Consider the following 54,580-nt stretch of genomic DNA (forward strand, 5'->3'; position numbering starts at 1 on the left):
GCTCGTCAGGTGGTGCAACTGGTGGCCAACGACGAGCATCGTCACAACTTCTCGCTCACCCGTACCGACACTGATTTGTTTGTACCGGGCTGCCATTCCGATGTTGGCGGCGGTTACCTTGCCGTTGTCCACGGAAAACCTGTTGCTGAGCAAACCCGACAGCAGCTTCAGCCCGCCCCAGGAACCCAACGAACATAGCGAGGCTTATCGCCGTACCCAGCAGCGCCTCGAACGTAGCCAAGACTACTGGCAGCATTACATCCCGCACGAGGGGTTGAGCATTGTCACCTGGGACACGGGAACCCAACACCGGCGCCGCGATACCCCAGCACAAAAGCGGGTTTATGCGGCCATCGCGGGCGAACGTCAGGTGCGCGGCGAACTCTCCTTGGTGTACCTGCGGATCATGCGTGAGCTGGGCGTGCGTGCCGGGGTGGCGTTTGATCCCGTTCCAGATACACCAGCCCTCGCCTTGCCTACCGAACTCCAGCCCATCGCCGCCAAGTTGCAGGCCTATGCCTTACATGAGCCCTTCACTCTCCTGAACGCCGAGGATCTCGCGTTGTTGCGCCGCCATTACATTCATCTCTCGGCCCATTGGAATGCCGCCAAAGGATGGAACAACAGCGACCTGGAGGGGGTGTTCATCAACCGTCCCGCCGAGGGTTATCAACGGGCGAAGTACCACCCATGAGTCCGCTTAAGGGCTTGCTGCTGTGCGGCGTGATGGTGTGGTTGAGCGGCTGCGCCCATGGTACCGGGCGCTTGCCGTATGACGCGTGGTACCTGGGGTTGTTCGTCCCCGATTATATGGAGGTGTGGATCGAAACTGCCGATGCGGTGGATATTCAAGACCGAGCCTACCGTCGCGCCATGAGCGGTGTGGCCTCAATCAACAGATCGAAAAACCTCAAGGACGATCCGCGTGGCTGGCCGAAGTTCCCAGGGGCCGGAAAGGGCAAGCTGGTCCTGGGGGCTGATTTACCAAGGCTGATTTATGTGCGCTGGCAATCGCTGGTGGAACCGCAGACTTATGAGGCCTATATCGTTATTCCCGAGACCACCCGGCAGGCCATGCTCAAGGGCGAGAAAACCTACTGCGCATTTGACGGTAAATGGATCACGGATTATCGGAACATGCTGACGGTCGGCCTGGCCCCTGGGGGCATCGCCAGGGTCTGGCTTGGGGGCGCATGCCTGAAACCCATCAACGTGGCACGGGTGCAGGGCTGGGTGGTGAAAGTGGGGCCTTCGGGCGGTAAAAATGATGGCCGGTACGCATTGCCTCTGAAGCCAGCCGCCAAGGAATACATCGAGAAATACGGAATTCCCTATGGTTCGTGGTGATACCGAAGCCACCTGAGACATAAAGACCCGGCATCGGCTCTGCGATGCCCCGGCGGAAAAGCGTGTTTATGCCGCCTCGCGGTTGAGCGTCAAATGCGCGGCGAACTGTCCTGGGTGTGCCTGCGGACCTTTTGTCAGCGCTCTCCTTCACAACCTTCTTGACTCCCCACTCTCGCTCTCTATTATCAGACAACCTGACTAATAGATCTCACTCAATGCTCGTCCTTCAACGTTCCGAATCCCTGGTTCAACGCACTGTCTCGGCCATCCGTGCTGAAATCGACTCTGGCCGGTTCGCCGCCTCTACGCGGATGCCAACCGAGCATGAGCTCGCCGAGCAGCTCCAGGTCAGTCGCTCGGTCATTCGCGAAGCCGTTTCTCAATTGAAAGCCGACGGTGTACTCACTACCCGGCGCGGTTTGGGCTCGTATGTCTCCGAACATCCTGAAGGTAAGGTCTTTCGGTTTCCGGGCGAGGCGGACGGTGTACTGGACCTCGGTCGGTTGTTTGAGATGAGAGTCTGGCTGGAAACACAAGCGGCAGCCGCAGCAGCGCAACGGCGTACCGTTGCCGATTTGAAGTGTCTCGGCAATGCCTTGTCGACAATGCAGTCCAAGAGCGCGGAGCTAAATGCAGCGGCGGCAGCGGACGTGGCGTTTCACCGGGGGATTGTCGCGGCGACGCAAAATACCTATTTCGTGGCGTTTCATGATTTTCTGCGCGGGCAACTGGCCGCCGCCCGACGTGCCGCCTGGGCGAATTCGGCGACCAAGCCCAGCGGTCCGAGCGACGCACATCTTGAGCACCAGGCGATTTTCGAGGCGATCAAGGCACGCGATAGCGTTGCCGCCGCTGAATGCTCGGAACGCCATTTGATCGCGGCAGCGGCTCGGCTTCGGATCTCGATTGATATGCCATCGCTGAAACCACGATAGCGGCTGCAAATCGGCGCTTTTATCGCAGCGTTGTTTAAGCTAGCTTGTCTGACAACCTGATAATATGACCTTTTCAGAACACTAGGCCCATCTGACCCGGTTCACTACGTGAGAGACCTCTATGAAGTATGACTTTTGCATCATTGGTGGCGGCATCGTCGGAATGTCTACGGCGCTGGAATTGACACGTCGCCGGCCTGGCGCATCGATCATCCTACTGGAGAAAGAAACCTCGCTCGCACGGCATCAGACGGGGCATAACAGTGGTGTGATTCACGCCGGGGTATATTACGCGCCGGGCAGTCTCAAGGCAGATCTATGCCGCCGTGGCGCGCAGGCGACGAAGGATTTCTGCACCGAACATGGCATCGCTTTCGATGTGTGCGGAAAGCTGGTGGTGGCCACCAACACGCTGGAAATGACGCGGATGGAAGCGTTGCACGAACGCGCGCAATTGAATGGCCTGACACCGCAACGGATCGACGGTCAGGATCTTTCTGCACTGGAACCTAATATCGTCGGTATCGGTGCATTGCTGATCGACAGTACCGGCATCGTTGACTACAAGGCCATTTGCAACGTGATGGCACGGTTGATCGAGGCAGCGGGTGGCGAGATCCGAATGGGGATCAAGGTCAATTCGATTGTCGAGCGCGGCGATGAGGTGCAGATCGGTTCGACCGAACAACAATGGCAGGCCAAACAGTTGGTCGTCTGCGCCGGATTGCAGTCCGATCGCCTGGCGAAGATGGCGGGGCTGCGCATCGATCATCAGATCGTGCCCTTTCGTGGCGAGTACTACCGCCTGCCACCGTCGAAAAATGAAGTGGTGAAACATCTGATTTATCCGGTGCCGGACCCGCAATTGCCGTTCCTTGGCGTACACCTGACGCGCATGATCGATGGCAGCGTCACCGTGGGTCCTAACGCCGTGCTGGGCTTCGCGCGCGAGGGTTATCCGAAAGCATCGGTCAACCTGGCCGACATCATCGAATTCCTACGTTTCCCCGGTTTTTGGAAGGTCATGCGCGAAAACCTGTCATCAGGCATGACGGAGATGAAGAACTCGCTGTGGAAACGGGGTTATCTGGAGCAGTGCAGAAAATACTGTCCCGAGCTGAGTGTCGAGGACCTGCAGCCTTACGAAGCCGGTATCCGTGCCCAGGCAGTCATGCGCGACGGTACCTTGGTGCACGACTTCTTGTTTGTCGACACCCCGCGCATGTTGCATGTGTGCAATGCGCCCTCACCGGCCGCCACTTGCGCGATTCCAATCGGTGAGATGATTGCCGATAGGCTGCTAAACAACGCTTGATCCGCGAAGATTTAAAGCGGCATAACCAGTCACTGGTTATGCCGGCCATCAAGTCCGTGCGATCAACCGCGGTTCCAGGGCACGGTGAGCACTGAACCACTCTGCGCCTCGGTGATATAAAGCAGGCGCGTGCCATCGGCGGCGGCGGCACCGAGCGCGACATTGGTAGTCTGCGCACCCACCGTGCTTTCGATGGTGTGCGTCAGTTCCCCCAGTCGCGAATAAACGAAGACGCAACCCAAGCCGACATGCGCGACGAACAGGTTGTGCGCCTCGTCCATGCACATGCCATCCGGACCGCCGGGACCGAATTGCGAGCAGAACACGCCGACTTTCGACACTCCGCCATCGGCCATCAACGGCACGCGCCAGACCGCATTGGCCCGCGTCGCCGACACGAACAAGGCGGTCTCGTCAGGTGTCAGGACAATGCCATTCGGACTCGGGACATTGGACAGCAGGCAATCCAGCCGGCCTTCGACCGACAACCGGAATACCCGTCCGCTCGGGTCGTGCATGCCGGTTTGGCCTTGATCGGTGAAATAGACGTCACCGCGAGCCGAAACACACAGGTCGTTGATGCCTTTAAAGCTCTCCGAATAGCGACCGATCAACACCGGCTCGACTGTCCCTGTATCCACATTCAGGCTCAACAGGCCCAGCTTGTAGTCGCAGATCAGCATCCGACCGTCAGGCGCAAAAGCCATTCCATTGGGCCAACCGTCATACTCGACGGCGCAGGTCCAGTCGCCTGCGGGTGAGATGCGAAAAATCCGCCCGTGGGGAATGTCCGTCACATATAGATTGCCGGCAGCATCGAACACCGGCCCTTCCAGAAATGAGTGCAGCTGCGCCCCACCCGCATTTGCGTTGGCCCATGCACTGGGTGTGTGCAAGCGCAGGGATTGCGACACAGAGAACGCGACAGCGCCATGGAGTCGTATCGGTGGCGCAAAGGAAAGATTCATGGATACCCCTCTGAAGACTCGACTCAATGACCGGAAAAGTTCGCCGGGCGTTTCTCATGCCAGGCGGCCTGGCCTTCTTTCAAGTCATTGGAGCGCAGTAAGCGGGCTTCGCAGCGCTTGAAATCGTCGAGATCGAAGTCGCCTCGGGCAAGGGCATTGATTGCACGCTTGGTTTCTTTCAGGGCCAGCGGCGCCAGGCTACTGACACAGTTTGCTAGCGCTGTGACATGCGCATCCAGGGCGTCGGCATCGACCAGGTCGGTGAGGAAGCCAATGCGCAACATTTCTTCGGCATAAACCTTTTCGGCGAGCAGGAACAGTTGCTTGGTCCGGTCGACACCTAACCGCGATACAAAGCGCTTGATCCCAGACGGGTAATAGAGAAGCCCGAGTGCCGCCGCCGGCATGAACATCTCGCTGGCGGCCACACCCACACGGAAATCGCAGGCCAGCGCCAGGTCGATGGAGCCACCATAAACACCGCCATGCAGCCGGGCAATAGTCACCTGCGGCAAGCGCTCAAGGGCCTCGATCACCGGCTCGAAGGGATTTTCGATGATCCCGTCAGGCTGGCTAAGCGCGATGTTCTGGATGCTGCTGATGTCGTATCCGGAACTGAAATAGCGCCCTTCTGACTGCAACACTACCGCCCGTACAGCGCTGTTGGCGGACAAGTGCGTAAAATGGCCCAGCAATACGGCCAGATCGTCATGCTCAATGCGGTTCGCCTGTTTCGGACGCTGCAGCGTGATTCGAGCAATTGATCGATCGATGGTGAGGATCGGCGGCAGAGCTAGATCGGCAAGGTTCATAAAATTACCAATATGGTTGTTATAATTACAGAATCCTAACGTATGATTACGGAAGAGGAAAGAAGTACATGAGTGCAAGCAAGCTACATCCGAATTTCGCTTCAACGATTCGAGAAAAGATTGAGATTGAGATGAGCGAAGGTCGCTATCTGCCAGGTGACCTGCTCGACGAGAAAGCGCTCGCCGAACGCTATGGCGTCTCCCGCACTCCGGTTCGGGAAGCTATCCAGCAGTTGTTGGCGCAAGGCCTTGTGTACAAGGTCGCTCGTCAGGGGGCGTTCGTTTCGAAGCTGTCATCCAAAGAGCTGCTCGCCCTGGTCGAGATGCTCTCTTATATGGAAGGCCTGTGCGCGATGTTGTCGGCGCGCCGTTCGCCCACCGAAACAGTGGCCGAACTGATGATGATGGTCGAAGCCTGCGAACACGCAGCACAACAAAATGATCGCGAAGCGTTCGCCACGGCTAACGCGGAGTTTCACAGGATTTTGTACGCCAGTACCCGCAACGCGCCATTAGCCCAGCAAGTGATGGCGTTGCGTCGGCGCTCTCAGTTGTACCGACGCAACATCTTTCACCAGCCAGGGCGCATGGCGAAATCGGCCGCCGAACACCGGCAAATCGTCGAGCTCATCGCGACCCAGGATGAGAACGGCGCCTTCCGGGCAGCCGTGGATCACATTGCCGTAGCGGGCCAGTCGTTTGCCGAATTTGTAATGACGCTTCCGGACGAGAGTCTCGCCGACTCCGACCGAACTACATGACACCACCCGGAGATACCGCATGGCGCTTTCAGCTTCCCTTGGGCACGGCCCGCTCAAAGATCTTATTGTTGTCGATCTGACCCGATTTCTGTCAGGGCCTTATTGCTCGCTGCTGCTATCGGATCTTGGCGCTCGTGTCATCAAGATCGAGAGCCCAGGCAAGGGAGATGAATCACGCACGGTGCCACCGATCCTGGGTAAGGATTCGCCGTATTTCATGTCGATCAACCGTGGCAAGGAATCGATTGCCCTGGACCTGAAGAACGACGACGACCGTGCCGTGCTGGCAACCATGCTGGAACAGGCAGACATCCTGATTGAGAATTTCCGCCCCGGCATCATGGACAAGCTGGGCTATTCGGCGCAGATGCTCGCTGAACGTTATCCGCGACTGGTATACGCCTCGATCTCAGGCTTTGGCCAGACCGGTCCATGGCGCAACCTGCCCGCCTACGACCTCGTGGTGCAGGCCCTGAGCGGCATGATGAGCATCAATGGCCAGGCCGACGGCCCGCCGACACGAGTCGGCACTTCAATCGGCGACCTCGGTGCCGGCGTCTATGCTGCGCTGAGCGTGGTGTCGGCGATCAATGAACGCCATCGCACAGGGCTCGGCGGGCGGGTCGACATGTCCATGCTCGATTGCCAGGTCGCACTGCTTGAAAGTCATTTTATGCGCTACAGCGTGACCGGCGAAGTGCCAGGCCGCGTGGGCTCGCGCCATCCCCTGATCGTGCCCTTCGATGCTTATGCCTGCGCCGACAGCTATATGGTGGTCTGCACCGTGGGCGACGGGCTCTATCGCCAACTGGTCGAGGCACTGGGTCGTCCGGACCTGATCGACGACGAGCGCTTTTGCACACCCGCCAAGCGACTCGAAAACGAAGTCGCGATGAAGAACGAGTTCGAGACGCTGTTTCGCACCCAGCCACGCAGCCATTGGCTCAAGGTCATCGGCGATGCCGGGGTTCCTTGTGGGCCGATCAACACCATTGCCGACATCGCTACCAGCCCGCAACTCGAAGCCCGTGGATTGTTCGTCGATGTCACCAGCGACAGCGGCTATTCCTTCAAAGCGGTTCGCACTCCGGTGCGCCAACTCGCAAAAGAAGAAGCAGCACAAAGCCAGCGAGCGCCTTCGGTCGACGAACATGGTCCGGCGATTCGCGCTGAGCTGCTAGCCGAAACACACTGACGCTTCACTCCCCATCTACCTCAGACCCGTGTACGCCAAGGGAAGCCGGCGCCGTTCTGCTGTGCTCGACCATCAGCACCGGCCACGGCGGCGGCCACGGATAAAGGAAGTGGGCTCTACCGAACAGCTCTCAAATACAACAATAAAGAGGATAGAAAATGAGCAGCAAAGGCGGGATACCGACTGGATTCAACCTGGGCAACCGTTGGATACAGTTACTACTGGCGATTATCTGTATGGGGCTTGTCGCCAACGTGCAATACAGTTGGACCCTGTTTGTACGGCCTATTCACGAAACCACGGGGTGGTCCGAACTCAGTATCCAAGTGGCATTCACCCTCTTCATCATGGCGGAAACCTGGCTGGTGCCCCTGGAAGGCATGCTGGTGGACCGCTTCGGCCCTCGCCCCGTGATCGCGGGCGGCGCGCTCCTGATCATGATTGCCTGGGTCCTGAACGCTTACACCAACTCCCTTTACATGTTGTACCTGGATTCCCTATTGGCTGGCACCGGCGCGGGCTGTGTCTACGGCACCTGCGTGGGCATCGCGCTCAAATGGTTTCCGGATCGGCGCGGTTTTGCCGGTGGCCTGGCAGCCGCCGGATTCGGGGTCGGTGCGGCATTGACGATTATTCCGATTGCCAACGAAATCACACTGAGTGGTTACCAGCATGCATTCCTGAAGTTCGGCCTGTTGCTCGGCGGCGCGGTGTTCCTGGTTTCGATGCTTATGATCAAACCGGTCAAATCGGATCGAGTCGCCAAGTCTGCGCGTAACGTGCAAGGCAAGCGCGATTACACCACGGTACAGATGATGAAAACGCCGGTGTTCTGGGTCTCTTATCTGATTTTCACCGCAATGTCCGCAGGCGGTCTCATTGCCACGGCACAAATTGCTTCGATTGCTCGTGACTTTGGTATTGCCTCGATACCCATGTCGATCTTCCAGACGGTCATCCCGCTGCTGACCCTGACCCTGTCGATCGACAACCTGGTCAACGGTCTCACCCGACCATTGTGCGGCCTGCTGTCGGATCGCTTCGGTCGTGAAAACACGATGTTCTTCGTCTTCCTGGGCGAAGGTTTGGCGTTGTTGGGAATCATCAAGTTTGGCCATAACCCATATTTGTTCTTGATTTTCGCGCCGCTCATTTACCTGTGCTGGGGTGAAATCTACGCAATCTCGTCTGCCATGATCGGCGACACCTACGGTAGTCGAAACGCGACCGCTAACGCCGGTGCATTGTTCACCACCAAAGGCTTCGCCGCGCTGATTGTGCCGTTCGGCAGTCTACTGCGAGAAATCACCGGTACCTGGGATGCGGTGTTCGTGTTTTGCTCGATCATTGCCGTGTTGTCGGCCATTGCCTCACGCTTTGTCCTGGCGCCGATGCGGCGCAATTTCATTATCACCAGCAATGCTGAGTATGAAGCCAACCCGCCAGACGACAGTCGCGAAACCACTCATATTGCATCACCCAACAGCGGCGCAACGATAGGCGCGCGATAGAAATATCCGACTATTTATGGGTTAACGCCTGCTAGTGGTCTGTGTGGTGAGTTCTATCAGTCAATTTCGGATGCCATAAATCCCTGGCCTGCGTTGCTGTTCTTCGCCATAGCCCGGCTATGACTCGTCACAGCGCCTTGGCCATGGACTTATGGCATCCGAACTTGAACTCACGGACTAAGCGCGCAGCCCACCAGCCAGTCAAACCTGGTAACTCAACACTGAAAACCAACAAGAGTGAAAATTTATGCGTCTTAATCTAAAGACCAAAATGCTGTTCTTGGCAGTGCTCCCGGTGTTGACCTTTGCGGTAGTCATCAGCATCGCGACGGTATTCATGCTCCAGAGCCAGGAGCAGCAAGAGGTCCAGGAAACACGCGAGCGCCTTCTGGCCGATGCCAAAATCACCTTGCAAAACTATGTCGCGGTGGCGATGGGCATGATCAAACCAATCTACGAAGCTTCGGCGCCAGGAGACATGAGCACACGGGCGCAAGTGATAAAGATGCTTTCGGCCATCACCTATGACAAGGAAAGTTATTTCTTCGGTTATGACTCTGAAGCGGTGCGTCTCTTCAAGGGCAGCAGCCCGCAAGACATCGGTAAAAGCTTCAAGGACGCCAGGGACCCCAACGGCCTCTATTTTATTCAGGACCTGGTCGCGGTCGCGAAGGCCGGCACGCATTACACCCAGTACAACTCAACATTACTGGGCAAAACCGAGCTGTTGCCGAAACTGGGTTACAGCCAATGGCTACCCAAATGGGACCTGATGATCGGCACCTCGATTAATCTGGACGGCATTGAGCGGCAAGTCCTCGAGATCCAAACGAAGGCCCACACACGCCTGCAAGACATGCTGCTCAGTATCGTTGGCATCGCTTTGCTGCTGTTGGTGGTGATCGGTATTGTCGGTGCCGTTCTGGCGGGTACGATTGTGCGTCCGCTGCACTTGATGAAAGCCAATCTGGACGACATCGCGGCAGGTGAAGGCGATCTTACTCGCCGCTTGACCGTCACCAGTGGCGATGAATTAGGCGACTTAGCCGCCTCGTTCAACCGTTTTGTCGACAAAATTCATGGTCTGGTCCGGCAAATTGCCGAAATGACCCTGCAATTGACCGGGCTGGTCAGCGCAGTGTCTGACCAGGTCGATCGTTCGGGACAGGCGATGGAGCGCCAGCGCCACGAGACCGATCAGGTGGCGACCGCCATCAACCAAATGTCCGCCGCCGCCCACGAAGTGGCAAAAAACGCACAAGGGGCAGCAGTGGCAGCCCAACAAACCGACGCGGAAGGTCAGGCGGCCAAGCGCGTGGTCAACGGCAACATCAAGCAGATTCACGCCTTGGTTGACGATATTCGTAACAGCGGCACTTCTCTGGACAGCCTGCAAAAAGACGTTTCGTCGATTGTCAGCGTGCTTGGGGTAATTCGCTCCATCGCCGACCAGACTAACTTGCTGGCACTCAACGCCGCCATTGAGGCGGCACGGGCGGGGGAAGCCGGACGTGGTTTTGCGGTCGTGGCTGACGAGGTGCGCGCACTGGCCAGCCGCACTCAGCAGAGTACCCAGGAGATCCAGAGTATGATTGATCGCCTGCAACAGGGTACACAGGGTGCAGTAGAGGCCATGCGCCGCTCCAGCCAGGCCGGTGACGATACGTCAGTGCAAGCCAATGAAGCAGGGGCATCACTGGATACCATTGCGCGGCTGATGAGCACCATCAACTCGATGAACGCACAAATCGCCAGCGCCGCCGAAGAACAGACCGCCGTGGCCGAAGAGATCAACCGTAACATGCATCAGATCGCCGAGGCAGCGGACAGTGTCGCCGATCAGACGCAGCAAAGCGCCCAAACTTCGCGCAGCCTGGCAGACCTGGGTCAACGCCTGGGCAAGCTGGTCGGGCAATTTCGCATCTGATCCAGGCTCCCCTGGAAACCCGATTTCCAAAAAAAAGATACCCGACAGAACACACCAGAGCAGATCGAAAGAACGACTGACAGCCCCGCCGAAACGGGGCTTTGAGCGCTGGCTCAGTGATGGTAGCGCGCGGAAAACTCGTGCACGGCGTGGATAAACGCCCCGGCATGTTCCGGGTCGACTTCCGGGGTGATGCCATGGCCCAAGTTGAACACATGGCCCGAGCCGTCACCGTAGCTGGCGAGGATCCGCGCCACTTCGGCACGGATCGCTTCAGGTTTGGCATACAGCACGGTCGGATCCATGTTGCCTTGCAGCGCGACCTTGGCGCCCACCCGGCGACGGGCCTCGCCCAGATCGCAGGTCCAGTCGAGCCCGAGGGCGTCGGCACCCGCCTCGGCAATGCTTTCCAGCCACAAGCCGCCGTTCTTGGTGAACAGGATCACCGGCACCTGGCGCCCTTCATGTTCGCGGATCAGCCCGCTGACGATCTTGCGCATGTACGCCAGGGAGAACGCCTGATAGGCAGCCGCCGACAGGTTGCCGCCCCAGGTGTCGAAGATCTGCACCGCCTGGGCGCCCGCCAGGATCTGCCCGTTGAGGTACGCAGTGACCGATTGGGCCAACTTGTCCAGCAGCAGGTGCAAGGCCTGCGGGTTGTCGTAGAGCATGGCCTTGGTCTTGCGGAAGTCTTTCGACGAGCCGCCTTCGACCATATAAGTGGCCAGGGTCCAGGGGCTGCCCGAGAAACCGATCAGCGGCACCCGACCGTTGAGTTCACGGCGAATGGTGCTGACTGCGTCCATGACATAACCCAGGTCCTTCTGTGGATCGGGGATCGGCAGCGCTTCGATATCCGCCAGGGTGCTGACGACTTTCTTGAAGCGTGGGCCCTCGCCACTCTCGAAATACAGGCCCTGACCCATGGCATCAGGAATGGTCAGGATGTCGGAGAACAAGATGGCGGCATCCAGCCCCGGATAACGATCCAACGGCTGCAGGGTGACTTCGCAGGCGAATGACGGGTTCATGCACAGGCTCATGAAGTCGCCGGCCTTGGCGCGACTGGCGCGGTATTCAGGCAGGTAGCGACCGGCCTGACGCATCATCCACACGGGAGTGACGTCCACGGGTTGCTTGAGCAGAGCACGCAGAAAACGGTCGTTCTTCAGGGCAGTCATATCGGCATCCGGAAAAAATGTGTGGGCATTTTCTCAGAGCGCGACACAAAAGGCACGGAAAGAGCCGTGCCTTTTGTTTTATCGGTTGAATTTGTCGCGGACGATGACAGTCCTTTAAGCGTCGCAACGCCGCATAGCCGAGCGCAGCAGAGCTTAAAGACCCAGGTAGTCGAGGATTCCTTCGGCGGCATTGCGCCCCTCGAAGATCGCCGTCACCACCAGGTCGGAACCGCGCACCATATCGCCACCGGCAAAGATCTTCGGATGGCTGGTCTGGTGCTTGAACTGCCCCTGCTCCGGCGCCACCACCCGGCCCTGGCTGTCGGTCTGAATGTTGAACTGCTCGAACCACGGCGCCGGGCTCGGGCGGAAACCGAACGCGATAACCACGGCATCCGCCGCAATGATCTCTTCGGAACCCGGGATCGGCTCGGGGCTGCGACGGCCACGGGCATCCGGCTCGCCGAGACGGGTCTCGACCACCTTCACACCTTCGACCTTGTCTTCACCGACAATCGCGATCGGCTGGCGGTTGTAGAGGAACTTCACGCCTTCTTCCTTGGCGTTCTTCACCTCTTTGCGCGAACCGGGCATGTTCGCCTCGTCACGACGATAGGCACAGGTCACCGACTTGGCGCTCTGGCGAATCGAGGTGCGGTTGCAGTCCATCGCCGTATCGCCACCACCGAGTACCACGACCTTCTTGCCCTTCATGTCGACGAAATCTTCCGGCGACTTTTCAAAGCCGAGGTTGCGATTGACGTTGGCGACGAGGAAATCCAGGGCGTCATACACGCCCGGCAGGTCTTCGCCGGCAAAGCCGCCCTTCATGTAGGTGTAGGTGCCCATGCCCATGAACACCGCGTCGTATTCGCCGAGCAGTTGCTCCATGGTCACATCCTTGCCGACCTCGGTATTGAGGCGGAACTCGATGCCCATGCCGCTGAAGACTTCGCGACGATTGCTCAGCACGGTCTTTTCCAACTTGAACTCGGGGATACCGAAGGTCAGCAGGCCGCCGATTTCCGGGTTCTTATCGAAGACCACCGGGGTCACTCCACCGCGCACCAGCACGTCGGCACACCCCAGGCCGGCGGGGCCAGCACCGATGATCGCGACCCGCTTGCCGGTCGGCTTGACCTTGGACATGTCCGGACGCCAGCCCATGGCAAAGGCGGTATCAGTGATGTATTTCTCCACCGAACCGATGGTCACCGCGCCGAAACCGTCGTTGAGGGTGCAGGCACCCTCGCACAGGCGGTCCTGCGGGCACACCCGGCCGCAGACTTCCGGCAAAGTGTTGGTCTGATGGGACAGCTCGGCGGCGGCGAGGATATTGCCCTCGGCCACCAGCTTGAGCCAGTTGGGAATGAAGTTGTGCACCGGGCACTTCCATTCGCAATACGGGTTACCACAACCCAGGCAGCGGTGGGCCTGGTCGGCCGACTGCTGGGGTTTGAAGGGTTCGTAGATTTCCACGAACTCTTTCTTGCGCTGACGCAACAGTTTCTTCTTCGGATCCTTGCGCCCGACATCGATGAACTGGAAGTCGTTACTCAGACGTTCAGCCATTACAAAAACCTCATCAAACTCTTCAGGCGCATCACTGCGGGTTGGCACGGGTGCTGGAAAGCAACGACTTCAAGGTGGCTGCCTTCGGCTTGACCAGCCAAAAGCGCCGCAGGTAGTCGTCCAGGTTTTCGGCGAGGTTACGACCCCACTCGCTGTCGGTCTCCTCGACATACTCGTCCAGCACGCGTTGCAGGTGGCTGCGATAGGCTTCCATCGCTTCGCCGCTGATCCGCTGGATCTCGACCAACTCGTGGTTCACCTTGTCGACAAACGTATTGTCCTGGTCCAACACGTAGGCGAAACCGCCGGTCATGCCCGAGCCGAAGTTGTAGCCGGTCTTGCCCAGTACACAGACAAAACCGCCGGTCATGTACTCGCAGCAGTGATCGCCCGTGCCTTCAACGACCGTGTGGGCGCCGGAGTTACGCACCGCGAAACGCTCGCCCGCAGTACCGGCGGCGAACAACTTGCCACCGGTGGCACCATACAGGCAGGTGTTGCCGATAATGGCGCTGTCCTGGGTTTTATAGGCGCTGCCTTTGGGCGGCACGATCACCAGTTTGCCACCGGTCATGCCCTTGCCGACGTAGTCGTTGGCGTCACCTTCGAGGTACAGGTTCAGGCCGCCTGCGTTCCATACGCCGAAGCTCTGCCCGGCGGTCCCTTTGAAGCGGAAGCTGATCGGCGCCTTGGCCATGCCCTGGTTGCCGTGGGCACGGGCGATCTCGCCGGAGATCCGCGCACCGATGGAACGGTCGCAGTTACAGATATCCAGGGAAAAATCGGCACCGCTCAGGTCGTTGATCGACGATTTGGCCATCTCGACCATCTTCTCGGCCAACAAACCCTTGTCGAACGGCGGGTTGCGGTCAACCTGGCAGAACTGCGGCTTGTCCACCGGAATGTGATCGCTGCCGAGCAGCGGGGTCAGGTCCAGATGGTTCTGCTTGGCCGTCTCGCCTTCGAGGATTTCCAGCAGATCGGTACGCCCAATCAGCTCTTCGAGGCGGCGCACGCCAAGTTTGGCCAGCCACTCACGGGTTTCCTCGGCGACGTAGGTGAAGAAGTTCACCACCATGTCCACAGTGCCGATGTAGTGATCCTTGCGCAGCTTCTCGTTCTGCGTCGCCACGCCGGTGGCGCAGTTGTTCAGGTGGCAGATGCGCAGGTACTTGCAGCCCAGGGCGATCATCGGCGCGGTGCCGAAACCGAAGCTCTCGGCGCCAAGGATGGCGGCCTTGATCACATCGAGGCCGGTTTTCAGGCCGCCGTCGGTCTGTACCCGGACCTTGCCGCGCAGGTCGTTGCCGCGCAGGGTCTGGTGGGTTTCGGCGAGGCCGAGTTCCCAGGGCGCACCGGCGTACTTGATCGAGGTCAGGGGCGATGCGCCGGTACCACCATCGTAGCCGGAAATGGTGATCAGGTCGGCATAGGCTTTCGCCACGCCGGCGGCGATGGTGCCGACACCGGCTTCCGCCACCAGCTTCACCGAGACCAGCGCTTGTGGATTGACCTGCTTCAGGTCGAAGATCAACTGTGACAAGTCTTCGATGGAGTAGATGTCGTGGTGCGGCGGTGGCGAGATCAGGGTCACGCCGGGTACCGCATAACGCAACTTGGCGATCAGGCCATTGACCTTGCCGCCAGGCAACTGGCCGCCCTCGCCGGGCTTGGCGCCCTGGGCCACTTTGATCTGCAGGACTTCGGCGTTGACCAGGTATTCGGGGGTCACGCCGAAACGGCCGGTCGCGACCTGCTTGATCTTCGAGCTCTTGAGCGTGCCATAGCGCGCCGGGTCTTCGCCGCCTTCGCCGGAGTTGGAGCGCGCGCCCAGGCGGTTCATGGCTTCGGCCAGGGCTTCATGGGCCTCCGGCGACAAGGCGCCCAAGGAAATACCGGCCGAGTCGAAACGCTTGAGGATCGACTCCAGCGGCTCGATATCGCTGATCGGCAGCGGCGTGTCCAGGGTCTTTACCTTGAACAGGTCGCGGATCATCGACACCGGACGGTTGTCCACCAGCGCGGTGTATTCCTTGAATTTGGCATAGTCGCCCTGCTGCACGGCGGCTTGCAGGGTACTGACCACATCCGGGTTGTAGGCGTGGTATTCGCCACCGTAGACGAACTTCAGCAGGCCACCTTGCTGGATCGGCTTGCGCGCACTCCAGGCTTCGCTCGCCAGCAATTTCTGCTCGGCTTCGAGGTCGACGAAACGGGCACCCTTGATCCGACTCGGCACGCCACGAAAGCTCAGGCCCACCACTTCCTCGGACAGGCCGATGGCCTCGAACAACTGCGCACCACGATACGAGGCAATGGTAGAGATACCCATTTTCGAGAGAATCTTCAGCAGCCCCTTGGTGATGCCCTCGCGGTAGTTCTTGAAGACTTCGTACAGATCGCCGAGCACTTCGCCGGTACGGATCAGGTCGCCGAGCACTTCATAGGCGAGGAACGGATAGACCGCCGACGCACCGAAGCCGATCAGCACCGCAAAGTGATGCGGGTCGCGGGCAGTAGCGGTTTCGACCAGGATGTTGCTGTCGCAACGCAGGCCTTTCTCGGTCAGGCGGTGGTGTACGGCACCCGTTGCCAGGGACGCATGCACCGGCAGCTTACCGGGTGCTATATGGCGGTCACTAAGGACAATCTGGGTCCGTCCGGCACGCACGGCTTCCTCGGCCTGGTCGGCGATGTTGCGCACGGCGGCTTCCAAGCCGACGCTTTCTTCGTAGTTCAGGTCAATGATCTGGCGTTCGAAGCCCGGACGCTCGAGGTTCATCAAAGAACGCCACTTGGCGGGAGAAATCACCGGTGAGCTGAGAATCACTCGCGAGGCATGTTCCGGCGACTCTTCGAAGATGTTGCGCTCGGCACCGAGACAAATCTCCAGCGACATGACGATGGCTTCGCGCAGCGGATCGATCGGCGGGTTGGTCACCTGCGCGAACTGCTGGCGGAAGTAATCGTATGGGGTGCGCACACGCTGGGAGAGGACCGCCATCGGCGTGTCGTCGCCCATGGAGCCGACCGCCTCATAGCCCTGCTCGCCTAACGGCCGCAACACCTGATCGCGCTCTTCGAACGTGACCTGGTACATTTTCATGTATTGCTTGAGCTGCTCAACGTTGTAGAACGCCGAACCATGGTCGTTGTCGTCCATGGTCGCCTGGATGCGCAAGGCGTGCCTGCGCAGCCACTGCTTATACGGATGACGCGACTTCAGGCGATTGTCGATGGAGTCGGTGTCGAGGATCTGGCCGGTCTCGGTGTCCACGGCGAAGATCTGCCCAGGCCCTACACGGCCCTTGGCGATGACATCTTCCGGCTGGTAGTTCCACACGCCGATTTCCGATGCCAGGGTGATATAGCCGTTCTTGGTGGTGACCCAGCGCGCTGGGCGCAGGCCGTTACGGTCGAGCAGGCAGACCGCGTGGCGGCCTTCGGTCATGACCACCCCCGCCGGACCGTCCCAGGGTTCCATGTGCATCGAGTTGAATTCATAGAACGCGCGCAGATCGGCGTCCATGGTCTCGACGTTCTGCCACGCCGGTGGAATCAGCATGCGCACGCCACGGAACAGGTCGATACCACCTGTCACCATTAATTCGAGCATGTTGTCCATGCTGGAGGAGTCGGAACCGACACGGTTGACCAACGGCCCCAGTTCATCGAGATCGGGGATCAGGTCGTTGGCGAACTTGGTGCGCCGGGCCTGCGCCCAGTTGCGGTTGCCGGTGATGGTGTTGATCTCGCCGTTGTGCGCCAGGAAGCGGAACGGTTGCGCCAGCGGCCATTTTGGCAGGGTGTTGGTGGAGAAACGCTGGTGGAACACGCAGATAGCGGTCTGCAGCGTCGGATCGTTGAGGTCTGGATAAAAGGCGGTCAGGTCCGCCGGCATCATCAGGCCTTTATAGATGATGGTCTTGTGCGAAAAGCTGCAGATGTAGTGATCGGTATCGGCGGCGTTGGCCACCGACGAGCGACGACGGGCACTGAACAGCTTGATAGCGAACGCCTGGTCACTCAGGCCCTCGCCGCCGATGAATACCTGTTCGATCTGCGGCAGGCGCTCCAGGGCCAGACGACCGAGGACGCGGGTATCGATCGGCACCTTGCGCCAGCCCACCAACTGCAGGCCCGCGGCGAGGATTTCACGATTCATGTGTTCACGAGCCGCTTCGGCTTTGACGGGGTCCTGATTGAAGAACACCATGCCAACCGCATACTGCTTGGGCAGATCGCTACCAAACTGCGCTTTGGCGACAGCACGCAGGAACTGGTCCGGCTTTTGAATCAACAGGCCGCAACCGTCACCGGTCTTGCCGTCGGCGTTGATCCCACCGCGGTGGGTCATGCACGTCAGGGCCTCAATGGCCGTCTGCAACAGGTGATGACTGGGCTCGCCCTGCATGTGGGCAATCAGGCCGAAACCGCAGTTATCCTTGAATTCATCGGGTTGATACAGACCTGCTTTCATAGACACTTTCTCACCAGGCTGCCTCTTATAGAGACAAATTTCTTTTTAATTCAACCGCTTACCATCCACGCCGAACGTATGCCGGCTTTGCAGGGGCAAAAGGGAGGTCATTGTACACACCGACACAGACGCTCACAAATTTGGCGACGAAATGTCGCAAATCTATGTCGCATTTATGAAAGGTTTAAAGGGATATCTCGTGCTAGTCAAAATATTTTTTGAATTTTGACCGCTACGACTCAAATCTACTGTGACGCAGACACCACAAGGCACGCAGCTTTAAAGCTGCGCGCTCAAGTGGAAGTTTTGAGGTGCCGGGAGCGCAGCCTGGGTAAGGCCGCCGAATCATCAGCGAGTTGTGGCGAGGTCCTGTTGGACGCTGGCGACAGTCCGAGGCCAAGGTTTACCAGCCTGAACCTTCGCTGGCAAGGCCTTGATAGCAGTAACTGCCGCATCGCGGCTCGGGAAGCTGCCATAAGTAATCACATACAGTGGCTTGCCGTTGAGCACTTTCTTGAAATAACGGTACTCGCCACCCTGCTCCTTGACGAAGTTCTGGGCCGTGGCTTCCGAGCTGGTACCGAGAATCTGCACCACGTAGTGGCTCGGTGCTTGACCGGCGTACCAGTTGCCACCAGCGCCAGGCTTGGCCGCTACCGGCTTCTCGGTCTTGACCGCGGGCTTGGCGGGCGCTGGGGCTGGCGCGGGTTTGGCGACCGGGCTTGCCGGCTTGGCCACGGCCACCTGGGCTGGAGCCGCCGGGCGGGCGGCAGGAGTGGGAGCAGGACCGGCCGGCACACCCAGAGGCGGTGCCGTGGTGGTGACAGTTGGAGGCTGAGCCACACCGCCATCGACCACTGGCGCAGCGCCGTCGTCACCCTCGCTCATGCCACCCGCGGCTTCGGCGAGCGGGCCACGCATCACCGGCTGCGACTGGCCGACCAACGGCAGCGGCATCGGTTGCGAATTACCGGCGAATTCGACCGCTGGGCCACCCACGGCATTCGGCTTCGGTGTTTGCCCCAGCGGTAACTGGGCCTGCTCACCGGCTGGCGCACCCGCCGTCACCGGCGCCTTGCTGCGACCGGAACTCATCCAGGCCGCAGCGACAGCGACCACCACTACCCCAGACAATGCCAACACATATTTCTTCGACATCTTGAACCCCATACTTGGTCGCTTGACCGCGGAGCGGCTGGCAATCATGGCTTCGATCATGGCGTCACGGGCAACCTGGTTAATGTTGCCAGGCCAACCCTCGGCGCTTTGGTGAATCTCAGTGATCTGCTCAGCGGAAAAAAGTTCGATTCCCCGGCCCGCGCCTTCAAGACGCTGCGCCAGGTACTCGCGCGTTTCTTCTTCGGTGTAGGGCTGTAATTCGATCACGTGGAAGCGCTCTTCCTGCGCCTCCTGCTGTTCCAAGCCGGCAATCATCGACGACTCGCCAAACAGAAAGACGTGTGGACGACCTTCCGGCGCGCCTGCCGCCAATGCCAGCAAGGCTTCGATCGCGGAATCATCCAGTTGTTCAGCGTCGTCCACCAGCAGATAGACTTCCTGGCCGGTCAACGCCAACTGCACCACCTGCGCCAGGATCGAGCCGATATCGGCCTGAGCCACATTCAGTGCCTGGGCGATCTGGCGCAACACGCCAACCGCCTCGCCAGCGCCACGAGCTGACACCACCACGCTTTGCACCGACTGCTTGTTGGTGCTCGCCACCAGCGCCTGGCGCAACAGGGTCTTGCCGCTGCCCTGCGGCCCGGTCACCACCAGCAGCAACTGGCTGTAGCGGGCCAGGTGATGCAACTGCCCCAACACCGGCTTGCGCTGGGCCGGGAAAAACTTGAAGCCAGGCACCCGTGGAGCAAAAGGGTCGTGATGCAACTGATAATGGCCGAGGAAAGCCTCGTCGGCATGTAAACTAGTCATCGGGATCTTATCAACCTTTAAGCTGGGCCAGAGCGCGGTAATCCGCCCCCAGCGTGGCCTGTAGAACCTCTTTCGGATAATCGTCGGTCACTACGGCTTCGCCCAGGCGGCGCAACAACACCAGACGTAAACGACCGTCGATCACTTTTTTATCAATGGCCATGTGTTCGAGAAAATCAGCCTCGGTCATCGCCTCCGGAGGAATCACCGGCAAACCCGCACGCTGAAACAGGCGAATACCGCGATCGCGCTCGGCGTCGGTAATCCAGCCCAGACGCGCAGACATCTCCAACGCCATCACCGTTCCGGCGGCCACGGCTTCACCATGCAGCCAGACACCGTAGCCCATATGGGTTTCGATGGCATGGCCAAAAGTATGTCCGAGGTTGAGGGTAGCGCGCACCCCAGACTCGCGCTCATCGGCACCGACCACGGCCGCCTTGGCCGCGCAGGAGCGCTCGATGGCCGCGCTCAGCGCCGCCTGGTCGAGGCTGCGCAGCGCATCGACATGCTCTTCCAACCAGGTCAGGAACGGCTCGTCGCGGATCAGGCCGTATTTGATGACTTCGGCCAGGCCCGCCGAAAGCTCGCGCGCCGGCAGAGTGTTCAGGGTCGCGGTATCGATCAGCACCACATTGGGCTGATAGAAGGCACCGACCATGTTCTTGCCCAACGGATGATTGATACCGGTCTTGCCGCCCACCGACGAATCAACTTGAGACAACAAGGTAGTCGGAACCTGGATAAAGTCCACTCCGCGCTGATAGCAGGCCGCCGCGAAACCGGCCATGTCACCGATAACGCCACCGCCCAGGGCGATGATCGTGGTCCGACGGTCGTGTCGAGCGTTCAGCAGGCCATCGAAAATCAGTTGCAGGGTTTCCCAGGTCTTGAAGGCTTCGCCGTCGGGCAATACCACCGAGATCACCGAATAGGCCGCCAGGCTGCGGCTCAGGCGTTCGAGATAGAGCGGAGCGACAGTGTCGTTGGAGATAATGGCGACTTGGCGACCGGCAATGTGCGGCGTCAATAACTCAGGCGTGTCCAGCAGCCCTTCACCAATATGAATCGGGTAGCTACGCTCGCCAAGATCGACCTTAAGTGTCTGCATGTGTCCCCACAGTGAAGATGGACGCGAGCGCCCAGTCTCAGGATTAACAATTGATGGCGTCGTTGGTTTCCGACGCCCGACAATGGCCTTAAGCCACAACCCACACCGAGCGTGGCGGGCATCGAGGATAGCGCATTTCGCCCCGCGCTTTAACGGGGAGGTAGCTGCTGCAAGCGTTCCAGAATATCCAGTACCACCATGCGCGGCGGTCGCTCATCGGTTTCCACCACCAGATCGGCAATTTCCCGATAAAGCGGATCACGGATCGCCAATAGGTCGCGCAATGTCTTGGCCGGATCGGCGGTACGCAACAACGGACGGTTGCGATCACGCGCGGTACGTCCCACTTGCTGCTCCACCGAAGCATGCAGATAGACCACTCGCCCGCCAGCGTGCAGCGCCTGGCGATTTTCATCACGCATGACCGCACCCCCGCCCGTGGCCAGGACCACACCGTCAGCCGCGCACAACTCGGCAATCATCACTTGCTCGCGATCGCGAAAGCCCGGTTCGCCTTCCTTATCGAAGATCCACGGGATATTGGCGCCCGTGCGCAGTTCAATTTCCTTATCGGAATCTTTGAAAGGCAGACGCAGCTCTTTGGCCAGCAAGCGACCTATGGTGCTCTTTCCAGCCCCCATAGGCCCAACAAGAATCAAATTTCGCACAGAATCAACGACTCACAGCAATCGCCTGGTTATTCATGATACGCGGAGTCAGGAATACCAGCAGCTCGGATTTTGCTTCCGAGACAATGTCTCGGCGGAAAAGGCGGCCAACATACGGCACATCGCCGAGAAATGGCACCTTCTCTTCGGTTTTGCTCTGGGTATTGGAGAACACGCCACCGATCACCACGGTTTCGCCGTCGTTGACCAGCACCTTGGCGTTGACTTCGTTCTTCTTGATCGGTGGTACGTTGTTCAGCACATTCTGGTAGTCCGGCTCATCCTTGGTGACCTTTACTTCCATGATGATGCGGTTGTCCGGGGTGATCTGCGGCGTGACCTCAAGGGACAGCGAGGCTTCCTTGAAGGACACCGAGGTCGCACCGCTTGAGCTCGACTCCTGGTACGGAATCTCCGTGCCCTTGAGGATCTTCGCGGTTTCCTTGTCGGAAGTGACCACCTTGGGCTGCGATACGACTTCACCGTTGCCGGTCTTCTCCATCGCGCTCAACTCCAGGTCGAGGATCGTGTTGTCGGTCACGAAGCCGATGCCGATACCGGAAGTCGCCGTGGTGGCGCCCAAGTCGACGAACGGCGTACTGTTGCTCTGGCCGGTCAATCTGGACAGCGTCGGCGCACCGCCACTGCCGCTCCAGTTGCCACCAGAGACGCTGCCGCCCCAACGGGCACCCAGTTGCTTGTCATAGCCCACATTGGCCTCGACGATACGCGCCTCGATCATCACCTGGCGCACCGGAATATCCAACTGCGCCACGATCCGCCGCAGCTCGTCGAGGCGGTCCTGGGTCTGGTAGGCAATGATGTTGTTGGTGCGGTCATCCACGGTGATCGAGCCACGCTCCTCACCCTTGGCCTCGGCACTGGTCACCGACTGGAACAGCTTGGCGATATCCGCCGCCTTCGCGTAATTGACTTGCAACAGCTCGCGACGCAGCGGGGCCAGTTCGGCAATCTGTTTTTGCGACTCCAACTCCTGGCGTTCACGCGCCGCGATCTCGTCCGCCGGCGCCACCAGCAAGACGTTACCGATCTTGCGCTTGTCCAGGCCCTTGGTCTTAAGCACCAGGTCCAGCGCCTGATCCCACGGCACATTCTGCAAGCGCAGGGTAATCCCGCCCTGCACCGTGTCGCTGGCCACCAGGTTCAGATGGGTGAAGTCGGCGATCAGTTGCAGCACCGAACGCACCTCGATGTCCTGGAAGTTCAGCGAGAGCTTTTCGCCGCTGTAGACAAACCGTTCGGCATTACGCCGCTGCAGGTCGTCGACGGTCAGCGGGCGAACACTGATCGTCAGCTTGTTATCGGTCTGGTACGTCGAGTAGTCGAAAGCGCCGCTCGGCTCGATGGAAATACTTGCCCGCTCGGCAGACGCGCTGGCATTGACGAATTGCACCGGCGTGGCGAAATCCTTCACGTCCAGGCGCACACGCAAGGGATCGGGCAGTTGGGTGCGAGGGAACTCCACGCTGATCTTGCCGCCTTTTTCCTGGATATCCGGGCTGATGGACGGGTCAGAGAGTTCAATGACCACGTTGCCTTCGCCCTGTTCGCCACGCTGGAAGTCAATATTGCGAATGGCCTTTGCCGCCGGCACGTAGGGCTTTTGGGCCGCACGCGTCGGGCGCGCCACCGCCACCGGTCGGACGGCGCCGGCCTGGTCGTGAGCGCTGGGCGCAGTGTCCTGGCCGACCACCACGAACAGGTTGTTGCCCTCGATGCGGGTGCTGTAGGGCACCAGCTTGCTCAGATTGATGATCAGCCGGGTACGATCCTTGGCCTCCACCACGGTCACGCTGCGCGCGTTGCCCACGCCCAGGTCACGGGTCTTGGCGGTCAATCGGCTGGCCACTCCGGTCAGGTCCAGGGCAATCCGCGCCGGCTGATCGGTGGTATAGCCATGGGGAGCGGAGGGCGGGCTGTCGAACGCCAGTTTCAGCTCAACCCGGTCCCCCGGCAGCGCCGCTATATCGAGGGTCTTCAGGTCGGCAGCCAGCACCATCGACGACACCAACGCCATCCATAGCGAAATGCCGAAGGTACAAATAATCCTGTTCATATCGAGTTCCACTATGAGTGCTCTTTCAAAGGCAGGGTGCGCGGCCGTTCCAGCCAGCCGCCTTCACCGTCTGGAACGATTTCGATCACTTCGACCTGGGAGTCGGTGATGGCCACGATCCGACCCTCGTTGCGCCCCAGGTAATCACCTACTTTCAATCGATGAACGCCATCGGCTCCACGCAGCAAGGCGTAGGTACCGCTGGCATTGGAAAGTGTGCCGACCATCTCGAACTGTTCGATATTGAAGCCTTCGAGAAACTGCTTGATCCGGTTCGGATCCGGCTTGACCTCGCGAGTACCTTTCTGGCGGCTCGTCAGATCGATCTTGACCGGTGGCTGGAACGGACTGCGCAACGATGCGGCGTTGTAGGTAAATGCCTCATAGGAAATAAACTTCGGTGTTGGCTCGATATTGCCGACCGGACGCGCGCGCACTTCACGCATGTAGGCATCCAAGTCACTGAAGTCGTTACTGTTGCCACAGCCGGCCAGCAACACCGCGACCATTGCTACGCACCCGCCACGCCAGCCGCTCATTTGTGCAGCCCCTTGTCGTTATAGCGATAGGTCTTGGCGAGAATGCTCATGCGTAGCTTATTGCCATTATTCGGCGCGACCGGTTTGATCTGGAAATCGTGCAGAGTGACGATTCGCGGCAGGCTGGCCACGCCACTGACAAAGGTTGCCAGGTCATGGTAAGCGCCGGTCACAGTGATCTGGATCGGCAGTTCGATATAGAACTGCTGCGCCACCTCGGGCAACAGCTTGATCTCTTCGAACTCCAACCCACTGCCAAGCCCGGTACGGGTGATGTCTTCCAGCAATCCCGGGACCTCGGTATCGCTAGGCAATTGCTTGAGCAGTGCACCGAAAGACGCCTCCATATCGAGCATCTGCTGAGTGTAGGCCTCCAGGTTAGCCGCCAGGTGCGCCTTGGTCGCGAATTGCTCCTTAGACGTGATCTCCGCGGCCCGTTGCTGGTCCAACCGGTCGATCAGGTCCTTGACATAGAAGTTATAGCCCAGCGTCAGCACCACGACCGCGACGATGACACCGCAAGCGCCCTTAACCGCCGAGGGCCAGGAACCAATGTTCTGCATGTCGAGATCGGCAAGGTCGATCTGGCGCAGGTTTCCCAGCCACTCGGAGACATTCATTGGGTGCTTCCCGGAACGGGGGGCTGAGTCTGCCGCACGTTCAGTTGGAACACATTCGCCTGGTCGAGCGCACCGGCCGTTGTCGCCTTGACCTCGGTCAGGCTCGGTGCTTCGAGCCACTCGGAGGCATCGAGGTTACGCATCAAGTCCGAGACTCGATTGTTGGACTCCGCCGCGCCGCTGAGTGCAATGCTCTTGCCGGTCATCTTCACTTCCGTGAAATACACGCCATCAGGCAGAGTCCGCGCCAACTGATCGAAGATCCGCCCACTGATTGGCCGGTTGCCTTGCAAGTCCTGGATGATCTTCATCCGCTCGATCAATTGCTGGCGACGCGCCTTGAGCTCGCTGATCTGTTTGATCCGCGTATCGAGCTGGGCAATCTCCTTGTTCATATAGGCATTGCGCGCGGCCTGGTGATCGATCGAGTTACTGATGTACTGGTCCGTCATCAGGACCAGGCCGACAGCCGCCACCAGCACCCCGACCAGGGCCGTCAAGAAGCGCTTGCGCCGCTCTTCGCGCAGCTGCTCGCGCCAGGGGAGAAGGTTGATCCGCGCCATCAGTCGAAACTCCTCAAGGCCAGGCCGCAGGCGATCATCAGGGCCGGCGCATCACCGGCCAGAGCCCCGGCATTGACCTTGCTGCTCAACGCCATGTCGGCGAAAGGGTTGGCCACCAGGGTCGGCGTACCAAGCCGTTGCTCGATGAGCTGATCGAGCCCGGCAATCGAGGCGGTGCCACCCGCCAGCAGAATGTAGTCAACCTCGTTGTATTGGCCTGAGGCGAAGAAGAACTGCAGGGAACGCGACACCTGATGAACCACGGCATCCTTGAAGGGCAGCAGGATCTCGGCGATATAGTCGTCCGGCAGGCCACCCTGCTTTTTCGCCAGACCAGCCTCTTCGGGGGACAGGCCATAGCGCCGCTGGATTTCCTCGGTGAGCTGGCGACCGCCGAACAATTGTTCACGGGTATAGATGATCCGGCCATTGTGCAGGACACTCAGGGTAGTCATGGTCGCGCCGATATCGACCACCGCGACCGTCAATCGGTCCTGGTCGTTGGCCAATTGTGCCGCGAGCAGCCCAAAGGAGCGTTCAAGGGCGTAGGCTTCGACATCCACCACCCGGGCAACGAGCCCGGCCAGCGCCAGCGCCGCCTCGCGCACCTCGACGTTTTCTTTCCGACAGGCGGCCAGCAGCACCTCGACACGCTCGGGATTGCGCGCCGAATACCCCTGGACTTCGAAGTCGATGGCTACTTCTTCGAGAGGATAGGGAATGTACTGGTCGGCCTCTATTTTTAGCTGATTCTCCATGTCGTCATCGGAAAGCCCGGCGTCCATTTCGATGGTCTTGGTGATCACTGCGGAGCCGGCTACGGCGACCGCGACATGGCGCGCGCTGGTTTTGGCCTTGAGCAGCACCCGCCCCAGCGCCTGACCGACGCCTTCGAGCTCGGCGATGTTTTTCTCGACCACGGCGTTAGGTGGCAACGGTTCCACGGCATAGGACTCGACTCGATATCGATTGCCTGAACGGCTCAATTCGAGGAGTTTTACCGAAGTGGAGCTGATGTCGATCCCCAGGAGCGAATGCGCTTTTTTACCAAAGAGTCCAAGCACTACCGATTCCCTATTGCTATCCGCGACTTACGGACCCTTTATGATAAGAGGCATTTAATAGCAGTCTTGACATAAGCGCAAATAACGCCCGCCGCCAAAAAATGCTTATAATGCCCACGTTTTTTCCGAGCCGTCGAACCAGCGCTTGCTGTGAATTTAGCCTGACGCCCAATTCATTTTTTATCTGGAAATCCACAAGCCTTGATTCGTCTGCTGAAGTTTTTCGGGTGGTCTTTCGTCGCCGTGTTCTGCGGGCTGTTGCTCGTCCTGAGCGGCGCATTTCTCTATCTTAGTCCGGGCTTGCCGTCCGTGGAGACCTTGAGAAGCATCCAGTTGCAGATTCCGCTCAGGGTCTACACCAGCGATGGCAAGCTGATCGCCGAATTCGGTGAGATGCGCCGCTCGCCCATCCGTTTCGCCGACATTCCGCCGAATTTCATCAATGCCTTGCTGAGTGCCGAAGACGACAATTTCGCCAATCACTACGGGGTCGACCCCAGCAGCCTGATGCGCGCCGCGACCCAACTGATCAAGAGCGGACATATCCAGTCCGGCGGCAGTACCATCACCATGCAGGTGGCGAAGAATTTCTTCCTGTCCAGCGAACGTAGCTTCTCGCGCAAGACCAACGAGATTCTTCTCGCCCTGCAGATCGAACGCCAACTGACCAAGGATGAAATCCTTGAGCTGTATGTGAACAAGATCTACCTGGGCAACCGCGCCTACGGTATCGAAGCCGCGGCGCAGGTGTATTACGGTAAATCGATCCGTGATATCACCCTGGCCCAGATGGCGATGATTGCCGGCCTGCCAAAAGCCCCGTCACGCTTCAACCCACTGGCCAACCCGGTCCGAGCCAAAGAACGTCGCGACTGGATCCTGGGGCGCATGTATAAACTCGGTAAGATCGACGAAGCTACCTATCAGGCCTCCATCGTCGAGCCGATCAACGCCAGCTACCATGTGCCGACGCCGGAAGTGAACGCGCCGTATATCGCCGAGATGGCCCGTGCCGAAATGGTCGGCCGCTATGGCGGCGAGGCCTACACCGAAGGTTTTCGCGTGACCACCACGGTACCGAGCAACCTCCAGGAACTGGCCACTCATGCGGTTCAGGAAGGCTTGATCACCTATGACCAGCGCCACGGCTATCGCGGCCCCGAGTCCCGTCTGCCAGGCAAGACCCGCGATGCCTGGATCGCGGAACTGGGCAAACAACGTCCCATCAGTGGTCTGGAACCGGCGATTGTCACCCAAGTGGACAAGAACAGCCTGCACGTGCTGACCCGCAACGGCCCGGAAATCGTCGCCTGGGACACCCTGAAATGGGCGCGGCCATACCTCAACACCAATAGCCTGGGCGCCGTGCCAAAACAACCTGCCGATGTCGCTCAGGTCGGCGACCTGATCCGCGTCCAGCGCCAGGCCGACAACAGCCTGAAATTCAGCCAGGTCCCGGCAGCCCAAAGCGCGCTGGTATCCCTTGACCCGCAAAACGGCGCGATTCGCGCCCTGGTCGGCGGCTTCGCCTTCGAGCAAAGCAACTACAACCGCGCCATGCAGGCCAAGCGCCAGCCGGGATCGAGCTTCAAGCCGTTCATCTACAGCGCGGCCCTGGACAACGGCTACACCCCGGCCAGCCTGGTCAACGACGCCCCAATCGTGTTCGTCGACGAGTATCTGGACAAGGTCTGGCGCCCGAAGAACGACACCAACACCTTCCTCGGCCCGATCCGCATGCGCGAGGCGCTGTACAAGTCGCGTAACCTGGTTTCGATTCGCCTGCTGCAAAGCCTGGGCGTTGACAAGACGATTGACTACATTGCCAGGTTCGGCTTCAACAAACAGGACCTGCCACGCAACCTGTCCCTGGCTCTGGGCACCGCCACCCTGACGCCGATGGAGATCGCCACCGGCTGGAGCACCTTCGCCAACGGTGGCTACAAGATCACGCCGTACCTGATCGACAAGATCGAAAGCCGCAATGGCGATACCCTGTTCGTCGCCAACCCACCGAGCGTGCCGACTGGCGAGGTGACCAGCAGCGGCATCGCGGCGCCGAGCCAGCCAACGTTTACCGTCAACAATACCGGCGAGGCACCGGCTCCCACAGCCCAGGCTTCGGCTATCGCCGAACGCATCATCGACGGGCGTACCACCTACATCCTCAACAGCATGCTTGAGGACGTGATCAAGCTCGGCACCGGTCGTCGTGCCCTGGCCTTGGGGCGCGGCGACCTGGCGGGCAAGACCGGCACGACTAACGAATCAAAGGACGCCTGGTTCACCGGTTACAACGCCGACTACATCACCACTGTCTGGACCGGCTTCGATCAACCGGAGAGTCTCGGTCGCCGCGAGTTCGGCGGCACCGTAGCACTGCCGATCTGGATGGACTACATGGGGGCCGCGCTCAAGGGCATGCCACTGCACACTCAGGCGGAACCGGAAGGCATCCTCAGTCTGCGGGTCGACCCGGTCAGTGGCCGTGCGGCGACGCCGGGCACACCCAACGCCTACTTCGAGCTGTTCAAGAGCGAAGACACGCCGCCATCGGTCAACGAACTGGGCAATGGCGGCAGCGCTCCGGGCAGCCCGCTGCCAGCGGACGAAGCGGCGCCGATCGATCTGTTCTGAGCCTCGCTTTGGCGGAGGGCCGGTGGCGGCAAGCAGGCTTGCCACATACACTGCTCCGCCATAAAAACCTGGACAGCCGCCCCACAAAAAAGCCCTGACTCTTTCGAGCCAGGGCTTTTTTTGACGCTACGACGGCTTAGCCGTTGAACACGTCATCCACGCTTTTCAGCGGGTAGTTCTTCGGATACGGCAGGGTCGCTACGCCAGTCTCGATCGCCGCCTTGGCCACGGCGTCGGAGATCAGGGTGATCAGGCGGGCATCCATCGGCTTGGGAATGATGTACTCACGACCGAACTCCAGCTTGATGCCGCCATAGGCATCGCACACTTCCTGAGGCACCGGCAGCTTGGCCAGTTCGCGCAGAGCGTTGGCCGCGGCCACTTTCATTTCTTCGTTGATGCGCTTGGCGCGAACGTCCAGGGCACCACGGAAGATGAACGGGAAACCCAGGACGTTGTTGACCTGATTCGGGTAGTCCGAACGGCCAGTGGCCATGATCACGTCGCTACGGGTAGCGTGAGCCAGCTCCGGGGAGATTTCCGGGTCCGGGTTCGAGCAGGCGAACACGATGGGGTTAGCTGCCATGGACAGCAGGCCTTCGGCATCCAGCAGGTTCGGACCGGACAGGCCGACGAACACGTCAGCCCCCTTCAAGGCATCGGCCAGGCTGCGCTTGTCTGTCGCGTGGGCGAAGACTGCCTTGTACTGGTTCAGGTCGTCACGGCCAGCGTGGATCACACCAGTACGGTCAACCATGAAGATGTTCTCGATCCTGGCACCCATGCTCACCAGCAGCTTCATGCAGGAGATCGCGGCGGCACCGGCGCCCAGGCAGACAATCTTCGCTTCAGGCAAGGTTTTGCCAGCGATTTCCAGGGCGTTGATCATGCCGGCGGCGGTCACGATCGCGGTACCGTGCTGGTCGTCATGGAATACCGGGATATCGCACTGCTCGATCAGCGCCCGTTCGATTTCAAAGCACTCAGGGGCCTTGATGTCTTCCAGGTTGATACCACCGAAGGTAATGGAGATACGCTTGACGGTGTCGATAAAGGCTTGCGGGCTTTCCGAGTCGACTTCGATGTCGAACACGTCGATACCGGCGAAACGTTTGAACAGCACGCCCTTGCCTTCCATTACCGGCTTGGAGGCCAATGGGCCGAGGTTACCCAGGCCGAGAATCGCAGTGCCATCGGAAATGACTGCAACCAGATTGCCCTTGCCAGTGTACTTGTAGGCCAGCTCAGGATCGCGGGCGATTTCACGCACTGGTTCGGCCACGCCAGGGCTGTAGGCCAGCGACAGGTCGCGAGCGGTAGCCGTGGCCTTGGTGAGCTCGACGCTCAGCTTCCCTGGACGAGGATTGGCGTGATATTCGAGAGCGGCAGTTTTCAAATCTGACATGTGGGCATTCCGCTTTTTACTGTGGGACTGACGGACCGCCGAGGATACGCGTGTCGTCAAGTCCTCACAAGACTGACCAGCCAGCGGTGTCAAGAGCCATGTCCTACGACTTTGGCCCAAGGGCCACGAAACACAAGGGCTAAAATGTTCACAATCTATCCAAAAAATGTCTACAATTTTTTCTCAGCGTGCCGCCTGAAGCATTCCAGGGTGACTCAACGATAACAACCAGCGCGCTCCCCGCTGGCGCACCACGCTTCGACCGCCACGCTCGACCACCCAGCCACGGGCTTCGACCTGTTTGCCTTTGAGCCCGCTAATCCACCGGGCGTCGAATTGCTCCAGCCGACCGGGCGCGACATGCAATACAACCGATCCCCGCAACTCGATCCATAACCCGCCACGATTGTGTCGAATAGTGCTCACACGACCATTCAGCAGAACAAAACCGGGTTTGCCGATCTGATCCGCCCTCAGTACCGATGGGCGTTTCCAGAGCCCTAGCCGGAGCTGGCGAGCCTGGCGCTCGGCAAGTTGCTGACATTCGAACAAATCGCCGTTGGGCGCTATAGCCACCTGATAAGCCAAGCCCTCGGCGAGCAAGCGCGCTTCGAGGTTCATGCCATCGCTGCCGTACAAATGGGCCAGGGTCCGCCCATACCGGTCATAGCGTTCGCGACCTGCCACCACTCCAACATGGCCGCCGCTTTCCATTACCAGAGCCTGGAGACGTCGGCGCGCGGCCTCGGCAAAGGGTTCACCGGCCCGCCCTTTACGCCCCAGCTCCGGTGCATTGATTCCGATCAGCCGGACATTGCGGCCATCTTTCAGACGAACAGTGTCACCGTCGATGACCCGATGCACCTCAACCCGCAGAGCGCCAGGCACCGCCGGGCAGAACGCCATCACCTGTTCCTGGCAAATTGCACCGACAAAAAAGGCGCTCACAAGGAGCGCCTTTTTTATCAGCGTGGAACGGCCTTTCAGGCTGCCCAGGGAAAAAAGCCTTAGGCTTTCTTCGCACCGAATGTACCGAAACGGTCGGCGAACTTCTGAACGCGGCCGCCGGTGTCCAGGGTCTTTTGCTTACCGGTGTAGAACGGGTGGCACTCGTTGCACACGTCGATGGCCAGTGGCTTGGCGAAAGTCGAACGAGTTTCAAACTTGTTGCCGCAGCTGCAAGTCACGGCAACTGCTGGGTATTCTGGATGGATATCAGCTTTCATGGGGACTTCCTCGGCTAGCGTGCCGCCGCCCAACACTATTGTTGAACACCGCACGTAATTTGGCCGGCGATAATACCAGCCCTGCGAAATGAAGCAAGCTGTCACGTACACCGACCGTCTGCTAGGCTCGCGCCCTGGTTCATGACACTACCTGGGAAAACCGCGTGCCCGACGCCATTCTGCGCCTTGCCCTGCCTTCACCTCTGCGCCGCCTGTTTGATTACCGCGCGCCCCAGGGTGTGTTGCGTAGCGAGCTGCATCCCGGCATGCGCTTGCGGGTACCGTTTGGCCGGCGGGAAATGATCGGTATCCTGGTGGAAATCACCGACCACAGCGAAGTCCCGGCAGAAAAGCTCAAGCCGGCGCTCGCCCTGCTCGATGCCACGCCCCCCTTGCCGCCGGCGCTGCTCAAACTGTGCCTGTGGACAGCCCAGTATTACCAGCACAGCCTGGGCGACACGCTGAGCTGGGCCTTGCCGGTACTGCTGCGCCAGGGCGAACTGGCCGAGGCGCGTCAGGAACGGTTCTGGTCGATCGCTCCGGGCGCCAGGCTCGACGACCCACGCATCGCTCGCGCACCGCGCCAGCGCGAAGCCCTGGCCACCCTGGCTCAGCATCCGCACGGTGTGGCTCATCCGTTATTGAGCAAATTGATGTTGAACAAGGACAGCCTTGACCTGTTGCTGGCCAAGGAGCTGGTACAGGTGGAGATCCGCCGTCATGCCCCTGGCCAACGCCACGAACACTGGCTGGCGCAACCGGAGCTGCCACTCAACGACGAACAGCGCGCCGCCTGCACGGCGATTCGCGCCGGTTTCGGCAGCTTTCAGGCCTTTCTGCTGGCCGGCGTCACCGGCAGCGGCAAAACCGAGGTCTACCTGCAACTGATCCGCGAAACCCTCGAAGCCGGCAAACAGGCTCTGGTGCTGATCCCCGAGATCAACCTCGGGCCGCAGACCCTGGCGCGTTTCGAACAACGCTTCAACGCACGGATCGCTCTGCTGCATTCCGCGGTCAATGATCGCGAGCGCCTGGATGCCTGGCTCGCGGCACGCGATGGCGAGGCCGATATCATTATCGGCACCCGTTCGGCGCTGTTTACACCAATGAAGCACCCTGGGCTGATCATCATCGATGAAGAGCACGATGGCTCCTATAAACAACAGGAAGGCCTGCGCTATCACGCCCGTGACCTGGCGCTGGTGCGTGCCCGGCAGGAAAACATCCCGATCGTCCTGGGCTCGGCCACCCCATCCTTGGAAAGCCTGCACAACGCCTACATGGGCCGCTACGGCTTGCTGCGGCTGAACGAGCGGGCCGGCGGTGCCAAGCAGCCACGCTTCCTTCGCCTGGACGTAAAAAGCCGGCCACTGGACAGCGGTATTTGCGGTCCTATGCAACAGGCCATCGGCCAGACCCTGGCGGCAGGCCAGCAAGTCCTGGTATTTCTCAACCGCCGTGGCTTCGCCCCGACCCTGCTGTGCCACGACTGCGGCTGGATGTCCGAATGCGTGCGTTGCGATGCCCGCATGACGGTGCACCAGCGCCACGGCGAATTGCGTTGCCACCACTGCGGCCATGTCGAACGCGTCCCACGCAACTGCCCGCAATGCGCCAAGGTCGACCTGCGTCCAGTAGGCGCGGGCACCGAGCGCGCCGAGGAGCGGCTGGGCATCCTATTTCCCGATTATCCGGTACTGCGGGTCGACCGCGACAGCACCTCGCGAAAGGACGCGATGAACCAACTGTTCGCGACGATCCAGAAGGGCCAGCCCTGCATCCTGGTGGGCACGCAGATGCTTGCCAAAGGGCATCACTTCCCCAGGGTGACGCTGGTTTCGATCCTCGACGCCGATGGCGGGCTGTTTTCCGGCGACTTCCGCGCCAGCGAGCGCATGGCGCAATTGATCGTCCAGGTGGCGGGCCGGGCCGGGCGCGCGGAAGAGCCGGGCAAGGTCATCATCCAGACCCATCTGGCAGACCACCCATTGTTGATCCAGCTCACCGAGCAAGGTTATTTCGCCTTTGCCGAACAAGCCTTGAGCGAGCGCCGCGCCGCCGGATTACCGCCCTTTGCCCACTTGGCGCTGTTGCGTGCCGAAGCCCATAAGCCCGGACAGGCCGAAGGTTTTCTCGATGAAGCCTGCAGCGAGGCCGAACGCCTGCTGGCGCAAATGAACCTGGGCGGCATCGAGTTGCTCGGGCCGGTGCCAGCCCCCATGGAGCGTCGGGCCGGACGCTATCGGGCGCAGCTACTGCTACAGGCCAATGCCCGGGCACCGTTGCACCGATTGCTCGGCAGTTGGCTGCGGGTACTGGAGCAGATGCCCGGCGGACGGCAGGTACGCTGGTCGCTGGATGTCGATCCGGTGGATTTGTATTGAGCCGAGCTGGCGCCACCAGTCTATAACCTGTTGGCAAGCTCACCCCGGCAACGGATAATATCCAGTTTTTCCACCTGCGCATCGAAGCGCCGCCGCGCTTGCGGTCGAAAGAGAACAGCATGAAAAACACCATTCGCCAGTTGATCCAGCAAGCCCTCACCCAACTCGTTGACGAAGGTGTGTTGCCTGAAGGCCTGACGCCGGCGATCCAGGTCGAAAACACCCGAGACAAGAGCCATGGTGACTTCGCCAGCAACATCGCCATGATGCTGGCCAAACCTGCGGGTCTGAAACCACGCGACCTGGCGGAAAAATTGATCGCCGCACTGCCGACCGATGACAACGTCAGTAAGGCGCAAATCGCCGGTCCTGGCTTCATCAACTTCTTCCAGAACACTCAGGCCCTGGCCGCGCGCCTCGATGCCGCGCTGACCGACGCCAACCTGGGCGTGCGCAAGGCAGGCCCGGCGCAACGCACCGTGGTCGACCTGTCGGCCCCCAACCTCGCCAAGGAAATGCACGTCGGCCACCTGCGCTCGACCATCCTTGGTGACGGCGTGGCGCGGGTCCTGGAGTTTCTCGGCGACACCGTGATCCGCCAGAACCATGTCGGCGACTGGGGCACGCAGTTCGGCATGCTGATGGCCTACCTGCAGGAAAACCCGATCAGTAGCAACGAGCTGTCGGACCTGGAGAACTTCTACCGCGCCGCCAAGCAACGCTTCGACGAGTCCAACGAATTCGCCGACCGCGCCCGTAGCCTGGTGGTCAAGCTGCAGGCTGGCGACGCGGATTGCCTGGCGCTATGGGCACGTTTCAAGGACATCTCGCTGTCCCACTGCCAGAAAATCTACGAGTTGCTCAACGTCAAGCTGACCATGGCCGACGTCATGGGTGAAAGTGCCTACAACGACGATCTGATCAATGTAGTCAATGACCTCAAGGCCAAAGGCATGCTGGTCGAGAGTAACGGTGCCCAGTGCGTGTTCCTCGACGAGTTCAAGAACGCCGACGGCGAGCCGCTGCCAGTGATTATCGTCAAGGCCGACGGCGGCTATCTCTACGCCACCACCGACCTGGCCGCCGTGCGCTACCGCAGCAACGTGCTCAAAGCCGATCGTGCGCTGTACTTCGTCGACCAGCGCCAGGCCCTGCACTTCCAGCAAGTATTCGCCGTGGCGCACAAAGCCGGCTTCGTGAACCATCCGATGGACATGGAGCACATGGGCTTCGGCACCATGAACGGCGCCGACGGTCGACCATTCAAGACCCGCGACGGCGGCACCGTGAAGCTCATCGACCTGCTGACCGAGGCCCGCGAGCGCGCCTACAAGCTGGTCAAGGAAAAGAACCCGCAACTGCCCGAGAGCGACCTGCGCGAAATCGCCGAGGTCGTCGGTATCGGCGCGGTGAAGTACGCCGACCTGTCCAAGCACCGCACCAGCGACTACAGTTTCAACTTCGACCTGATGCTCAACTTCGAAGGCAACACCGCGCCGTACCTCCTGTACGCCTACACCCGCGTGGCCGGCGTGTTCCGCAAGCTGGACAAGGATTTCAGCGCAGCGGATGGCCAGATCGTGCTCGACGCCGCCCATGAGCAGGAACTGGCGGCCAGGCTGGCGCAGTTCGGCGAGGTCCTCAACAGCGTCGCCGAAAAAGGTACGCCGCACCTCCTCTGCGCCTACCTGTACGATGTCGCCGGCCTGTTCTCCAGCTTCTACGAGAACTGCCCGATCCTGACCGCCGACAGTCCGGCGCAGATGCAGAGCCGCCTGCGTCTCGCCGCGCTGACCGGTCGCACCCTCAAGCAAGGCCTGGAGCTGCTGGGCCTGGAAACTCTGGAGCGTATGTAAGTTGGCCGCCAAGAAAAAACCCGCACCCAAACGAGGCGCCAGCCGTTACCAAGCTCCTGCAAAAAAGCCGATTCCGGGCTGGTTGTGGCTGGCCATCGGGCTTGGCGTGGGGGCTTTTATCGTGTTTCTGATGAAACTTGAGCCGGGCAAGGGCGATGACGTCAAGCGGGTCAGACAGGAACAGCAGAAAGCGACCAAGATCGCCGAAGCCAACAAGACCCCACCGAGCCCTACCCTGCCGGTGAAACCGAAGTACGACTTCTACACCTTGCTGCCGGAATCGGAAGTCATCGTGCCACCGGAAGCCGTGCCGGAAAAAACCCTGCCGACGCCACAGACCGTGCCGACCACGCCAGTCACCCCGGCCGAAGCGGCGAAGATCGATACCGCACGTGCCCAGGCGGCGCTGGCCGGAATGACCCCGCCACCGCCGCCCCCCGTGGCCAAGCCGGCACCGGCGGCTGTAACGCAGTTCTTCCTGCAGGCCGGCTCGTTCCGCAAGGAAGCCGATGCCGACAAGGTCCGCGCACAGATCATCCTGCTCGGTCAGGCAGTGTCGATTGAGTCGGGAACAGTCAAGGAAGAGACTTGGTATCGGGTGCTGGTCGGTCCGTTCAGCAACCGCGAGCAATTGACCACGGCGCAAAAACAACTCGCCGGCAGCGGCTTCAGTAATCTATTGTTACAACAGCGCCAGAGCCGCTGAAGCCCGCCCCTGCGGGAGCCGGCCATTCGGCTCCCGCAGTTGAACTGCATGACAACAAACGCTTTCCTCTTCCTACACCGCTCGTCCCTCAGCCTTACTTTCGGTTGAAAATCCCTGCGCCATCCCCATATCAGTTTTCATCAGGCATTTTCGCCTACCTGCGTGGAGACTCTCCCTTGACCACCATCGTTTCAGTTCGTCGCCACGGCAAAGTCGTCATGGGTGGCGACGGCCAGGTTTCCCTAGGCAACACCGTCATGAAGGGCAACGCGAAAAAAGTCCGGCGCCTCTACCACGGCCAGGTGCTCGCCGGTTTCGCCGGCGCCACCGCCGACGCCTTCACCCTGTTCGAGCGTTTTGAAGGCCAGTTGGAAAAGCACCAGGGCCACCTGGTTCGAGCCGCCGTCGAATTGGCCAAGGAATGGCGCACCGATCGCTCCCTGAGCCGCCTGGAAGCCATGCTGGCGGTCGCCAACAAGGACGCTTCGCTGATCATCACCGGCAACGGCGATGTCGTCGAGCCGGAACAGGGCCTGATCGCCATGGGCTCCGGTGGCGGCTATGCCCAGGCCGCAGCCAGCGCCCTGTTGAAGAAGACCGAGCTGTCAGCCCGGGAAATCGTCGAGACCGCCCTCGGGATCGCCGGTGATATTTGCGTATTCACCAATCATAACTTCACTATTGAGGAACAGGACCTCGCGGAATAAAGCAGTGCCAGACCTGTGTCTACGCTGATCACTACTGCTTGAGGATCCCACATACCATGTCCATGACCCCCCGCGAAATCGTCCACGAACTCAATCGCCATATCATTGGCCAGGACGATGCCAAGCGCGCCGTTGCCATTGCTTTGCGTAACCGTTGGCGCCGCATGCAGTTGCCCGAAGAACTGCGCGTTGAAGTCACCCCCAAGAACATCTTGATGATCGGTCCGACTGGCGTCGGCAAGACCGAAATCGCCCGACGCCTGGCCAAGCTGGCCAACGCACCGTTCATCAAGGTCGAAGCGACCAAGTTCACCGAAGTCGGCTATGTCGGGCGTGACGTCGAATCGATTATCCGCGATCTGGCCGACGCCGCAATCAAGCTGCTACGCGAGCAGGAGATGGTCAAAGTTCGCCACCGCGCCGAAGACGCCGCCGAGGAGCGCATTCTCGACGCCCTGCTGCCACCGGCACGCATGGGCTTCAATGAAGATGCCGCGCCGAGCCAGGACTCCAATACCCGCCAACTGTTCCGCAAGCGCCTGCGTGAAGGTCAGTTGGATGACAAGGAGATTGAAATCGAGGTCGCGGAACACGCCGGCGTCGATATCTCCGCGCCGCCGGGCATGGAAGAAATGACCAATCAGCTGCAAAGCCTGTTCGCCAACATGGGCAAGGGCAAGCGCAAGAACCGCAAGCTCAAGGTCAAGGAGGCGCTTAAACTGGTGCGCGATGAAGAGGCCGGGCGCCTGGTCAACGACGAAGAGTTGAAGGCCAAGGCTCTGGAGGCGGTCGAGCAGCATGGCATCGTCTTCATCGACGAAATCGACAAGGTCGCCAAGCGCGGCAATGTCGGCGGCGCCGATGTCTCTCGTGAAGGCGTACAACGCGACCTGCTGCCGCTGATCGAAGGCTGTACCGTCAACACCAAGCTGGGCATGGTCAAGACCGACCACATCCTGTTTATCGCTTCCGGGGCGTTCCACCTGAGCAAGCCGAGCGACCTGGTGCCCGAGCTGCAAGGCCGCCTGCCGATCCGGGTCGAGCTCAAGGCACTCAGTCCGGAGGACTTCGAACGTATTCTCAGCGAACCACACGCCTCGTTGACCGAGCAGTATCGCGAGTTGCTGAAAACCGAAGGCCTGAGCATCGAGTTTCAGCCGGATGGCATCAAGCGGCTCGCCGAGATCGCCTGGCAGGTCAACGAGAAGACCGAAAACATCGGCGCCCGGCGCCTGCACACGCTGCTCGAACGCCTGCTCGAAGAGGTCTCGTTCAGTGCCGGCGACCTGGCGAGTGCCCAGGGCGTCGAGCCGATTCGCATCGACGCTGCCTATGTCAACAGCCACCTCGGTGAATTGGCGCAGAACGAAGACCTGTCGCGGTATATCCTGTAATCCTCGACCTGCGGGAGCCAGCCGGCTCCCGCAGGAGGCTCTTACCTAGACAGGTTAGCGTTCAGCCATGACCATTCGACTCCCCAGCGCCATCAACCTGCACAAGGCCTCGAAAACCCTGACCCTCACCTACGGGCCGGACGAGGAGTACCATCTGCCCGCCGAATTCCTGCGGGTGCATTCCCCTTCCGCCGAGGTCCAGGGCCACGGCAAGCCGATCCTGCAATCCGGCAAGCTCGGTGTGGGCCTGAGCAAGATCGAACCCGCCGGCCAGTACGCCCTGAAACTGACCTTCGACGACGGTCATGACAGCGGGCTGTTCACCTGGGACTACCTCTACCAATTGGCCTGTCGCCAGGATGACTTGTGGGCCGATTATCTTGCCGAACTCAAAGTCGCCGGAAAATCCCGCGACCCGGCCGAGTCGATTGTACGCCTCATGCTCTAGTGGCCTGTACGGTGAGTTCGTTAGCTCAAGTTCGGATGCCATAAGTCCCTGGCCAAGGCGCTGTGACGAGTCATAGCCGGGCTATGGCGAGCAACAGCAACGCAGGCCAGGGATTTAGGGCGCCGAAATGGACTCATAGAACTCACCACACAGGCCACTAGTGGCCTGTACGGGCATTTTGCCGTTTGGGGCGTATTTTCTAATTTGATCTGATTCAATACCCGCTGGCGGGCTAGTGGCCCGTGTGGCGAGTTGCGTTAGTCCACTGACATTCGCCCCGCCTGCAAAAAAATACACTCGGGTAACCCATGGAGCTGACCCATTGCGCATCGCTAACGATGTGCAACCAACCGGTCGCCCGAGCAGCAGTAGTACCTGGCATTCGTTGTGCCCAGTTGCACAGCTTTAGCCGGTACTCGTCTCAGGACAATGGAGCGTCTAGATGAGTGACAAAAATAGCGATGACCTCAAGCGCCAAGCCTTGGAAAACACCCTGGGCCTGAACCCCGTCGTCGGTTTGCGTAGAAAGGGCCTGCTGACTTCCGCACGCATGGTGTTAGCCCAAGCCATCAGGCAACCCGTCCATAGCGCCAGGCACATCGCCCATTTCGGCCTCGAACTCCAGCATGTGCTGCTCGGCAAATCGAGCCTGCAGCCAGACAGCGATGACCGCCGCTTCCGCGATCCGGCCTGGAGCCAGAACCCGCTCTACAAACGCTACCTGCAAACCTACCTGGCCTGGCGCAAGGAGCTCCATGACTGGATAGGTGACAGCTCACTCTCGCCCCAAGACATCAGCCGCGGGCACTTCGTCATCAACCTGCTGACCGAGGCCATGGCGCCGACCAACACCGTAGCCAACCCTGCGGCAGTCAAGCGCTTCTTCGAGACCGGCGGCAAGAGCCTGCTCGACGGCTTGGCGAATCTGGCCAAGGATCTGATACATAACGGCGGCATGCCGAGCCAGGTGAACATGGGCGCCTTCGAGGTCGGCAAAAGCCTGGGGACCACCGAAGGCGCGGTGGTGTTTCGCAACGACGTGCTGGAACTGATCCAATACGGACCGACCACCGAACAGGTGCATGAGCGTCCACTGTTGGTGGTCCCACCACAGATCAACAAGTTCTATGTCTTCGACCTCAGCCCGGACAAGAGCCTGGCGCGCTTCTGCTTACGCAGTCGCCAGCAGACCTTTATCGTCAGTTGGCGCAATCCGACCAAGGCTCAGCGCGAGTGGGGCCTGTCGACCTATATCGAGGCGCTGAAGGAAGCCGTCGAGGTGGTCATCGCCATCACCGGCAGCAAGGACGTCAACATGCTCGGCGCCTGCTCCGGCGGTATCACCTGCACCGCCCTGCTCGGCCACTATGCCGCCCTCGGCGAACAGAAGGTCCGCTCCCTGACCCTGCTGGTCAGCGTGCTCGACACCACGCTCGACACCCAGGTTGCATTGTTCGTCGACGAACAGACCCTGGAAGCCGCCAAGCGCCATTCCTACCAGGCCGGCGTGCTGGAAGGCAGTGACATGGCGAAAGTCTTCGCCTGGATGCGCCCCAACGATCTGATCTGGAACTACTGGGTCAACAACTACCTGCTCGGCAATGAACCACCGGTGTTCGATATTCTGTTCTGGAACAACGACACCACCCGTCTGCCAGCCGCGTTCCATGGCGACCTGATCGAGATGTTCAAGAACAACCCGCTGGTGCGCGCCGATGCCCTGGAAGTGTGCGGTACCCCGATCGACCTGAAGAAAGTCACCGCCGACATCTTCTCCCTGGCCGGCACCAACGACCACATCACGCCCTGGAAGTCCTGCTACAAGTCGGCTCAGCTATTCGGCGGCAAGGTCGAGTTCGTGCTGTCAAGCAGCGGGCATATTCAGAGTATTCTCAACCCACCGAGCAATCCGAAGTCACGCTACATGACCAGCGAAGAAATGCCGGTCCAGGCCGAGGACTGGCAGGAAAATGCCACCAAGCACACCGACTCCTGGTGGCTCTACTGGCAGACATGGCTGGCCGAGCGCTCGGGCAAGCTGAAGAAGCCACCGACCAGCCTGGGCAGCAACGCCTACCCTTCGGCCGAGGCGGCACCGGGGACCTACGTGCACGAACGTTAAGGGTACAGGGACGGTGTGGCCCTCATCACCCGAGGCCGCGTCGGATCAGCCAAGCAGCTTCCATCACAGGGCTTCAAACATGCCGCAACCGTTCATCTTCAGAACCATCGAGCTGGATGGCCAAACCATCCGCACTGCGGTTCGCCCTGGCAAGCCTCATCTGACGCCCTTGTTGATTTTCAACGGTATCGGCGCCAACCTGGAGCTGGTGTTTCCGTTCGTCCACGCCTTGGACCCGGACTTGGAAGTGATTTCCTTCGACGTCCCCGGCGTCGGCGGATCTTCCACCCCGAGCCGCCCCTATCGCTTTCCCGGCCTGGCCAAACTCAGCGCCCGCATGCTCGACTATCTGGATTATGGCCAGGTCAGTGCGGTGGGCGTGTCCTGGGGTGGCGCCCTGGCCCAGCAGTTCGCCTACGACTACCCGGAGCGTTGCAAAAAATTGATCCTCGCCGCCACCGCCGCCGGCGCCTTCATGGTTCCGGGCAAGCCCAAGGTGCTGTGGAATATGGCCAGCCCACGTCGCTACCTCCAGCCGTCCCACGTCATTCGCATCGCCCCGACTCTGTATGGCGGCGCCTTCCGTCGTGACCCGCGCCTGGCCGCCGAACACGCGGCCCAGGTGCGTTCGGCGGGCAAACTGGGCTACTACTGGCAACTGTTCGCCGGCCTGGGCTGGACCAGCATTCACTGGCTGCACAAGATCCATCAGCCGACCCTGGTGCTGGCCGGCGACGACGATCCGCTGATTCCGCTGATCAATATGCGCCTGCTGGCCTGGCGCATTCCTAACGCCCAGCTACACATAATCGATGACGGTCATTTGTTTCTGATCACCCGCGCCGAAGCCGTGGCGCCCATCATCATGAAATTCCTCCAGGAAGAACGCCTGCGGGCCGTCATGCACCCGCAACCGGCGCCGTTCAAGCACACTTAGGGTCGGCCTGGGAGCCGGTGGCCTGTACGGCTAGTTCGGCGACCACAGCCCATGGCCAGGGCGCCGTGACCAGTCATAGCCTGCTTTGGCGAGCAACAGCAACACGGGTCAGGGGCTGGTGGCACCGACATTGGCTCCCAGAACCCACCACACAGGGCGCTAGTACTCACAGTAAACCCTCCGGCAGGACGCCGGCAGCGTGCAACAGAAGCCGGGGTCAACCCTATCGTTGGCCTGGTGAGATGTATCGGTTGATAGCTTGATGACGAAGGAGTGTTGCCTCATGCGAGACAAATCAGTGATGGATTCGCTACCCACCCTCGCCGCGTTCAGCAACGCGCAGGGGGCGATTACCGGTCTGCGTGGCCGGGACCTGCTGTCTACCCTGCGCAGCGTGGCTGGCCATGGCCTGCGCAATCCGCTACATACCGTGCGACATGCGCTGGCCCTGGGTGGCCAGTTGAGCAAAGTGCTGCTTGGCGAAGCGCCGCACAAACCCTGCCCCCGAGACCCGCGCTTCGCCGATCCGGCATGGAGCCTGAACCCGTTCTACCGACGCAGCCTGCAAGCCTACCTGGCCTGGCAGAATCAGGTCCGACAATGGATCGACGACAGCCAGATGAGCCACGACGACCGGGCCCGGGCGCACTTTATCTGCGCCCTGCTCAACGACGCGGTGGCACCGTCCAACACTCTGCTTAACCCGCTGGCGGTCAAAGAACTGTTCAACTCCGGCGGCAGCAGTATCGTGCGCGGCTTCGGCCACCTGATAAACGATCTGCTGCACAACGACGGACTGCCCAGCCAGGTCACCAAGCACGCCTTCGAAGTCGGCAAGACCGTGGCCACTACTCAGGGTTCGGTGGTCTTTCGCAACGAATGGCTGGAGCTGATCCAGTACCGCCCGATGAGCCGGAAGCAGTACGCGAAGCCTTTGCTGATCGTGCCGCCGCAAATCAACAAGTACTACATCTTCGATCTCAGCCCAGCCAACAGCTTTGTGCAGTACGCCCTGAAGAATGACTTGCAGGTTTTTGTGGTCAGTTGGCGCAACCCGGATGCACGACACCGCGAATGGGGCCTATCGACCTATGTCGAGGCGGCGCAAGCGGCCTTGAACGTTTGCCGGGCGATCACCGCCAGCAGCGAGGTCAACCTAATGGGCGCCTGCGCGGGCGGCCTGACCATTGCCGCCCTGCAGGGTCATCTGCAGGCTAAGCGGCAGTTGCACCGGGTCTCCAGCGCCACTTATCTGGTCAGCCTGCTCGACGGCCGGCTCGACAGCCCGCCCATGCTGTTCGCCGACGAGCAGACTCTCGAGGCCGCCCGGCGCCGCTCCTATCAACAAGGCGTGCTCGATGGCCGGGACATGGCCAAGGTCTTCGCCTGGATGCGGCCCAACGACCTGATCTGGAACTACTGGATCAACAACTACCTGCTGGGCAAGGAACCGCCGGCCTTCGACGTTCTCTACTGGAACAACGACAACACCCGTCTACCAGCCGCGCTGCACGGCGACCTGCTGGATTTCTTCAAGCACAACCCGCTGTGTCATCCCGGCGGCCTGCAAGTTTGTGGCACGCCCATCGACCTGCGCATGGTCACGGTCGACAGCTTCAGCGTCGGCGGCATTAACGATCACATCACGCCATGGGCGGCGGTCTATCGCTCGACCCTGCTACTGGGTGGCGAACGCCGCTTCGTGCTGTCCAACAGCGGCCATGTCCAGAGCATCCTCAATCCGCCGGATAACCCAAAGGCCAACTATATCGACAACCCGCAGCTCGGCGGCGATCCGCAGCTCGGCGGCGATCCGCAGGCCTGGTACTACGATGGCAAGCAGGTAGCGGGTAGCTGGTGGACGCAATGGCTAGAGTGGATTCAGGCCCGTTCCGGCGCCCTGGAAGAAACTCGGATGAGGCCAGGCAACCCGAACTATCCCCCCATGGAAGCGGCACCCGGCACCTATGTGCGAGTGCGTTGACTATCACTGGACACGGCGGCCGGCAGTCGCGAAAAACTGTCGGATCGACCTAAGAAGACTGGATGAAAACCCGCGATCGGATTCTTGAATGTGCGCTGCAATTGTTCAACCAGAAAGGCGAACCCAATGTCTCGACAATGGAAATTGCCAATGAAATGGGGATCAGCCCAGGCAATCTCTACTACCACTTCCATGGCAAGGAGCCGTTGGTGCTCGGCCTGTTCGAGCGTTTCCAGCAAGAGCTGACACCATTGCTGGACCCGCCGGCGGATGTCGAACTGGCGCCCGAGGATTACTGGTTCTTCCTGCACCTGATCGTCGAGCGCCTGGCTCACTACCGTTTCCTGTTCCAGGACCTCTCCAACCTTGCGGGCCGCCTGCCCAGACTGGCCAAAGGCATCCGCAACCTGCTCAATGCGCTCAAGCGGACCCTGGCTTCGTTGCTGGCGCGCCTGAAAGCCCAGGGCTTTCTGGTCAGTGAAACCCAGGCATTGGGGCAGTTGGTGGAACAAATCACCCTGACGCTGCTGTTCTCGCTGGACTATCAACGGATTCTCGGACGCGAAGGCGAGGTGCGCTGGGTGGTGTATTCGATCATGATGCTGACGGCGCCCCATTTACAGCCCCCGGCCAGGCAGGTGACGGAGCAGATGGCATTGCGGTATCTCGAAGATCGCCAGTGACGGTAAGAAACAGCGTGGGCTCGGTCGCGGCGGCTGACCGACAGAGGACGCAAATCGCAATGCACAAACGAAAACGCCCGACCTTCACAGGCCGGGCGTTTCTGGTTCAGCGAACCACGACTCAGGGTTGCGGGGTGGATCCTGATGGAGCCGGTGCGACAACCGGAGCGGTGGGAGCGGTCGGGGTTGCCGAGTTCGCGGTCGGTGCGACAACCGGCTTGGCTGCGCCGGGCTTTTTTGCCGCAGCCGGCTTGGCGGCAGGTTTTGCTGCTGACTTGGACGTCGGCTTGGCGGCAGCTTTCGCAGCGACCGTTTTGGCCGCTGACTGGGTCGCCGCTTTCGCCACCGGCTTGGTCACGGCTTTGGCCGTCGCAGTTTTCGCCGCAGGCTTGGCGCCAGATTTGGCCGTAGCCTTGGTCAGTGGCTTGGCCGCCGTTTTCGCCGCGGGCTTGGCGGCTGTCGTTTTCGACGCGGTCGCAGTCAAGGCCTGACCGGTAAGCTTCTCGATTTGCTTGGTCAGGGTCTCGACCTTACTGTGCAGCGCCTTCACTTCATTGCGGCTGGGCACGCCCAAACGCGAAATGGCGCTATTGAGGCGCTTGTCGAAAGCCTCTTCCAGTTCATCCCACTTACCCAGTGCGCGATCCTTGACACCGCTGATGCGCGACTTGGCCGAACTGGCGGAGCCCTTGGCGGCCTCGGCGGTTTTACCTACGGCACTCTTGGTCAGTTTCTCGGCCTTCTCGCCGTCCTTTACCAGGGTCTCGAAGAGCTTGCTGCCGTCACTGTCGATCTTCGAGTACACACCTAAACCAGCCAGCCAGATTTTGCGGGAATACTCTTCAACCTTCCCGATCCACGAGCTGCCTTCCTTCTCAGTATTCTTTTTGCCAGCCATCCCGTTCTCCTTAATGTTTACGCGAGACACGTTGAAGAAACGCCGCCAACTCATCGAGCTTAGCAGAGAGTGTCTCCACGTCATGTTTAGACACAATTCCAATGCGATTCAAGACGCTGGCGGCACGCTTGTGGAAAGCTTTCGACACCTTGTCCAGTTGCACTTCGACCTTGCCCCTGAGACGGCTGACATCGTGTTGCACGTTGTCGATCTGGCTATTGGCGGCCTCAAGCTTCGCAGCAACAACCTTTTTCCCTTTTTTTTCAAAGTTTTGGCCGGCCTTCACGAGCTCGCTGAAATACTCGCCGCCTTCCCTGCCGACCTTGACATAGGCCCCAAGGCCCGCCAACCAGAGCTTACGGGCATAGACATTCGCGTCAGCCAGAGCGCTGGACTGAACCTCGGTTTTTTTCTTCAGACTGACTTTGGCCATGGTGCGCCTCACGCGAAATACGGTTGGAGGAACTGCCCACAGAAATTGGGGGCCATGCACAACGTAATCAGAAAAATTAGAATGGACACCCTAACCGTGCGCTTACCCTGGCGGCGCGGCGTGCCAGCCTCAGGCCAACGCCTTGTCCAATGCTTTCTCGATCTCGGCCTTGATAGTATCGCTCAAGGCCGACATCAACAGGCCCAGCTCAACATCCACGTTGATCCGATCCTCGGCGATCCGCACTTCACCGCTGACGCCGGAGCGCTTGAGGCTCACGGTATCGCCCGACCAGCGAGGCGCCAGGCCATATTGCTCGGCCAGTTTTTGCACCAACACTGCAGTTTTCTCACGAGCGCCTGCCAGACCAAGGTGGTGGGCACGCTCGACACTAATCCGGGCCATCGGTTGATTCCTGTTCTATAGAGATACGCCGGGCCGGTTTTGAATCAAGCTGGGTCAATCGGTCCCGGTGGCCCACTATACTTACATTCCGCCTTTGCCAAGACAAAGCCGGCCACCGGGATTAGAATGGCCCGCATTCTCTTCTGGTGACAGCGATATGACTGATCAGCGCAAAGGCAGCGATGCCGAACCCACCACCCACTTCGGCTTCAAGAACGTGCCGGAAAGCCAAAAAGCGGAAAAAGTCGCTGAGGTGTTTCACTCGGTCGCGGCCAAATACGACCTGATGAACGACGTGCTCTCCGGCGGCATGCATCGCCTGTGGAAGCGCTTCACCATCGAACTGTCGGGCGTGCGTACCGGTAACCGGGTGCTGGATATCGCTGGCGGAACCGGCGACCTGAGCAAAAAATTCTCGCGCCTGGTAGGTCCCACCGGCCAAGTGGTGTTGGCTGACATCAATGCCTCCATGCTCAAGGTCGGCCGTGACCGCCTGTTGGACCTCGGTGTGGCCGGTAACATCGAGTTCGTCCAGGCCGACGCGGAGAAGCTGCCGTTCCCGGACAACCATTTCGACTGCGTGACCATCGCCTTCGGCCTGCGCAACGTCACCCACAAGGAAGACGCCCTGCGCTCCATGCTGCGGGTACTCAAGCCAGGCGGACGCCTGTTGGTGCTGGAGTTTTCCAAACCGACCAACGCGCTGATGTCCAAGGTCTACGACGCCTATTCGTTCGCCTTCATGCCCCTGGCCGGCAAGTTGATCACCAATGACTCGGAAAGCTATCGCTACCTGGCCGAATCAATTCGCATGCACCCGAATCAGGAAACCCTAAAGTCGATGATGGTGGACGCCGGTTTCGACCGCGTGACCTATCACAACATGACCGCGGGCATCGTCGCCCTGCATCGCGGCATCAAGCCCTGATGCTGTTCAGCGGCCTGCTTGCCGGTGTCGAACACGGCCTCAACCGGGTGCTGCGTCTGGACAGCACCGCCCTGGGCCGGCTCGGGCACCTGACCGGCAAGGTCATCGAAGTCGACAGCCCGGCCTTGAAGTTATTCATCCTGCCCAGCGATGAGGGTCTGATGCTGGTCGCCCATTGGGCCGTGGACGCCGACTGCATTCTGCGCGCACCCACCACGAGCCTGTTGAACCTGGCCTTGAGCAAGGACAAGACCGCCGTCCTGCACGGCCCGGATGTGCACCTGGAAGGCGACAGCGCGGTGCTGCTTGAACTCGCCGGTGTGCTGCAGGACCTGGCGCTGGACTGGGAGTACGAACTCTCACGCTGGCTGGGCCCCGTGGCCACGCAACTGATCAGCGCCCACCTGCGCGGTCGGGCCCACTGGTATCGCCAGGGGTTCGCCAGCCTCAACCAGAACCTCGCCGAATACCTCAGTGAAGAATCTCGCGCCCTGGTCGGCAAGCACGAGGCCGAAGCCCATTTCGCCGAACTCGACCAGATCAAGCTAGATTTAGAACGACTCGAGGCGCGCTTCAAACGCCTTTCCCAATCCCTCGACTCCAGCGATAACGCATGAAGCTGCTTGCCGTCCGCCGTCTATTACGCATCCAGCGCGTCGTGATCCGCTACCGTCTCGATGACCTGCTGTTCGAGTTACCCCTGCCCTGGTTCCTCCTGGCCTTGCGCTTCGCCCTGCCGTGGCGCTGGTTTCCACGCAAGCCGCCGCCACTGAGCCGAGGTGCGCGGCTGCGTTTGGCATTGCAGGACCTGGGACCGATTTTCATCAAGTTCGGGCAGATTCTCTCGACCCGCCGCGACCTGCTGCCGGAGGACATCGCCGACGAACTGATGCTGCTGCAGGACCGTGTACCGCCGTTCGACTCGCAAAAAGCCGTGGCACTGATCGAGTCGCAACTGGGCAAGAAGATCAGTGAGGTCTTCAGCCGTTTCGATATCGAACCGCTGGCGTCGGCCTCGGTGGCCCAGGTGCATGCCGCCCAACTGAAAAGCGGCGAGGAAGTGGTGGTGAAGGTCATCCGCCCAGGCCTCAAGCCAATCATCGCCCAGGACCTGGCTTGGCTGTTTATCCTCGCTCGCGCCGCCGAGCGGGTTTCCGCCGACGCACGCCTGCTGCACCCCATCGATGTGGTCAGCGACTACGAAAAGACCATCTACGACGAACTTGACCTGTTGCGCGAGGCAGCCAACGCCAGCCAACTGCGCCGCAACTTCGAAGGGTCGGACATGATGTACGTGCCCCAGGTCTACTGGGACTGGTGCCGGCCGAAAGTTTTGGTAATGGAGCGTATCCACGGCATCCAGGTCACTGACCTGGCGACCCTCGCCGACCAGCGCACCGACATGAAAATGCTCGCCGAGCGCGGTGTGGAGATCTTCTTCACCCAGGTGTTTCGCGACAGCTTTTTCCACGCCGACATGCACCCCGGCAACATCTTCGTCAGCACCGTCAATCCGTGGCGCCCGCAGTACATCGCCATCGACTGTGGCATCGTCGGCAGCCTGACCCCGCAGGACCAGGATTACCTGGCACGCAACCTGTTCGCCTTCTTCAAGCGTGACTATCGGCGCGTCGCCCAGTTGCACATCGATTCAGGCTGGGTGCCGGCACACACCAAACTCAACGAGTTCGAAGCCGCCATCCGCACCGTCTGCGAGCCGATTTTCGAGAAGCCGCTGAAGGACATCTCCTTCGGCCAGGTGCTGATGCGACTGTTCCAAACCGCGCGACGCTTCAATATGGAGGTTCAGCCGCAGCTGGTGCTGTTGCAGAAGACCTTACTCAATATCGAAGGCCTGGGTCGCCAGTTATACCCGGACCTGGACCTGTGGAGCACCGCCCAACCGTTCCTCGAACGCTGGATGCGCGAGCGGGTCAGCCCCAAAGCCCTGCTGGGCAACCTGCACAGCCAGGTCGAGCAACTGCCGCACCTGGCCGACATGACCCGCGACCTGCTCGAACGCCTGTCGCAGCCTCACGCCGTCGATCCCGAACCGAGCTGGAGAAAGCGCAAGAACGACTGGCCGCTGCGCCTGCTCGGGTCGCTGCACCTGGGCGCCGGTGCCTTCCTTGCCGCCGGCGGACCGCTGCACGAGTTGGGGCACTGGCCGGCGGCGATCATGGTGGCCATTGGTTTGTATCTGGTCGTGCGCCGATAGCCAGTGAGGCCGCCGGCTGGCAAACTGTTCATTCGCCGAGGCCCGACCACGCAGGTCGGACCCGGTTGTCGGAGTCGAAGATGAAAGACTGGCTGGACGAGATTAAATGGGACAGCGACGGCCTGGTGCCGGCCATTGCCCAGGATCACAAGACCGGGCGCGTACTGATGATGGCCTGGATGAACCGCGAGGCACTGCAACTGAGTGTCCGCGAAAGCCGGGCGATCTACTGGTCACGCTCGCGTGGCAAACTGTGGCGCAAGGGCGAGGAGTCCGGCCATATACAGCATTTGCATGAAATGCGCCTGGACTGCGATGCCGACGTGATTGTCCTGATGGTCGAGCAGGTCGGCGATATCGCCTGCCATACGGGCCGCCAGAGCTGCTTCTACCGCGTTTATGAAAACCACGGCTGGAAGACGGTCGACCCGGTCCTCAAGGACCCACACAGCATCTACACAGCTGGACACTGAACATGACTGACACCCTGACCCGCTTGGCCCAGGTGCTGGAGGAGCGCAAAGGCGCCGCCGCCGACAGCTCCTACGTCGCCAGCCTGTATCACAAGGGCTTGAACAAAATTCTGGAGAAGGTCGGCGAAGAGTCGGTCGAGACCATCATTGCCGCCAAGGACGCCGCCATCAGCGGCGATTGCAGCGAGGTGATCTACGAAACCGCCGATCTGTGGTTCCACAGCCTGGTCATGCTCGCCCAACTGGGGCAGCATCCGCAGGCCGTGCTGGATGAGTTGGACCGTCGCTTCGGATTGTCCGGACACGCCGAGAAAGCCTCGCGTCCGTCCGCCTGAACAACTTTTAGAGAGGAGCAGCACCATGGGCATTTTTGACTGGAAACACTGGATCGTCATCCTGGTTGTCGTCGTGCTGGTGTTTGGCACCAAGAAACTCAAGAACCTGGGCACCGATGTCGGCGAATCGATCAAGGGCTTTCGCAAGGCCATGAACGACGACGAAAAACCTGCCGAGCCGGCAGTACCGCCGGTCGCCCAGCCAACCGCGCCGATACAGCCACAGGCTACTGCCCAACAGAACACGCCGCACACCATCGACGTGCAGGCGCAGAAAGTAGAAGAGCCTCGCAACCACTCGTGAGCACTGCCTAATGTTCGGTATCAGCTTCAGTGAATTGCTGCTCGTCGGCCTCGTCGCCCTGTTGGTCCTCGGTCCCGAGCGTCTGCCAGGTGCGGCGCGCACCGCGGGCCTGTGGGTCGGGCGCCTGAAACGCAGTTTCAACGCGATCAAGCAGGAAGTGGAACGGGAAATCGGTGCCGACGAAATTCGCCGGCAACTGCACAACGAACACATCCTGTCCCTGGAGCAGGAAGCCCGCAAGATCCTCTCACCGCTCCAGGAACCGGCGAATCCGCTGCCGCCGGTCGCCCCGCAGACGATTCACCCTGCGGCCATGCCGACGCCGCCAGCCGAGCCATTGCCGGGCGATCAGCCGACGCCGGTAGAGACCGTTACTCCCGCGCCGACGCCCAGTGCGCCAGCTTCTCATGACCCTACTTTGCCGCCGCGAGCCCCATGAGCGATATTCCGGAAAACGACCAGCACATGCCGCTGGTTTCGCACCTCACAGAGCTGCGCACCCGTCTGCTGCGTTGTGTCGCGGTGATCTTCCTGATCTTTGCCGGGTTGTTCGCCTTCACCCAGCAGATCTACACCTTTGTCTCCACGCCACTGCGCCAGTACCTGCCAGCCGGGGCGACGATGATCGCCACCGATGTCTCGTCACCGTTTCTGACGCCGCTCAAACTGACCATGATGGTCTCGCTGTTCCTGGCGATCCCGGTGATCCTGCACCAGATCTGGGGGTTTATCGCGCCGGGTCTGTACAAGCACGAAAAGCGCATCGCCGTGCCGTTGCTGGTATCGAGCATCGTCCTGTTTTACACCGGCATGGCTTTCGCCTACTACCTGGTGTTCCCGCTGATCTTCAAGTTCTTCGCCGCCGCGACCCCGGCTGGCGTGGAGATGATGACCGACATCACCAGCTACCTCGACTTCGTCATGACCCTGTTCTTCGCCTTTGGCGTGGCCTTCGAGATCCCGGTGGCAGTGGTACTGTTGGTGTGGATCGGCGTGGTCGACGTCAAATACCTGAAGAAGATCCGCCCCTACGTGATCATCGGCTGCTTCGTGGTCGGCATGATCCTGACGCCACCGGATGTGTTCTCACAGACCTTGCTGGCGGTACCGATGTGGCTGCTGTTCGAGATCGGCATCCTGTTCGGTGGCCTGGTTCGCAAACGCAGCGACGAAGAGCCTGCCGACAGTGACGCCCAGCCGCCCGCCCCGCTGACGTGAACCTGCTGCTGCTGGAGGAGGCCGATTTTATTGCGGCCGACCTCGTCGTGCTGCGCGACCGGCGCCTGACCCATATGCAGGAGGTCCATCGCCTGGCGGTGGGCGACAACCTGCGGGTCGGACGTATCGGCGGCCTGATGGGCAGCGCCGAGGTGCTGCGCCTGGACGCCAGCGAGGCCGAGCTGCGGGTGATCCTGGATCGAGCGCCGCCGGCGAAACTGCCGCTGACCCTGATTCTCGCCCTGCCGCGCCCGAAAATGCTTCGGCGGGTGTTCCAGACCGTTGCCACCCTCGGTGTGCCGAAAGTGGTGCTGGTGAACAGCTACCGGGTGGAAAAGAGCTTCTGGCAGACGCCCTTCCTTGAGCCCGCAGCGATTCGCGAGCAACTGATCCTCGGCCTGGAGCAGACCCGCGACACCCTGCTGCCGGAAATTGTCATCGAGAAGCGCTTCAAGCCCTTTGTCGAAGACCGTCTACCGGCCATCAGCGCGGGCACCCTCGGCCTGGTCGGCCACCCCGGTGATTACCCCTCCTGCCCACGCGGCCTGGACGAGCCGGTGACTCTGGCCATCGGTCCGGAAGGCGGCTGGATTCCCTACGAGATCGAGCTGCTGGGCAAGGCCGGGCTACAACCGGTGCAGCTCGGCGAGCGCATCCTGCGGGTCGAGACCGCCGTGACCGCGTTGCTCGCCCGGCTGTTCTGATCCGCCGGCCATCTGGTGCGGCTCGGCGCAGTGCCAGCGATCACGGGTATCCCTTCGATAAGTAATGCCTGGTGCGGCCAGGAGAATCATTTCACCGGGCTGTCGCCTTTCAGCCGCCTGTTGCAATGCGAAGGGAATCTGCCTGGTGGTTTGTGTACGCAACAGTGCCTGTTCGTTGACCCAGCGGGTGTGTTCGCTACCCAGTGTGATTTCGCTGGGGGCATAGCCGAGCAGCCCATAGTTCTCTTCGGTAGAAACAACTCTGGGGCCTGTTTCGATTTGAGCGTCCGGCCACCCCTGAAGAACCAGTCCGCCGAGGATTTCGTGGACTATCAGGTTGACTGCATGGGGAGGAGATGACACTTCGGTCAGATCAGGAAGATCAAGTGACTGTTGAAGGGCAGTATCCGACAGATATTTTTTATCACGCATAACTTATCTACTCCGTCATATTGATAGCTGTTTGCGTGGAAAGATCACATTAATTTCTATGACGGGGATAGTTCATTGATGCGGCGCTTAAAAAGATGTAGGCATATTCTTGTTGATTTGTGGTTCCCGGTTGGCAGTGAGGCTTGGTGGCGCCGGTCAGAGCGGTATTACCCGTCGAATAAATCAACTCTTTGGCGCCATTGGTATGATACAAATAAATTTCGGCGCTCCACTGCAATTTTTCTTCCAGAATTGCTGTAAACGTAGCCGAGCTTCCTGACTCATGGCCGTTTGCAAACGCCAAGGGCCTTCGGGTTGCCAGTCCCGCCATTGACTAGCGCTGTTGCACGGCTCAGGCATAAGCGTGGACAACGTCATTGTCATCGACTGATCACCAGAGCCGATGATCGAACCCGGTGAGTTGTTCAATCTCCTGGATGCTCAAGGCTTCTCCACCGGCAGCATCGATCAAATGCTGGGGGAATTGCGGTAGTTTACCGATACCCGATGTGCGCAGTGTTTCGTCAGGTTGCAGGGGCGGGCCATCTTCTTCCATATAACGGCGGATATGTTCCCACAGACGCCAAAGCGTGGCGTCCTCCCAGGTTTCAACATGACCGAGATAGGTAAAGTCTTTAAAGAGACGTGGATTATCGGTATCAGCGCACAACAGGGTCAAGCTATAAGGCTCACGAGCAGTCTCGCCCATCATTTGCAGGATTTTATAGGTGCGTGCTTGCACGGTGTCCCACGAATAGGTAATGACTCTATCAACTACCGCCGGCTGCCAAAATTTTAAAAATGATAGATGTCGCGGTTTTGATAAGCTCACCGTTCGTAATTTTCTATTAAACAGAGTAGGTAAATCGCGAAACGAGAAAAAAGTCATCCTTATAAAAAATGACAAACAGTAAAATCCTGAAATAATTGCCAGCACAATAAACGCTGAAAATATATCAAACGCGGCGAAACCCAGAATCATTATGCTAAATATAATTATAATAATTAAAAACGTGATCATTAATATTCCCATAAATGCTATCTCGCTTACACCTGCTGGCCCACCCACTGCTATTGCATTTGGATAGACATTAACAACCGCTTCACAACTGCTGACTTGCGCATGGATTTTTTCTTTTTTATCTGGCAGAGTTAGACGCCAAGG

General features: G+C 60.1%; 50 protein-coding genes. 28 read left to right on the forward strand and 22 right to left on the reverse strand.

All coding sequences use genetic code 11. From position 1 onward, the window contains the following. Positions 1 to 142 precede the first annotated feature (142 nt). The 4 genes from BMX68_RS22245 to lhgD all read left to right on the forward strand — a co-directional run bounded on the left by BMX68_RS22245 (position 143) and on the right by lhgD (position 3,597). Positions 143 to 694 carry a hypothetical protein gene (locus tag BMX68_RS22245; protein ID WP_218145938.1) on the forward strand — a complete coding sequence of 184 codons (552 nt, stop codon included), beginning with the start codon at positions 143 to 145 and terminating at the stop codon, positions 692 to 694. Continuing rightward, positions 691 to 1,347 carry a DUF2931 family protein gene (locus tag BMX68_RS22250; RefSeq protein ID WP_074862630.1) on the forward strand — a complete coding sequence of 219 codons (657 nt, stop codon included), beginning with the start codon at positions 691 to 693 and terminating at the stop codon, positions 1,345 to 1,347. The genes BMX68_RS22245 and BMX68_RS22250 overlap by 4 nt, the downstream gene beginning before the upstream one ends. 215 nt (positions 1,348 to 1,562) lie before the next feature. Beyond that, the gene (locus BMX68_RS22255) at positions 1,563 to 2,282 is read left to right on the forward strand and encodes a FadR/GntR family transcriptional regulator (RefSeq protein WP_017132740.1); all 720 of its coding nucleotides are present in this window, start codon (positions 1,563 to 1,565) and stop codon (positions 2,280 to 2,282) included. Between the two features lie 121 nt (positions 2,283 to 2,403). Beyond that, positions 2,404 to 3,597 (forward strand): L-2-hydroxyglutarate dehydrogenase, encoded by a 1,194-nt coding sequence (lhgD, locus tag BMX68_RS22260; RefSeq protein ID WP_017132741.1) that lies wholly within the window; start codon positions 2,404 to 2,406, stop codon positions 3,595 to 3,597. Positions 3,598 to 3,659: 62 nt separating this feature from the next. Here the strand turns inward: lhgD and BMX68_RS22265 are convergent, their stop codons facing one another. Then, positions 3,660 to 4,565 carry an SMP-30/gluconolactonase/LRE family protein gene (locus BMX68_RS22265; RefSeq protein WP_074862632.1) on the reverse strand — a complete coding sequence of 302 codons (906 nt, stop codon included), beginning with the start codon at positions 4,563 to 4,565 and terminating at the stop codon, positions 3,660 to 3,662. A gap of 23 nt (positions 4,566 to 4,588) precedes the next feature. Then, entirely contained in the window at positions 4,589 to 5,377 is a 789-nt protein-coding gene (locus BMX68_RS22270; protein WP_017132743.1) for an enoyl-CoA hydratase/isomerase family protein, read from the reverse strand. Between the two features lie 68 nt (positions 5,378 to 5,445). On the opposite strand from BMX68_RS22270, the gene BMX68_RS22275 reads away from it, so the two are divergent. From BMX68_RS22275 to ctpM, 4 genes are all read left to right on the forward strand, one after another. Next, complete coding sequence (locus tag BMX68_RS22275) at positions 5,446 to 6,138, forward strand: GntR family transcriptional regulator (RefSeq protein WP_074862634.1); 693 nt, start codon at positions 5,446 to 5,448, stop codon at positions 6,136 to 6,138. 19 nt (positions 6,139 to 6,157) lie between these two features. Continuing rightward, on the forward strand, positions 6,158 to 7,333 hold the full coding sequence (locus BMX68_RS22280; RefSeq protein ID WP_017132745.1) for a CaiB/BaiF CoA transferase family protein: 1,176 nt from the start codon (positions 6,158 to 6,160) through the stop codon (positions 7,331 to 7,333). Between the two features lie 158 nt (positions 7,334 to 7,491). After that, positions 7,492 to 8,844: an oxalate/formate MFS antiporter gene (gene oxlT, locus BMX68_RS22285; RefSeq protein ID WP_017132746.1), complete on the forward strand. Its 1,353-nt coding sequence runs from the start codon at positions 7,492 to 7,494 to the stop codon at positions 8,842 to 8,844. A gap of 271 nt (positions 8,845 to 9,115) precedes the next feature. Beyond that, positions 9,116 to 10,771, forward strand: a complete 1,656-nt coding sequence (ctpM, locus tag BMX68_RS26830; protein ID WP_017132747.1) for a methyl-accepting chemotaxis protein CtpM — start codon at positions 9,116 to 9,118, stop codon at positions 10,769 to 10,771. 113 nt (positions 10,772 to 10,884) lie between these two features. Here the strand turns inward: ctpM and hemE are convergent, their stop codons facing one another. The 11 genes from hemE to BMX68_RS22350 form a co-directional block, all read right to left on the reverse strand. Then, positions 10,885 to 11,952 carry a uroporphyrinogen decarboxylase gene (gene hemE / locus BMX68_RS22295; RefSeq protein WP_017132748.1) on the reverse strand — a complete coding sequence of 356 codons (1,068 nt, stop codon included), beginning with the start codon at positions 11,950 to 11,952 and terminating at the stop codon, positions 10,885 to 10,887. A gap of 153 nt (positions 11,953 to 12,105) precedes the next feature. Continuing rightward, positions 12,106 to 13,524 carry an FAD-dependent oxidoreductase gene (locus BMX68_RS22300; protein WP_074862637.1) on the reverse strand — a complete coding sequence of 473 codons (1,419 nt, stop codon included), beginning with the start codon at positions 13,522 to 13,524 and terminating at the stop codon, positions 12,106 to 12,108. A gap of 31 nt (positions 13,525 to 13,555) precedes the next feature. Beyond that, entirely contained in the window at positions 13,556 to 18,004 is a 4,449-nt protein-coding gene (gene gltB, locus BMX68_RS22305) for a glutamate synthase large subunit (protein WP_017132750.1), read from the reverse strand. 348 nt (positions 18,005 to 18,352) lie between these two features. Beyond that, positions 18,353 to 19,936, reverse strand: a complete 1,584-nt coding sequence (locus BMX68_RS22315) for an AAA family ATPase (protein ID WP_060783375.1) — start codon at positions 19,934 to 19,936, stop codon at positions 18,353 to 18,355. Between the two features lie 10 nt (positions 19,937 to 19,946). Then, a complete protein-coding gene (gene aroB / locus BMX68_RS22320) occupies positions 19,947 to 21,047 on the reverse strand; it encodes a 3-dehydroquinate synthase (protein ID WP_017132751.1) in 1,101 nt (366 codons plus the stop codon). Positions 21,048 to 21,196: 149 nt separating this feature from the next. Next, positions 21,197 to 21,715: a shikimate kinase AroK gene (aroK, locus tag BMX68_RS22325; protein WP_026013257.1), complete on the reverse strand. Its 519-nt coding sequence runs from the start codon at positions 21,713 to 21,715 to the stop codon at positions 21,197 to 21,199. A gap of 4 nt (positions 21,716 to 21,719) precedes the next feature. Beyond that, positions 21,720 to 23,792 (reverse strand): type IV pilus secretin PilQ, encoded by a 2,073-nt coding sequence (locus BMX68_RS22330; RefSeq protein WP_026013258.1) that lies wholly within the window; start codon positions 23,790 to 23,792, stop codon positions 21,720 to 21,722. Positions 23,793 to 23,803: 11 nt separating this feature from the next. After that, positions 23,804 to 24,331, reverse strand: coding sequence for a type 4a pilus biogenesis lipoprotein PilP (gene pilP / locus BMX68_RS22335; RefSeq protein ID WP_026013259.1), 528 nt, complete (start codon positions 24,329 to 24,331; stop codon positions 23,804 to 23,806). Beyond that, a complete protein-coding gene (gene pilO, locus BMX68_RS22340) occupies positions 24,328 to 24,951 on the reverse strand; it encodes a type 4a pilus biogenesis protein PilO (protein WP_017132755.1) in 624 nt (207 codons plus the stop codon). Before pilO ends, pilP begins: the two co-directional genes overlap by 4 nt. Beyond that, a complete protein-coding gene (locus tag BMX68_RS22345; protein ID WP_017132756.1) occupies positions 24,948 to 25,514 on the reverse strand; it encodes a PilN domain-containing protein in 567 nt (188 codons plus the stop codon). The genes pilO and BMX68_RS22345 overlap by 4 nt, the downstream gene beginning before the upstream one ends. Continuing rightward, positions 25,514 to 26,578 (reverse strand): pilus assembly protein PilM, encoded by a 1,065-nt coding sequence (locus BMX68_RS22350; protein ID WP_017132757.1) that lies wholly within the window; start codon positions 26,576 to 26,578, stop codon positions 25,514 to 25,516. Before BMX68_RS22350 ends, BMX68_RS22345 begins: the two co-directional genes overlap by 1 nt. A 204-nt stretch (positions 26,579 to 26,782) precedes the next feature. Here BMX68_RS22350 and BMX68_RS22355 point away from each other — a divergent pair, with 204 nt between their 5' ends. Beyond that, on the forward strand, positions 26,783 to 29,215 hold the full coding sequence (locus BMX68_RS22355) for a penicillin-binding protein 1A (protein WP_428829774.1): 2,433 nt from the start codon (positions 26,783 to 26,785) through the stop codon (positions 29,213 to 29,215). Between the two features lie 136 nt (positions 29,216 to 29,351). Here BMX68_RS22355 and BMX68_RS22360 read toward each other — a convergent pair whose 3' ends face one another. The 3 genes from BMX68_RS22360 to rpmE form a co-directional block, all read right to left on the reverse strand. Next, entirely contained in the window at positions 29,352 to 30,620 is a 1,269-nt protein-coding gene (locus BMX68_RS22360) for a malic enzyme-like NAD(P)-binding protein (RefSeq protein ID WP_017132759.1), read from the reverse strand. 183 nt (positions 30,621 to 30,803) lie between these two features. Next, positions 30,804 to 31,586: a thermonuclease family protein gene (locus BMX68_RS22365; RefSeq protein WP_026013260.1), complete on the reverse strand. Its 783-nt coding sequence runs from the start codon at positions 31,584 to 31,586 to the stop codon at positions 30,804 to 30,806. Between the two features lie 41 nt (positions 31,587 to 31,627). Then, complete coding sequence (gene rpmE, locus BMX68_RS22370; protein WP_017132761.1) at positions 31,628 to 31,846, reverse strand: 50S ribosomal protein L31; 219 nt, start codon at positions 31,844 to 31,846, stop codon at positions 31,628 to 31,630. A gap of 164 nt (positions 31,847 to 32,010) precedes the next feature. Between rpmE and BMX68_RS22375 the strand changes: the two genes are divergently transcribed. The 10 genes from BMX68_RS22375 to BMX68_RS22420 all read left to right on the forward strand — a co-directional run bounded on the left by BMX68_RS22375 (position 32,011) and on the right by BMX68_RS22420 (position 45,067). Continuing rightward, entirely contained in the window at positions 32,011 to 34,230 is a 2,220-nt protein-coding gene (locus BMX68_RS22375) for a primosomal protein N' (protein WP_017132762.1), read from the forward strand. Positions 34,231 to 34,349: 119 nt separating this feature from the next. Next, a complete protein-coding gene (gene argS / locus BMX68_RS22380) occupies positions 34,350 to 36,086 on the forward strand; it encodes an arginine--tRNA ligase (RefSeq protein WP_017132763.1) in 1,737 nt (578 codons plus the stop codon). A gap of 1 nt (position 36,087) precedes the next feature. Then, positions 36,088 to 36,792 carry an SPOR domain-containing protein gene (locus tag BMX68_RS22385; protein WP_017132764.1) on the forward strand — a complete coding sequence of 235 codons (705 nt, stop codon included), beginning with the start codon at positions 36,088 to 36,090 and terminating at the stop codon, positions 36,790 to 36,792. 176 nt (positions 36,793 to 36,968) lie between these two features. Next, positions 36,969 to 37,499: an ATP-dependent protease subunit HslV gene (hslV, locus tag BMX68_RS22390; protein ID WP_074862639.1), complete on the forward strand. Its 531-nt coding sequence runs from the start codon at positions 36,969 to 36,971 to the stop codon at positions 37,497 to 37,499. Positions 37,500 to 37,555: 56 nt separating this feature from the next. Continuing rightward, the gene (hslU, locus tag BMX68_RS22395; protein WP_017132765.1) at positions 37,556 to 38,893 is read left to right on the forward strand and encodes an ATP-dependent protease ATPase subunit HslU; all 1,338 of its coding nucleotides are present in this window, start codon (positions 37,556 to 37,558) and stop codon (positions 38,891 to 38,893) included. 73 nt (positions 38,894 to 38,966) lie between these two features. Beyond that, the gene (locus tag BMX68_RS22400) at positions 38,967 to 39,341 is read left to right on the forward strand and encodes a gamma-butyrobetaine hydroxylase family protein (protein WP_176987558.1); all 375 of its coding nucleotides are present in this window, start codon (positions 38,967 to 38,969) and stop codon (positions 39,339 to 39,341) included. 442 nt (positions 39,342 to 39,783) lie between these two features. After that, the gene (gene phaC / locus BMX68_RS22405; RefSeq protein ID WP_017132767.1) at positions 39,784 to 41,463 is read left to right on the forward strand and encodes a class II poly(R)-hydroxyalkanoic acid synthase; all 1,680 of its coding nucleotides are present in this window, start codon (positions 39,784 to 39,786) and stop codon (positions 41,461 to 41,463) included. A gap of 79 nt (positions 41,464 to 41,542) precedes the next feature. Continuing rightward, complete coding sequence (phaZ, locus tag BMX68_RS22410; RefSeq protein WP_017132768.1) at positions 41,543 to 42,400, forward strand: poly(3-hydroxyalkanoate) depolymerase; 858 nt, start codon at positions 41,543 to 41,545, stop codon at positions 42,398 to 42,400. Between the two features lie 283 nt (positions 42,401 to 42,683). Beyond that, complete coding sequence (phaC, locus tag BMX68_RS22415) at positions 42,684 to 44,384, forward strand: class II poly(R)-hydroxyalkanoic acid synthase (RefSeq protein ID WP_074862641.1); 1,701 nt, start codon at positions 42,684 to 42,686, stop codon at positions 44,382 to 44,384. Positions 44,385 to 44,446: 62 nt separating this feature from the next. Next, on the forward strand, positions 44,447 to 45,067 hold the full coding sequence (locus tag BMX68_RS22420; protein WP_017132771.1) for a TetR/AcrR family transcriptional regulator: 621 nt from the start codon (positions 44,447 to 44,449) through the stop codon (positions 45,065 to 45,067). A gap of 121 nt (positions 45,068 to 45,188) precedes the next feature. Here BMX68_RS22420 and BMX68_RS22425 read toward each other — a convergent pair whose 3' ends face one another. The 3 genes from BMX68_RS22425 to BMX68_RS22435 form a co-directional block, all read right to left on the reverse strand. After that, entirely contained in the window at positions 45,189 to 45,965 is a 777-nt protein-coding gene (locus BMX68_RS22425; protein WP_017132772.1) for a phasin family protein, read from the reverse strand. A gap of 10 nt (positions 45,966 to 45,975) precedes the next feature. Continuing rightward, positions 45,976 to 46,398: a phasin family protein gene (locus BMX68_RS22430; RefSeq protein ID WP_017132773.1), complete on the reverse strand. Its 423-nt coding sequence runs from the start codon at positions 46,396 to 46,398 to the stop codon at positions 45,976 to 45,978. 129 nt (positions 46,399 to 46,527) lie between these two features. Continuing rightward, positions 46,528 to 46,803, reverse strand: a complete 276-nt coding sequence (locus tag BMX68_RS22435; RefSeq protein ID WP_017132774.1) for a polyhydroxyalkanoic acid system family protein — start codon at positions 46,801 to 46,803, stop codon at positions 46,528 to 46,530. A gap of 157 nt (positions 46,804 to 46,960) precedes the next feature. On the opposite strand from BMX68_RS22435, the gene ubiE reads away from it, so the two are divergent. From ubiE to BMX68_RS22480, 9 genes are all read left to right on the forward strand, one after another. Then, positions 46,961 to 47,731 (forward strand): bifunctional demethylmenaquinone methyltransferase/2-methoxy-6-polyprenyl-1,4-benzoquinol methylase UbiE, encoded by a 771-nt coding sequence (gene ubiE / locus BMX68_RS22440; RefSeq protein ID WP_017132775.1) that lies wholly within the window; start codon positions 46,961 to 46,963, stop codon positions 47,729 to 47,731. Further along, positions 47,731 to 48,348 (forward strand): ubiquinone biosynthesis accessory factor UbiJ, encoded by a 618-nt coding sequence (locus BMX68_RS22445; protein WP_017132776.1) that lies wholly within the window; start codon positions 47,731 to 47,733, stop codon positions 48,346 to 48,348. The genes ubiE and BMX68_RS22445 overlap by 1 nt, the downstream gene beginning before the upstream one ends. Next, complete coding sequence (gene ubiB, locus BMX68_RS22450; protein WP_017132777.1) at positions 48,345 to 49,949, forward strand: ubiquinone biosynthesis regulatory protein kinase UbiB; 1,605 nt, start codon at positions 48,345 to 48,347, stop codon at positions 49,947 to 49,949. The genes BMX68_RS22445 and ubiB overlap by 4 nt, the downstream gene beginning before the upstream one ends. Positions 49,950 to 50,029: 80 nt before the next feature. Further along, on the forward strand, positions 50,030 to 50,422 hold the full coding sequence (hisI, locus tag BMX68_RS22455; protein ID WP_017132778.1) for a phosphoribosyl-AMP cyclohydrolase: 393 nt from the start codon (positions 50,030 to 50,032) through the stop codon (positions 50,420 to 50,422). Between the two features lie 2 nt (positions 50,423 to 50,424). Next, the gene (locus BMX68_RS22460) at positions 50,425 to 50,757 is read left to right on the forward strand and encodes a phosphoribosyl-ATP diphosphatase (RefSeq protein WP_017132779.1); all 333 of its coding nucleotides are present in this window, start codon (positions 50,425 to 50,427) and stop codon (positions 50,755 to 50,757) included. A gap of 25 nt (positions 50,758 to 50,782) precedes the next feature. Continuing rightward, on the forward strand, positions 50,783 to 51,061 hold the full coding sequence (locus BMX68_RS22465) for a twin-arginine translocase TatA/TatE family subunit (protein ID WP_017132780.1): 279 nt from the start codon (positions 50,783 to 50,785) through the stop codon (positions 51,059 to 51,061). A 10-nt stretch (positions 51,062 to 51,071) separates the two neighbouring features. Then, positions 51,072 to 51,500: a Sec-independent protein translocase protein TatB gene (gene tatB, locus BMX68_RS22470; RefSeq protein ID WP_017132781.1), complete on the forward strand. Its 429-nt coding sequence runs from the start codon at positions 51,072 to 51,074 to the stop codon at positions 51,498 to 51,500. Continuing rightward, positions 51,497 to 52,279 (forward strand): twin-arginine translocase subunit TatC, encoded by a 783-nt coding sequence (gene tatC / locus BMX68_RS22475; RefSeq protein WP_017132782.1) that lies wholly within the window; start codon positions 51,497 to 51,499, stop codon positions 52,277 to 52,279. The genes tatB and tatC overlap by 4 nt, the downstream gene beginning before the upstream one ends. Beyond that, a complete protein-coding gene (locus BMX68_RS22480; protein ID WP_017132783.1) occupies positions 52,276 to 52,983 on the forward strand; it encodes a 16S rRNA (uracil(1498)-N(3))-methyltransferase in 708 nt (235 codons plus the stop codon). The genes tatC and BMX68_RS22480 overlap by 4 nt, the downstream gene beginning before the upstream one ends. Here the strand turns inward: BMX68_RS22480 and BMX68_RS26505 are convergent. The 3 genes from BMX68_RS26505 to BMX68_RS26510 form a co-directional block, all read right to left on the reverse strand. Beyond that, the gene (locus tag BMX68_RS26505) at positions 52,906 to 53,415 is read right to left on the reverse strand and encodes a tRNA ligase subunit PheS family protein (RefSeq protein ID WP_143063344.1); all 510 of its coding nucleotides are present in this window, start codon (positions 53,413 to 53,415) and stop codon (positions 52,906 to 52,908) included. The two genes, BMX68_RS22480 and BMX68_RS26505, sit on opposite strands and share 78 nt — an antisense overlap. A gap of 49 nt (positions 53,416 to 53,464) precedes the next feature. Then, positions 53,465 to 53,719 (reverse strand): hypothetical protein, encoded by a 255-nt coding sequence (locus BMX68_RS25710; RefSeq protein ID WP_143063345.1) that lies wholly within the window; start codon positions 53,717 to 53,719, stop codon positions 53,465 to 53,467. Between the two features lie 87 nt (positions 53,720 to 53,806). After that, positions 53,807 to 54,580: DUF6708 domain-containing protein (locus BMX68_RS26510; protein ID WP_256218828.1), on the reverse strand; the 774-nt coding region annotated here is incomplete at its 5' end.

It is taken from the genome of Pseudomonas agarici (assembly GCF_900109755.1).
Classification (GTDB): Bacteria; Pseudomonadota; Gammaproteobacteria; order Pseudomonadales; family Pseudomonadaceae; genus Aquipseudomonas; species Aquipseudomonas agarici.

Bases quoted from the DNA above. Each gene is read 5' to 3' on its own strand.
- BMX68_RS22250 (WP_074862630.1), top strand. From the start codon at position 691: ATGAGTCCGCTTAAGGGCTTGCTGCTGTGCGGCGTGATGGTGTGGTTG.
- BMX68_RS22255 (WP_017132740.1), top strand. From the start codon at position 1,563: ATGCTCGTCCTTCAACGTTCCGAATCCCTGGTTCAACGCACTGTCTCG.
- lhgD (WP_017132741.1), top strand. From the start codon at position 2,404: ATGAAGTATGACTTTTGCATCATTGGTGGCGGCATCGTCGGAATGTCT.
- BMX68_RS22265 (WP_074862632.1), bottom strand. From the start codon at position 4,565: ATGAATCTTTCCTTTGCGCCACCGATACGACTCCATGGCGCTGTCGCG.
- BMX68_RS22270 (WP_017132743.1), bottom strand. From the start codon at position 5,377: ATGAACCTTGCCGATCTAGCTCTGCCGCCGATCCTCACCATCGATCGA.
- BMX68_RS22275 (WP_074862634.1), top strand. From the start codon at position 5,446: ATGAGTGCAAGCAAGCTACATCCGAATTTCGCTTCAACGATTCGAGAA.
- BMX68_RS22280 (WP_017132745.1), top strand. From the start codon at position 6,158: ATGGCGCTTTCAGCTTCCCTTGGGCACGGCCCGCTCAAAGATCTTATT.
- oxlT (WP_017132746.1), top strand. From the start codon at position 7,492: ATGAGCAGCAAAGGCGGGATACCGACTGGATTCAACCTGGGCAACCGT.
- ctpM (WP_017132747.1), top strand. From the start codon at position 9,116: ATGCTGTTCTTGGCAGTGCTCCCGGTGTTGACCTTTGCGGTAGTCATC.
- hemE (WP_017132748.1), bottom strand. From the start codon at position 11,952: ATGACTGCCCTGAAGAACGACCGTTTTCTGCGTGCTCTGCTCAAGCAA.
- BMX68_RS22300 (WP_074862637.1), bottom strand. From the start codon at position 13,524: ATGGCTGAACGTCTGAGTAACGACTTCCAGTTCATCGATGTCGGGCGC.
- gltB (WP_017132750.1), bottom strand. From the start codon at position 18,004: ATGAAAGCAGGTCTGTATCAACCCGATGAATTCAAGGATAACTGCGGT.
- BMX68_RS22315 (WP_060783375.1), bottom strand. From the start codon at position 19,936: ATGACTAGTTTACATGCCGACGAGGCTTTCCTCGGCCATTATCAGTTG.
- aroB (WP_017132751.1), bottom strand. From the start codon at position 21,047: ATGCAGACACTTAAGGTCGATCTTGGCGAGCGTAGCTACCCGATTCAT.
- BMX68_RS22330 (WP_026013258.1), bottom strand. From the start codon at position 23,792: ATGAACAGGATTATTTGTACCTTCGGCATTTCGCTATGGATGGCGTTG.
- pilP (WP_026013259.1), bottom strand. From the start codon at position 24,331: ATGAGCGGCTGGCGTGGCGGGTGCGTAGCAATGGTCGCGGTGTTGCTG.
- pilO (WP_017132755.1), bottom strand. From the start codon at position 24,951: ATGAATGTCTCCGAGTGGCTGGGAAACCTGCGCCAGATCGACCTTGCC.
- BMX68_RS22345 (WP_017132756.1), bottom strand. From the start codon at position 25,514: ATGGCGCGGATCAACCTTCTCCCCTGGCGCGAGCAGCTGCGCGAAGAG.
- BMX68_RS22360 (WP_017132759.1), bottom strand. From the start codon at position 30,620: ATGTCAGATTTGAAAACTGCCGCTCTCGAATATCACGCCAATCCTCGT.
- rpmE (WP_017132761.1), bottom strand. From the start codon at position 31,846: ATGAAAGCTGATATCCATCCAGAATACCCAGCAGTTGCCGTGACTTGC.
- argS (WP_017132763.1), top strand. From the start codon at position 34,350: ATGAAAAACACCATTCGCCAGTTGATCCAGCAAGCCCTCACCCAACTC.
- hslU (WP_017132765.1), top strand. From the start codon at position 37,556: ATGTCCATGACCCCCCGCGAAATCGTCCACGAACTCAATCGCCATATC.
- phaC (WP_017132767.1), top strand. From the start codon at position 39,784: ATGAGTGACAAAAATAGCGATGACCTCAAGCGCCAAGCCTTGGAAAAC.
- phaZ (WP_017132768.1), top strand. From the start codon at position 41,543: ATGCCGCAACCGTTCATCTTCAGAACCATCGAGCTGGATGGCCAAACC.
- phaC (WP_074862641.1), top strand. From the start codon at position 42,684: ATGCGAGACAAATCAGTGATGGATTCGCTACCCACCCTCGCCGCGTTC.
- BMX68_RS22420 (WP_017132771.1), top strand. From the start codon at position 44,447: ATGAAAACCCGCGATCGGATTCTTGAATGTGCGCTGCAATTGTTCAAC.
- BMX68_RS22425 (WP_017132772.1), bottom strand. From the start codon at position 45,965: ATGGCTGGCAAAAAGAATACTGAGAAGGAAGGCAGCTCGTGGATCGGG.
- BMX68_RS22430 (WP_017132773.1), bottom strand. From the start codon at position 46,398: ATGGCCAAAGTCAGTCTGAAGAAAAAAACCGAGGTTCAGTCCAGCGCT.
- BMX68_RS22435 (WP_017132774.1), bottom strand. From the start codon at position 46,803: ATGGCCCGGATTAGTGTCGAGCGTGCCCACCACCTTGGTCTGGCAGGC.
- ubiE (WP_017132775.1), top strand. From the start codon at position 46,961: ATGACTGATCAGCGCAAAGGCAGCGATGCCGAACCCACCACCCACTTC.
- BMX68_RS22445 (WP_017132776.1), top strand. From the start codon at position 47,731: ATGCTGTTCAGCGGCCTGCTTGCCGGTGTCGAACACGGCCTCAACCGG.
- ubiB (WP_017132777.1), top strand. From the start codon at position 48,345: ATGAAGCTGCTTGCCGTCCGCCGTCTATTACGCATCCAGCGCGTCGTG.
- hisI (WP_017132778.1), top strand. From the start codon at position 50,030: ATGAAAGACTGGCTGGACGAGATTAAATGGGACAGCGACGGCCTGGTG.
- BMX68_RS22460 (WP_017132779.1), top strand. From the start codon at position 50,425: ATGACTGACACCCTGACCCGCTTGGCCCAGGTGCTGGAGGAGCGCAAA.
- BMX68_RS22465 (WP_017132780.1), top strand. From the start codon at position 50,783: ATGGGCATTTTTGACTGGAAACACTGGATCGTCATCCTGGTTGTCGTC.
- tatB (WP_017132781.1), top strand. From the start codon at position 51,072: ATGTTCGGTATCAGCTTCAGTGAATTGCTGCTCGTCGGCCTCGTCGCC.
- tatC (WP_017132782.1), top strand. From the start codon at position 51,497: ATGAGCGATATTCCGGAAAACGACCAGCACATGCCGCTGGTTTCGCAC.
- BMX68_RS26505 (WP_143063344.1), bottom strand. From the start codon at position 53,415: ATGCGTGATAAAAAATATCTGTCGGATACTGCCCTTCAACAGTCACTT.